Genomic DNA, 56,286 nt, shown 5'->3' with positions numbered 1-56,286 from the left:
GACACGCTGCAGGGCCTACGCGCCCCGTCGGCGCACAACGTGTTGATGGCGATGTGGGACGGGCAGGCCGAGCCCGCCGAGGGCGAGCTCGACGGCCGTGCGATGGTGGTGGAGTACCTGCGGTCGATGGATGGCCGGCAGCGGAACAAGGTGATGGCCGAGTTCGAGAAGAACGACGCCTCGTTGGCCGCGGTTTTGCTGGAGCGACTGCGAACGGACGGCGTAGCGCCGGAGGTCGCCGATGCAGCAGCAGGTCCAGCTCAGCCCGAAGGTCCCTGACGCCGAGCGTCCGCAGCGCTCCGCGAAGGAGCGCGAGGTACGCGTACAGGGCGATGCGGCGACCTTTGGCATGCTGCTGGGCGCGCTGCAGGCGGGCGAGGCCGGCATCGTGCGCGGCGAAGCGCGTAACGACTCGGCGGCCGAGTGGAACGCCCAGGACGCACGCGAGAACCGGCAGCAACCGCGCCAGACCGCGCAAAATCTCGGACAAGGGGCGCAGGAACCGCGCGGTCGGCTGGAGCAACTGGTCAGCGAGGCGACGCGGCCGACCAATGGCCCGCAGACGCCCGCGGCCGAGGTCCGAGCCTCCACGCACGACCCTGCGATGGCTGCTCGCTCTCAGTTCGAGAACCAGCCGGTGCCGCAAGATCCGCCGCAACCGTCAGGTGATCAGATATCACGCGGCGAGCAGCGTTCGACTCCGGAGCACGCAGTCGTGCAGCAGCGTGCCCAGGCAGTTGCTGCCTCGGTCTCGACCGCTTCGACCGCGGTCGCGGCCGGCGCCCGCGCGGGTGTACAGAGCTCGCAAGTGGGCACCGTGGACGCCGCTCGCGGGCCGCAGGGTGGCGCGGCCCGCGGGCGTGCACCGAGCGTGCCGCAGCGCGCCGACCAGACGCTGCGCTTCGAGAAGGCGTTCCAGGCCCAGGTCGGTCGCGGCCTGGCGCAGGCGCTGCGCTCGGGCAACGGCGAGGTCACGCTCCGGCTCCGTCCGGAGAACCTGGGCCAGCTCAGCGTGCGCGTGCAGGTGCAGCAGAACCAGGTGACCGCGACGTTCGAGGCACGGCACGCCGAGGCGCAGCGAATGCTGGAGGGCTCGCGCGACGTGCTGCGGCAGCAGCTCGAGTCGCGCGGGCTGACGGTCGAGCGGATCGACGTGAGGCTGATCGAGGAGCCGACGCAGGCTGGTACGCGGCTTGCGATGGATCGCGACGGCGGAGCCGATGGGGGCCAGGATGGCCAAGCGTTTGCCGGCGAACGTGACGGGCGAGGATCGTCCGATGGCGACGGGGCGGACGGCGGGTCGCGGCGCGGAGCGACGCGAGATGATGACGGGCTGGCGGTCGCCGGGGCGGAGCCCTGGCGGGCGTTGGGAACGGTGAGGCTGAACGCCATCGCGTAGGCATGGCCCGGCTTCGTGTGCTCCCGGAGTGCGTCGCATGAGCGCTATTTCCGCCGGCTCGGGGCTTGCCTCGGGCGCGACTCAGACCAATCGCATGGGCGAGCTCGATTCCCAGGAGTTCCTGGGCATCATCCTCGCGGAACTGCAGGCCCAGGACCCCCTGGCGCCCAACGACACGAATGCGTTGGTGCAGCAGCTCTCGAGCGTGCGATCGATCGAGAGCGACCTGCAACTGACCGAGAAGCTCGAGTCGCTCGTGACGGACAATCGTCTGGCGAGCGCGACGTCGATGGTCGGGCGTCGTGTCGAGGGCATCGATGAAGCGGACCAGACGATCGTGGGTACAGTGGCCGCCGTGCGCACGCGTGATGGCGCGCCGACGCTGCTGCTGCAGGATGGCTCGACGCTGCCGCTCGATCGGCTGACGGGCGTGGGCGAGTACGCGGAGCTGCTGCCATGACCGGTACGCCGCTCGACCTGCTGAGTCTGGTTGGCCTCGGCACGAGGCTGCTTGGCCTGGGTGGAGGCGAGAAGGCCCCTGATGGTGCTGGATTCCAGGACGCGCTCGATGCCGCTCGCAGCGGGAAGCTGGGGAGTGGTCGCGTCGTTGTGTCGGGCGCCGAGCTCGGCGTCGACCTGAGCGCGGATCAGCTCGAGCGGTTGTCGTACGCGGCCGACGTCGCCGAAGCGCAGGGCGCCCAGACCGCGGCGGTGCTGATGGACGGCATGGTGATCAGGCTCGACGTCGAGAGCCGCACGGCGCTCGCGAGCACGCCGGCCGACAGCGCGATGATGACCGACGTCGACGTTGTGTTGTCGGCCGGGTCAGGCGAGGCAAGTGCGGCCAGCGGCGACGCGCTGCTGCGGCAGCTGGCCCCGGGTGGCGCCCCGATTTCGTAGGAACAATCGTCGCGATTCAAACGCGGCGCGAAGGAACGTGACCCATGGCTTCGACCACGGCCCTGTTTTCCAGCCTGAGCGGGCTGAACGTCGAGACGCGACGGCTCGACGTCATCGGCAACAACATCGCGAACGTCAATACGACGGCCTTCAAGGGTGCACGGATGCACCAGGCCAACCAGAACCCGCGGACGTTCAGCATCGGCAGCGAGCCGTCGGCCGATCTGGGCGGGACCAATCCGCACCAAGTGGGCACCGGCACGAAGATCGCCGGCATCCAGCGCGATATGGGCAGCGGCACGATCTCGCCCACCGGCGTGCCCACGGACGTAGCGATCGACGGCGCGGGCTTCTTCGTGCTGCGTGGCGGAGACGAGCGCTTCTACGGCCGGGCCGGCGCGTTCACGCTGAACGAGAACAACGAGTTGGTCACGCTCAACGGCGAGCGTGTGCAGGGCTGGGGCATCAACGACAGCTTCGAGGTGCAGCGCGGCCAGCTCCAAGACGTCGAGATCGAGCTCGGATCGCTGACGATCGCCGAGGCGACGTCGACGGTGCGCTTCGACGGCGTGCTCGACGCGGGTGGCGAAGTAGCGCAGCAGGGCTCGCGGACGGTGCTGTCCGGCGGCGACGGGCTGGGGCTCGCCTCGATCGACGGCGCCCCGCTCACGGTCGATACGCCGCTGGTGGGGCTCGAAGACCCGGCGCAGCGCGGCGCGGGGGCGGCGATGTTCCTCGAGGGGCAGACGCTGCAACTCGGCGAGCAATCCACCGTGGGTGATGGCGTCCAGGTCCGTGGGGCGGAGAAGGGTGGCCGAACGCTGCCCATCGCGGCGCTGGCGATCGGCGCAGCGACGACCATCGGCGACTTCATCGGATTCCTGAACGCTTCCCTGGGCATCCAGCCGGAGCCCGGCGGGGGCGCGGTGGGCGTGTCGCTCGACGAGGCGACCGGGCAGATCCAGATCGTGGGCAATCGCGGCGCGGCGAACGACCTGGACATCGAGACCGGGGACTTCGTCGTGCTTGACGAGAACGGAGAGACAACCGGACGCAACCCGTTTGCAACGCAGACGACGCGCGAGGCGGACGGTGAATCGGAGCGCACGCCGTTCTTCGTGTACGACTCCTTGGGCAGCCTGGTGCTGGCCGACCTGACGATGGTATTGGAGAACAAGACCGACGCCGGCACGACCTGGCGCTACTACGTCGAGAGCGATGAGGCGGCCGGCGGCACGGCGCTGGCGACGGGCACCATCGAGTTCGACACCAACGGCAACCTGCGGCAGGCCGAGCCCGTGGGCGTGGTGCTGAATCGCGCGCCGACTGGGGCGGGCCAGCCGCTCGCATTCGACCTCTTGTTCCAGGGCGAGGGGTCGCGCTTGCAGGCGCTCGACGTGGGCGAGGGCGAGTCGGGCATCGCGGTAGACGATCAGGACGGGCTACCGGCGGGCACGCTCAATGCATTCGGCATCGGAGCCGACGGCATCATCAGCGGCTCGTTCACCAACGGATTGAGTCGCCCGATCGGGCAGATCGCGCTGGCGACGTTCGCCAACGCCCAGGGGCTCGCCGACGCGGGAGACAACCTCTTCCGCAGCGGGCCGAACAGCGGCGATGCGGTGATCACCGAGCCGGGCGGCTTCGGCACCGGAGCCACGCTGGGCGGACAGCTCGAGGAGTCCAACATCGATCTGAGCCGCGAGTTCATCGGGCTGATTTTGGCCCAGACCGGCTACTCGGCGAATGCCCGCGTGATCCGGACGACCGACGAGCTCCTGCAGCAGCTCGTCGTGCTCGGGCGGTAATGCGTCCCCAGGGAGGTCGGCGGCATGATCGCGCTCACGAGGCTCAATGGCAAGGCGTTCGTGCTCAACGCGGAGCTTATCCGGACCATCGAAGAGAACCCTGATACGACCATCACGCTGGTGAGCGGCGACCACATCGTGGTGAAGGAGCCGATGGCCGAGGTCGTGACGCGTTCGGTGGAGTACGGGCGGCTGCTGCGTCGGTTGTTACCGCCGACGTGAATTCTGGCGTGGTCCGAATCTTGGACTCAAGCGGTCGATAAGGCGCGACGATGAAGATGGGGAACGTGTGCGGCTCGTGCCGCCGATCGATGTGCCCCGTTGGAGCGAGCGTCCCATGGATATCGGAACCGTCGTAGGGCTCGTCCTCGCCGTGGTTGCGATCGCCATCGCCGTGGTGATCGGCGGCGGCGGCAACATCATGGCACTGGTCGATCCGACGTCGGTTTTCGTGGTGATCATCGGGGCGACCGGTGCGGTCGTCGTTTCCTTCCCGCTTGCGAGAATCACCGGCCTTGTGGGCGTGGTCAAGAAGTCGTTCTTCAACGAGACGGGCGACCCGGCCGAGACGATCGCCGAGCTCGTCAAGTACGCCGAGGTCGCGCGTCGCGAGGGCATCCTGAGCCTCGAGAACCTGATGAGCGAGATGAAGGACCCCTTCATCGTGCGCGGCGTCAAGATGGCCGTCGACGGGACGGATCCGGAGCTGATCGAGACGATCCTCGAGACCGAGCTCGATGCGCTGACCGAGCGGCATCAGAGCGGCAAGGCCGTGCTCGACGCGCTGGCCAAGTACGCGCCGGCGTTCGGCATGATCGGAACGCTGCTGGGCCTGATCTTCATGCTCAAGAGCATGGACGACCCGAGCAAGATCGGTCCGGGCATGGCGGTGGCGCTCATCACGACGCTGTACGGCGCGTTGATCGCGAACCTCTTCGCGTCTCCCATCGCCGACAAGCTGGCTGCGAAGGACGCCGAGGAAATGCTGGTCAAGACGATCATCGTGACCGGCGTGATGTCGATCCAGAGCGGCGACAACCCCCGCGTGGTGGAGAGCAAGCTGCTGACGTTCCTGCCGCCGGCCCAGCGAGATGCATTCGTCGCGGCCCGCGAGGCGGCGTGAGCCATGGCCAAGAAGCGCAAGAAGCCACCACCCCAGGGCGTGCCCGAGTGGGTCGTGACCTACGGCGACCTGATGTCGCTGCTGTTGTGCTTCTTCATCCTGCTAGCCGCCTTCAGCGAGCTCAAGCAGGAGCGCGACTACCAGGACGTGGTGCGGAGCATCCAGGAAGCCTTCGGCTACCAGGGTGGCATCGGCAAGACCCGGGTCGATGACGTGCCCTTCAACACGGTCGACACGCTTGATACCGATAACTCTGAGTCTTCCGAGAAGCCATTCATCTCCGCCGAAACCACGACCGAGTCGATCGCCGGCCGAGAGGAGAGCACGAACGTCATCAACGAGGGCCTGAGGTTCACGGTCGGAGCGAGCCTGACGTTCGACGAGGGCTCGTTCGAGCTCAGCCCGCGGGTCCAGCGGCAACTCCGCGAGGAGATCGGCCCGGCGCTGCGGGGCCACCGCGTCAAGATCGAGGTCCGCGGGCACGCCTGGGGCGCCGAAGACCAGATCTCGGGGTTGGACTTTTACGATCTTTCCTATCGCAGGGCCAGGGCGGTCATGGACTACCTGGTGGCTGAGGTCGGGCTCGATCCGAGGCTCATGGAGCTCGAGGCAAAGGCCGATGGCGAGCCCATGGTGGCGGCCCGCGGGCCGGGCGCGGCGGCCGCGTCGAATCGCCGGGTGCAGGTGATCCGCACCGAGATCAACCCGGACGAGACGCATCCCGATCCCAATTGGACCGGGCGGCCGTAGCCGATAACACGATTGGCGGAGGACAGGCATGGCCGACGAGGCACCCAAGGACACCGAGAACGCCGAGGCTCCCGAGGGGAAGAAGGGGCCGTCCATCAAGCTCCTGGCGGTGATCGCGGCGATCATGGCCGTCGAGGGCGTGGGCGTGTTCCTGTTCATCACGATGATGAGCGGCGGACCGAAGGACGCGGCGGCCGAGATCGTGAGCGAAGACGAGGACCCCGAGGCCCTGGTGGAGGTGCTGCTGACCGACGAGCAGTACCAGAACATGACGAGCAACCAGGTTTGGATCTGGGAGGCCCAGATCTTCCTGAAGGTCCGCCGGAAGAACCAGGACTACGTACAGAAGCAGCTCGAGCAGCGTACGGCCGAGATCCAGGAAGGCATCACGCAGATCTTCCGCCGGGCGAAGCTGACCGAGCTGCGTGAGCCCGACTTCCGCACCGGGTCTCGCCAGCTCACGGCGCTCATCAACGACGTCTTTGGCAACGACGCCGACGGGCTGCCGAGGGTCGAGCGGCTGGTGATCGCCAAGCTCCGAGGCTTCCCGCGGAACTGAGTCCCTCGACGGGGGAGCGCAGGTATTGCGCGGTGCTCGCACAGTGGTGCGCGCCGATTGGCAAAAGCTGCGGACGACCGGGCCCCGGCTCCGATGTTGGCACATGCCGGCGGAGCCCGGCGTCTTCGTGCCGGCATGCGCCGGCCCGATCGAGACCCGCGCACGCCTCGGCGTGAAGGTGAGCAGGATGCCCGAAGAGCGGCCCGAAGAACAGTCCGAGCAGGAGCCGTCGGCCCAGGGCGACCCGGGCGATCCGCCACAGGGCGAGAGCGCCGCGGGCGATGCCGCGGGCGACGCGACCGATGGAGACGGAGACGACTCGACCTCCGAGGCTTTGGAAGCAGCCAAGGAGGCGCTTTCCAGCATCCAGGCCGAGGCCGATGCGGCTCTGGGTGATGAGAAGGCGCCGGGCGAGAGCGGTGGGTGCGAGACGGTCGCCGATTCGGTGGTGCAGGCGGCGCTCAAGGCCGCCCAGCAGGGCGGTGGCGAGGGCGCCAAGCTGGAACTGCCCGACTTCGACCTTTCGAGCGTCAGCGGTGCCCAGCACGGCCTGGACATGCTGGCCGATGTACAGCTCGACGTGCGCATCGAGCTGGGGCGGACGCGGATGCTGGTGGAGGACGTGCTGCGGTTGAACTCGGGCGCGGTGGTCGAGCTCGACAAGCTGGCCGGCGACCCGCTGGACGTCTACGTGAACGATCGACTCGTGGCCCGGGGCGAGGTTCTGGTGCTGAACGACAACTTCTGCATCCGCGTGAACGAGATCATCGACACGGTCGGCCAGGAGCTGACCGAGGAAGCGGCTTCGTAAGGGACCGGGTGGACGGCGGGGCAATCGCTCCGCCGGGCGGACTGACAGATCGTGCGGCGGAGCCCGCGCGTGCCGAGCCAGGGAAGGCGACATGGCGTTTCGATGGGTGGCATGGTGTGCATTGGTGGCGCTGGTAGCCGGCGCTCCGCGCGCGCATGGCCAGGTCGGGCCGCCCATGGACGATCCGGTTCGGGTCGAGGCCGTCAAGCAACCAGAAAGAGAACTCGTCGAACCCCCTCCTGCCGCAAGGCGGAGCGAGTCGGAGATTCCGCTGCTCGCCGCCCCGAGCGAGCCGGGCCCGACCGGTGGGAGCGCGACACCCTCGGCTGGCGGCTGGGCGAGGTCGCTCGCGTCGGTGTCGATGGTAATCGGCCTGATCCTGGTGCTCGCGGCATTGGCGAAGTTCGTGTCGCGGCGCTCGGGGTCGGTCGCGGCGATGATGGGGCCGGGCGGGCGAGCGCCCAGCGGCGTGCTGGAGGTGCTGGCTCGGTATCCGGTCGGACGCGGGCAGGTGCTGGTCCTGCTGCGGATCGATCGGCGCGTGCTGCTGCTCAGCCAGAACATGGCGGCCAAGGGCGGCAGCTTCACCACGCTCGCGCAGTTCGACGATCCCTCCGAGGTCGCGGCCATCCTGCGTCAGACGCGCGACGAGGCGAGCGAGAGCGTGTCGGTTCGCTTCCGTCAGGCGCTCGAGCGATTCCAGGGCGGCGACGCCGAGGTAGATGGCGTCGAGCGCGGCGAGATCATCGAGGTTGGCCCGCGCGGCGAACCACTGCCCCGGGGGCGGGGAGTGTGGGCGTGAAGTGGCTGGCGTTCATCGCGGCGGTGGTGGTGGCGCTGGGCGCCTCGACGGCGTGGGCGCAGGGCGAGATTGGGCCGCCGATGGACTTCGCGATGCCTCCGCCGGCCGCGTCGGACGTCGCTCGCGAGCTTGCGAGCTCGCTGGAGGGCCGCGACGGGGGGATGAACCCGCTCTCGGTGCTCGGCGCGGCGGCCGAGGCGCTGCCGGGCGACGAGCAGGGCGGGCGGGCCGGCATCAGCACGGCGGTGAGCATCATGCTGGTGCTCACGGTCGTGACCCTGGTGCCGTCGATCATGCTGATGACCACATCGTTCATCCGCATCATCATCGTGCTGGGCTTGCTGAAGCAGGCGATGGGAACGCAGACGGTGCCGCCGGGGCAGGTGATCTTGGCGCTGAGCTTGTTCTTGACGCTGTTCATCATGACGCCGACGATCGGGCGGATCTACGACGAGGCGATCGTGCCCTACGAGCAGGGCGAGATCACCGACTACGAGCAGATGTGGGAGGCGGGCGCGCGGCCGCTGCGCGACTTCATGTTCGACCAGATCGAGGCGACCGGCAACTGGTCGAGCCTGCTGACCATCATGGAGTATCGCGGCTACGACGTGAGCGATCCGAGCAAGCTGACGCGGGCCGACGTCGGCATGGCCGAGCTGGTGCCGGCGTACATGCTCAGCGAGCTGAAGGTCGCGTTCCTGATGGGGTTTCGGATCTATCTGCCATTCCTGGTGATCGACATGGTGATCGCCAGCGTGCTGATCTCGATGAGCATGATGATGCTGCCGCCGGTGCTCATCAGCCTTCCGTTCAAGCTGTTGTTGTTCGTGATGGCCGACGGGTGGCAACTGCTCGCGGGCTCGCTCTTGGAGAGCTTCGTGCTGGAGGGACAGATCGAGCGGCTGAGCGACCAGGTTTCTCGCGTGGCGGGCGAGGGGTTGGTGCTCGCCGCGCCGCTGGTGGGCGCGATCAACTGGCTCCCGGGCGTGTAGGAGGGCCGCGATGGGCAGCGACTGGATGGTGGAGCTGGTGCGCGACGTGCTGCTGCTCACGCTGCGCGTGGGCGGGCCCGTGCTGATCGTGGGCGTGATCATCGGCCTGGTGATCAGCCTGTTTCAGTCGCTGACGTCGATCCAGGATCAGACGCTGTCGTTCGTACCGAAGATCCTGGGCATGCTGCTCGTCTCGCTGTTGCTCTTGCCGTGGATGGTGATCCAACTCGTCGAGTTCACGATCGAGATGTTCCGGCTCTTCTGAGGGGGCGGTGACTGTTGGATCCCGTGGCCGAGAGCATCCTGGAGCACCTGCTGCCGTTCTGGATGGTGGCGGCGCGGCTGAGCGGGCTGTTCCTGTTCGCGCCGGTGTTGGCCAGCCGGCTCGTGATGCGCCGCGTCCGCGTCTTGCTGCTGGTCATGCTGACCGTGGCGCTGTACCCCGCCGTGGCGGCGGGTGGCATGGAGGCGCCGCCGCTGGAGCTGGGTTCGATCGCGGTCGTCTTGTTCAGCGAGGTCCTGATCGGTCTGGCGATCGGGATGCTGGCGACGATGCCGCTGGTTGCCGTGCAGATCGCCGGCAGCGTGATCAGCTACAAGCTCGGGCTCGCGCTGGCACAGGTGTACAACCCGGAGTTCGATGCCCAGTCGGAAGTGGTCGGGCAGGTGCTGTACCTCATGGCGCTGTGCCTGTTCATCCAGATCGGCGGGCTCGAGCAGATGATCGTTGCCATCATGCACACCTTCTCGACGCTTCCGCCCGGCATGGCATGGATCGACGTGGCGCCGGCCCAGCTCCTGGTGATGCTGCTGGACGTGGCGTTCGTGGTCGGGTTGCGGATCGCGATGCCGGTCTTGCTGATGGCGACGCTGGCGAGCCTGGCGATGGGCGTCTTGATGCGCACGATCCCGCAGATCAACATCATGACCATCGGCTTTGCGATCCAGATCGTGCTGGGCATGGGCGTGCTGGCGGTCTCGATCTACGCCATCGGCGACGTGACCGGCGACGCGATCGCCGACGGCTTCGGCCGAATCCACGCGTGGGCGCGGACGCTGGGGGTGGCCGATGGCTGACGACCCGGGCGAGAAGACCGAAGAACCAACCGCGCACAAGCTCAAGAAGACGCGCGAGCAGGGCCAGGTGGGTAAGAGCCAGGACTTCGGCGCCGTGGTCATGATGGCCGGCGCCGCGGTCTTGCTCGCGGCGATGGGCATCCTGGCGACCGGCCTGCTGTCGGCGATGATGCGCGACATCATGGCCGGCAGCGCCCCCGGACACGCGGTCGTCGTCGACGACGTCAACCGCACGCTCCGCTGGCTTGGCGTGCGCATCGGGCTCATCCTGGTGCCGACGATGGCGGTGATGTTCGTGATCTCGCTGCTGTCGCAACTGGTCCAGGTTGGCTGGGCGCTCTCGCCCGAGGCCATCAAGCCGAAGCTCAGCCGCATGAACCCGGTCAGCGGAGCCAAGCGCATCTTCGGGCCCAAGGGGGCCGTCAAGCTCATGATGGACCTGGTCAAGCTGGTCCTGGTCATGGTGGTGGTGGTGTTCGTGATCGCACGGTGGGTGCCGGTCCTGGGAGCGCTCCCGCTGATGGACCTGAAGGCGGGGGTAGTCGCGAGCCTCCGGGCCATGGTCGAACTGTCGATCTGGATGTTGGCGGTGCTGCTGATCATCGGCCTGATCGACCTGAAGTACCAGAAGTGGCAGCACCGCCACGACAACAAGATGACCAAGCAGGAGGTGAAGGAAGAACAGAAGTCCATGGACGGCGATCCGGAGATGAAGCAGCGCCGCTCTCGCGTGGCGCGTGAGATCGCCCTGCAGCGAGTCCAGAGCGACGTACCCGGGGCTGACGTCGTGGTGACCAACCCGACGCACTTCTCGGTGGCGATCAAGTACGACGCCAACGAGATGGCGGCGCCCAAGGTCGTTGCCAAGGGCGCCGATTACGTGGCGTTGCGCATCCGTGAGGTCGCGCGAACGAACGGCGTCCCGGTCGTCGAGCGCCCACCGCTGGCGCGCGCGCTGTACCGGGGCGTCGAGGTCGGGCAGACCATCAGCCCCGAGCACTACGAGGCAGTCGCCGAGGTGCTGGCGTACGTGTATCGGCTGGAGGGCAGCCACAGGGCGCCCGCACCGTCGGAGACCGTGGGGGCAAATAGCTGATGGCGGTGGGCGACGGCATCCTGGCTCGGCTCGAAGCGCTCTCGAAGTGGCGCGGCATCATCGTGCCCATCGGGTTCGTGGCGTTGCTGGCCGTACTCATCGTGCCGTTGCCGAGCTTCCTGCTCGACCTGATGATCTCGACGAACGTGTCGCTGTCGGTGGTCGTCCTGCTGACGGTGCTGTACATGGACCGGCCGCTGAAGTTCAGCGTGTTCCCCTCGTTGCTGCTGGGCGTCACGATGTTCCGGCTCGTCCTGAACATCGCCTCGACGAGGCTGATCCTGACGGCCGACGCGACCTCGCCCGAGGACGCGATGGACGTGGCGGGCCAGGTCATCGAGGCGTTCGGCAACTTCGTGGCGGGCGACTCGCTCTTCGTGGGCATCGTGATCTTCCTGATCCTCGTGGCCGTGCAGTTCCTGGTGATCACCAAGGGCGCCACGCGGATCAGCGAGGTTGCGGCGAGGTTCACGCTCGACGCCATGCCCGGCAAACAGATGGCCATCGACGCCGATCTGAACGCGGGGATCATCAGCGAGCAGGAAGCACGCGACCGGCGTGAGGAAATCCGGCGCGAGGCCGACTTCTTCGGTGCTATGGACGGTGCGAGCAAGTTCGTGCGCGGCGATGCGATCGCGGGCATCGTCATTACGGGCGTCAACATCGCCGGCGGATTTGCCGTGGGCACGATCGAGCGCGGCTGGCCCGCATCGCAGACGGCCGAGACGTTCAGCCGGCTGACGATCGGTGACGGGCTCACGAGCCAGATTCCCTCGTTCATCATCGCCATCGCGGCGGCGCTGATCGTCACGCGCTCGGGCGACAAGGGCGAACTCGGACAGGAGCTGACCGGCCAGGTGTTCAGCCAGCCCAAGGGGCTGGCGATCACGTCGATCTTCCTGGGCGTGCTGGCGTTCACGGGGCTGCCGGCGGTGCCGCTCTTGGCGACGTCGCTCGGGCTCGGCGGCATCGCGCTGGCGATGCGGCGCGCGTCGCGGCCACCACCCCCTCCGCCGCCGGCGCCGCCCCCTCCGCCCCCGGCGGTTGAGAGCCTGTTGAAGGTCGATCTGCTGGAGTTAGAGGTCGGCCAGTCGCTTGTGTCGCTCGTGGGCACGGGCGATGGGAGCGACCTGCTGGAGCGCATCTCGGCCGTGCGGCGGCAGCTCGCGCTCGACAGCGGGTTCGTCATGCCGCCGGTGCGGATCCGCGACAACCTGCAGTTGCCCCCGACGCACTACCGCGTGCGCATCCGCGGGGCCGACGTCGCGCGTGGTGAGGCCAGGCCCGACCAGCTCCTGGCGATGGACCCGGGCATCGCCACCGGCAAGCTGCAGGGCGAGCCGACCAAGGAGCCTGCGTTCGGCCTCGACGCGTGGTGGATCACCACCGACATGCGGATGCGGGCCGAGTCGATGAACTACACCGTCGTCGACGCGGCCAGCGTGCTCACGACGCACCTGACCGAGGTGGTGAAGGCCCACGCCAGCGAGCTGCTGACGCGCGAGGAGGTGGGCAACCTGATCGAAGGCGTGAAGGACCGCGCCCCCAAGCTCGTGGAGGAGGCGCTCGCCGGCTCGGTGAAGCTGGCCGACCTGCAGCACGTGCTGCAGAACCTGCTGCGCGAGCGCGTGCCCATCCGCGATATGGAGACCATCCTCGAGGTGCTGGCCGACTGGGGCGGCAAGACCAAGGACGTCGACGTGCTGACCGAATACGTGCGGAACGGGCTGCGGCGGGCCATCTGCCACCAGTACGCCATCGACGAGGGCGACGGCAGGCTCGTGCTCTCGTGCGCGACCGTCGATCCGGCGATGGAAGACCTGGTCAGCAGCTACATCGACCGCGGCGCCGAGACCACGACGCTGACGATGCCCGCCGGCGTGAGCAACGCCGTGGCCCAGGAGATCACCAGGGCCTTGGAACCGGTGGTGAATTCCGGGCACGCTCCGGTGCTGCTGGCCTCGCCCACGGTGCGTGCGGTGCTGTTCCAGATCATGGAGCCCAGGCTGCCGGGCATCGCGGTGCTGGGATACAACGAGGTTGACCAGAAGATCGAGCTGAACGCAATGGGGCTGGTGCGGCCGCCCGGCGAGGCAGCGGTCGCGCACGCGGGGTAGGGCGTGCCCGATTCGCGTTCTGGTTGGCATGAAAATGTCGTCGCCGGCTCCGCGGGTTGTCGATAGTCCCGACGCGACCCAGCCGGGCCGGAGGCCCGACTTGCATCTGAGAAGGAGCCACGGAGGGCATGGGCATCCGCACCTATCGCGCACGGTCGATGGCCGACGCCATCGACGCCGTCCAGCGGGAGCTGGGCCGCGATGCGATCATCCTGCACACGCGGAACTACAAGGTCGGCGGGCTGTTCGGCATTGGTGGCCGGCCCGTCGTCGAAGTGACCGCGTCGCCGGCGTCGGTCGTGCGCGATCGCCAGCGCGGCAAGGCCCCGCGACAGACCGGGGTTCGGTCGCCGCAGCCCGCCAGTCCGCCCAAGCAGCCCGCCAGGCCTCGGCCCCGGCGAGAGCTTGCCGAAGCTGCCGATCCGACGTCGCCGCAGCGGCGGCAGGAGCTGCTCGAGCGATACACCCAGCTCGCTGGTGCCCCGTCTCCGGCGCCCCAGCCGAACGCTTCGCCCGAGGCGCCACCATTCGAGGTTGCGGCGGCTCCCGTGAAGGCCGATAGTTCGGCTCCGTCCGAGCGCGTCGAGCGCATGCGCGTCCGGGCCTCGGGAGCCAACACCCCGGCAGCGCCGGCTGGCGTCGAGAGCGAGCTGCGCAGCCTCCGCAACATGCTGGGCCGCATGATGCACACGCAGCAGGCCGGGCCCGTGTCGGCCGCAGCGCTCGGCGAGCCCCTGGCCGGGGCCTACGTGCGGATGGTCGAGGCCGAGGTGGATCGAGACCTGGCGGACGAGGTCGTCTCGGTCGTGCGAGCAGGGCTGACGCGTGAGGAACTCTGCGATGCGTCGCTGGTGGGCCCGGCGGTGCAGGGCGCGCTCGCCGACGTGGTGCGGGTGGCATCGCCCGGGCGGGGCCGGACCGAGGGCGGTCCGCTCACGATCGCGCTCGTCGGTCCCACCGGGGTGGGCAAGACCACCACGATCGCGAAGTTGGCCGCCGCGTACAAGCTCCGGCGTGGGCGGCGGGTGGGCTTGATCACCACCGACACGTTCCGCATCGCCGCGGTCGAGCAGCTCCGGACGTACGCCAGCATCATCAGCGTGCCGCTGCGGGTGGTCATGAGCCCGGCCGAGATGGCCGCGGCGTGTCGCGCGATGAGCGACTGCGATGTCGTTCTCATCGATACGGCCGGTCGCTCCCCGCGCGACGACCAGCGCGTGGACGAACTCTCGGAGTACCTGGCCGCCGCGAAGCCCGACGAGACGCATCTGGTGCTGGCGGCGACCGCAGGCGCAGGCGCGCTGCGGCGCGCGGCCGAGGGCTTCGCCAAGGCGGGCCCGGATCGCGTGCTCTTCACCAAGCTCGACGAAGCCGAGGGCGTCGGCACGGTGATCTCCATGGTCCATGCGCTCGGCCTGCCGCTGAGCTTCGTCACCACCGGCCAGGAGGTACCCGACCACATCGAGCCCGGACGAGCCGATCGTCTGGCCCGGCTGGTGCTCGTCGGCGGCGTTCCGGCGAGGCGTCCCGAGCCGCGTGCGCCTGAGACGAACTTGCCCGAGTCGGCACTGACCGAGGTTGGTGCGTGATGCCGGCGGCGGCAAGCGATCAGGCATCGGCGCTGCGGCGTCTAGCCCAGCGCCGGTCGAGCCCCGAGCCGCCGGTCCGCCGGGCGCCCGTCATCGCCATCGCCTCGGGCAAGGGCGGCGTCGGAAAGACGACCATCGCCGTCTCGATGGGCATCGCGCTGGCCAAGCGCGGGCTTCGAGTCGCGCTCGTCGACGCCGACCTGGGCCTGGCCAATGCCGACCTGATCTGTGGGCTGCGACCGACGGCCCGGCTGACCGAAGCGGTCGCGCGCGTGGCCCAGGGCGACCGGGTCACGGTCGACCTCGTCCGCCGGATCTCGATGCGTGGACCAGCGGGCATGGTCGTCGTGCCGGGCATGGTCGGTCCGCTGCGGCTCGCGTCGGGTGCGGACGCCCGCGCGGCGGTCGCGCAAACGGTCGACCTCTTGAGCCGCGCGATGGACGTGGTCGTCGTCGATCACGGCGCGGGGCTCGGGGCCTCGGTGCGCGATGGCCTTGCGCGAGCGGCCTTGCCCTTGGTGGTCGCGACGCCCGATCCGGCGTCGCTCGCCGACGCGTACGCGCTCGTGAAGAGCGTGCGCAACATCCAATGCGAACGAATTCCGTACTTGCTGATCAATCGTGCGAAGGACGCCGGCGATGCGCAGGCCGCGCACGCTCGGGTGGCGGAGGTCGCGGCACGATTCCTCGGGTGCGGCCTGCCGATGGTGGGGCACGTTCCGGAAGATCCGATCGTGCAGCGCTGCTCGCGGGTGCGACGCCCGCTGGCGCTCGCAGCGCCTAAGTCGAGCGCTGCTCGCCACTTGAACAGGGTGGTGCAGCGTCTGTCGGAAGAGATCGAATGCGAACGATCGGATTCTGATCGGAAGGGGCGCCCCGCGCGCGGCCTGCTGGCACGGATCGTGCGGGGCCGATAGCGACGCCGACCGGGTGCGGCGTTGCGCACTTCCTGCGCTGAACACAACTTTCGTGCGCAAATCGGCTTGAGTCGCCCAGGCTCGTGGCCGATGGAGGTGGCACATGCCGCCGTCAGGATCGTCCCAACCGTTGCCATCGCGCGTTTGCGGCCCGCTCTGCGGGTTGTGCGGGTTCTCGGTTGCGATGCTCTCGGGATTGATCACCTCGAGCGATGCGTCGAGCGTCATGCTTCGCGCCATCGTGTCGTGCCTTGGTTGTTATGGGCTTGGGGTCGCGGTTGGATACGTCTTTGAATTGATCGCACAGCGTGTGGTCGATCGCGAGCGAGAGCTGCGCGGGGTCGCGGAGGCTGACCCGGCTGCAGCAAATCAGAAAACATCTTCGTGAGATTGTTGAAACGCTGGCGTTCGACCTTGGTATTCTGTATACTCAACAGTGCGTGACCACGGATGGCACGCGCGACCACAGCCCGAAGACCGGTTTGCCGGAGTGTCGGGCTCGATGGAACAGGGGTCAGGGAGCCGACCATGCCCACCGCTCTCAAATCGTCCAAGTCTCCGAAAGTCCGTCCTTCTCGCGTCCGTGCTTCGGCCGACGCAGCGGAAGTCGCGGTCGATTCGGTGTATGCGGAAATGGACATTCGCGAGGTCTGGAAGCTCTACGCGACCGAGCCGAGCGACGAGATCCGAAACTTCCTTTGGGAGAAGTACCTGCCGATCGTGCGGTACAACGCCGAGCGCATCCACGCGCGGCTGCCCGACGAGGTCGACGTCGAAGACCTGGTGCAGGCCGGCATGTTCGGACTCATGGGGGCCATCTCGGCGTTCCAGCTCGAGAAGAACGTGAAGTTCGAGACGTACTGCGCCCGCCGCGTGCAGGGCGCCATCCTCGACGAACTCCGCGCCATGGATTGGGTGCCGCGCCTGGTGCGCAGCCGGTCGGCCAAGGTCGACGGCGTCCGCCGCTCCATCGAGATGGAGACCGGCCAGCCCGCGTCGGATGATCAGGTCGCCAAGCGGCTCGGCGTCGGCAAGGACGAGTTCGACAAGATCCGCCGCGACAGCCGCGCCGTCTCGACGATGTCGATGACGCGTAAGGCCAGCGACAGCAGCGGCGGCGAAACGCGTGACCTCGAGGTCATGCGCGACGGAGCCGACAACCCCGTTCGGACCATGCAGCGCAAGGACCTGCGCGACATGCTGACCAAGGGGCTTAGCCGGGCCGAGCGGCTGATCGTTATCTTGTATTACTACGAGAGCATGACGATGAAGGAGATCGGCGCGACGCTGGCGCTCTCCGAGAGCCGCGTGAGCCAGATGCACAGCGCGATCCTCGAGCGGCTGAAGGCCCAGATGCAGCACCGCACCCGCGAGTTGGAGCCGATGGAATAGCCCGGCGCGGGCGACGCCCATCGCGAGATCCAGATAGACCTTCCCGGCCGCTTGCCCACGACGCAGGCGGCCGCTTTCATTGGTCGTGGACAACCCCGCCGAAGACGCCTGGTACCTCGAAGCTCGCACGCCGCTCGCAGAAGAGCGCAAGGCCTACGTCGGGCTGGGCAGCAACCTAAACGATCCGGCGGGCAACGTCATCCGCGCCGCGAGCGAACTCGGCACGATCGCCGGCGTCCGCGTCATCGCCACGAGCCGCCTCTACACGACCACGCCCGTGGGCGTGGCCGACCAGCCCGACTTCGTGAATGCCGTGGCGATGCTCGAGGTCGACTGCTCGGCGCGGGCGTTGCTCGACGGCATGCTCGAGATCGAGCGGCGGTACGGGCGAGACCGGGCGCGCGAGCAGCGGTGGGGGCCGCGGACGCTCGACCTCGACCTGCTCTTGTTCCGGCAGCAGGCGATCGACGAACCCGGATTGACGGTGCCGCACCCGCGGATGGCCGAGCGGTTGTTCGTCCTCGAGCCACTGGCGGATCTTGCGCCGGCGTTGAAGCCGCCCGGCTGGACGATGAGCATCGGACGACTGACCGAACGCCTGCGCGCGGCGCGGGTTGGGGCCGAGGCGTGAGGCTCGGCGTCGTTCTTGCGGTCGGCCTAGCGGTCGTCGTGGCATGCGTCGCCGCGTCGGAAGCGTCCGCGGCCCAAGAAGAAGGTCCGCTCGATGCGTTGCTCGACGCATATCGATCGGGATCGGTCGTCGATCGGATGGAAATCGAAGTGCCGCGTGCTTCGGGGCCGGCCTTGCGAGACGTCATGACGATCGCGATCCGAAAGAGCGACGATCCCGCCGTATCGCTCTCGATGGGCGAGGCCAACCCGCTGCGGGTGGTGGCCGAGCCCGGTCGGCTGATCGCCTGGCGCGCCGGCGATCGTTCCCGCGTGTTCGTGGCACCGCTGCCCGAGCCGTTCGGACGCGAGTCGCTCGAGACCGTGCTCCCGCCGCTGCTCGCGCCGCAGCTCGATCTGGCGTTTGCCGACCCGCCGAGTCGGATGCTGGCGTTCATGCCGCCGCTTTCGTGGTCGCTCGTTGCGTCCGGAGAACTGGATCGATACGCCGGTGTCTCCTTGGGCGCTTCGCTCGAGCTGAGCGCGGGACGAGACGGCCGGCTGGCAGCGATCGAAGCCCGGCGGGGAGGCCGCCTCGTCGCGAGGGCCAGCATCGAGGCTTTGCAGAGCGATGCAGACTGGTTCGAAGCGCCGTCGCTCGACGTCGAGGTGGTCGCCACGCTTGCAGAGCTCGGCGAGCCTCCCGCACCGGTGCGCGCGGGCGAGGTTTTCGGAGACGCCATCGGCACCGACGCCCGAGGCCGGGTGGCGACGCTCCGGGGCGTCGCGGGCGAAGGCGATCGCGTGGTCGTGCTGGCGCTCTCGGCCAGGCTGGCGGACGAACGCGCACGGCTGGTTGGACAGCTGGCCGAAGCGCGCCTCGCACCGCTGGCCGCGATGCTCGATGCGACGCTGGTCTTGCTCGTGGTCGGAGACGCGTCGTCGGCACGCGTCTTCGAGCGTGTGACGCGCACGTCGCGGGCCGACGCAGGACGCGTGCGGGCAATCGCCGTGGATCGACGTCCGGCTTGGCTCGGCGATCTCGGACAGGGCGTTGCGTTTGCCGTCGATGGCGGACCATGGATGCTGCTGGCCGAGCATCGGATTGCCACCGACGACGATGAGTCGGTGCAGCATGGTCCCTTCGAGTCGAGCGTGGCTCCGAGGTCGTTGGCGGAGCGCCTGGCCGAAGCGGTTGGTGCGGCGATGCGGGAGTAGCGGCTCCTCGTCCTCTGGTTCGTAGCTCGTCGATCGGCCGAGTCAACTGCGCGAGACAGTTCCTGAGTCCTTGGACCGATTGAAGCCGGCCGTTGCCTCTGTCGTCGCCGACCGATCGAGACTACCGAGAGCGCCAACGAAACAGGGGGCCGTTCAGGCCCCCTTGCTCTTTAGAATCGTGTCGTTGATTAGCCGTCGGCTCCCGGCGCCATGCGAGAACTGCCCGAGGGTGGCGGTGGCGGTGCACCTGGATCGCGCGGCTCATCGGCTGCGGCCGCGGCTTGCGGGTTCCGCGGGTTCGACGAGATCGGGCGGCTGCTGGGCCAGAGGCTCCATGCCAGCACGCCGAAGCCAACGACGACGATCACCGCGTAGATCGCGAGCTTGCCGATGGCCTTGTTGTCGCCGCCGAGCTTGTCGGTGAGTGGCTGGAGCTTGTACTTGAGTTCCTGCAGGAAGTCGGACATGGATCTCGGTACCTCGGTGTGAGCGTGACGCAACGAATGAACAAAGAGCCACGCAGGGCGCGGCTCTCTGTATTGCTCGGATCAGGCCACGCTTAGCGTGGGTTGAAGATGAACGTGTACTTGTTCGTCGTCAGGTTGGCCTCCGGATCGCTCGGATCCTTCGGCTCGATGAGCACGTACTCGGCGTGGCCGTCGTAGAACGCCATGACGCTCTTGTTGAGTTCGTTGAACTCGCCCAGCCAATCACGGCCCTGGTCGTCGTTGGCGACCACGTCGGCGGTCTGATCGTGGATCCAGACCATCTTCGAGGCATCGAAGAACTCGGCCTGGCGGAAGCGCTTCATGCCCTCTTCCCACCTCTCGCTGCCCTTGGGATACCGGATCGGCCCCCTGCCGCCCGTCGTCCACGCCGAGAACTGGCGCATGTCGCCGGCGTCCCACCAGCGCATGTTCACGTGGTAGCTGGTGCCGACGTCGTCGTAGCTGCCGAGCTGGGTGTTGGGCTCGGGCCACGTGCGCTGGTGCGTCTTCTTGTCGCCGGGCGAGCGGAACGCCGGCATCTCGAGCACCTCACGCTGCCGGTCGTCGGGACGACCTTCTTCGTATCGCACCGGGGCGGGGTTGTAACCGTTGGGCTCGGGCAGATTCAGGTCGGGATAGACGTACGGGTTCAGGGGCTTGGTATAGGCCGGCTCGTCGAAGACGCCGCCGCTGCGGGTACGCCAGTACTCCGAAGCGTCCTTGCCGCCGTAGCTCCAGGTGCACCAACCGCCGATGCCGCCATTGCGCCAGGACATCTTCATCGGGATGTCATCGTTGAAGTCGGCCTTGTAGTTGAAGAAGGCGACTTGCAACTGTCGCACGTTGCTCAGCGAGACGGCCTGGTAGCCCAGCAGTCGCGCCTGGCCGAGGGCGGGCAGCAGGATGCCGATGAGCAGGGCGATGATGGCGATGACGACCAAGAGCTCGATGAGCGTGAATGCGCCCTTGCTCCGGTCACGTCCGAGTCGTTGCACTCGCATGGAACATGTCCCCGTCGGTATGGCATGCACGGAACCGCCAAGATCAGGCCTTTGTAGCCGCCGGCCGGTCGCCTTCTTCCAGAACGGAAAGGCGACCGAGGGAACGCCGGCGGAGATGTTGACCTGAGCAGAACCGATGACACACCGCTTGTCGCCCGGGCCTCGTGTCCCTGGGCGACGCCTCGCTGACGGAGGGCGGCACGCGCCGCGACCTCCCCTTGCGGTCCAGTATACCAGAACCACACGGAATCACAACACGATTCGCGGGTCGATCGGGGTTGGGTGCACTTGGGATTGTCCCTGATTACCCTCGACGAGTTGGTCCAGACCCCGATCTATACCAATCAAAGATCAAACAAGTCGCTGGGTCGGCTACGAGCGGAACACGACGCGGCCCTGGCCCCGGCGGATGACGCCGATGCGGCTGACGCGCTCGCCCGAGCGAGCCAGCTTGTCGGCCACGGCGTCGGCAAAGGCGGGGCGGACCACGACGCAGAAGCCGATGCCCATGTTGAAGACCTTGTCCATCTCCGGACCGCGGACGCTGCCGTGCTTCTTGAGGAACGTGAACACGGGCGGCACCGTCCACGCCTTGCGATCGAGGACGGCGTCGACGCCGGGGTTCAAGGAGCGTTCGAGGTTGCCGGCCAGGCCGCCGCCGGTGATGTGGGCCATGCCGCTGACGACCCGCTTGACCTTGTAGCCGCGCAGGAGCTTGGTGATGCTCGGCGCATAGATGCGCGTGGGCGTGAGCAGGACGCGGCCGAGCGGCTGCTCGGGGTCGAGCTCGGGGTAGGTCTGGCTGAGGTCGAGTCCGGCGTGCTCGACGATGCGGCGGACGAGGCTGAAGCCATTGGAATGCAGGCCGCTGGAGGCCAGGCCGAGCACGACGTCACCGGGCTCGACCTTCATGCCGCTGGTGGCCTTGCGCAACTCAACGACGCCCACGGCGAAGCCGGCCATGTCGAATTCGCCCTCGGGATAGATGCCCGGAAGCTCGGCGGTCTCGCCGCCCAGGAGGCTGCAGCCAGCAATCTTGCAGCCCTCGGCCACGCCCTTGACCAGGTCGACGAGCATGAGGTGCTCGACCTTGGGGATGGCCAGGTAGTCGAGGAAGAAGAGCGGCTCGGCGGCCTCGACGATCAGGTCGTTGACGCACATGGCCACCAGGTCCTGGCCCACGGTGTCGAAGGTATTGGTGTCCCGGGCGAGCTTGAGCTTGGTGCCCACGCCGTCGGTGGCCGCGACGAGCACGGGCTCCTTGTAGTTGCGCTTGAAGAGCTTCTCGTTGAAGTCGAGGCGGAAGAGGCCGGCGAATCCGCCGTCGTTCTTGAGCACGCGCGGGCCGTGGGTGCGCCGCATGAGGCCCAAGATGGCCTGGACGAAGCGATCGCCGGCGTCGATGTCGACGCCCGAGTCGGCGTAGGACAGGTTCCGCTTGGCGGGATTGGTCTTGGTCGAGGTGGCGTTCGGGGTCGTTTTGGTGGCCGGCTTGGTCGGAGCGCGCTTCCTGGTGGTGGTGCGTTGCTTCTGGCCGGCGGGTGTGGGCATGGGCAAGCGTAGGGCTGGGCGGTTGGCCCCAGTGTTGGTTTCGGGCCGAGACATTCGGTTCTTGGCCGCTAGACTGATCCTTGATCCACCGGCCGGCGGGATGCTGGCATGGCCGCGGCCGGGGGTGGGCGCCGCATCGACCGCGGGCGGCCCGTGAGGCTCAGTGCCGGGAGACCGAAGTTCGATGGCCAACAACCGCACGTCGCTGTTTACGTCCGAGTCCGTCTCGATGGGCCACCCCGACAAGGTCGCCGACCAGATCTCGGACGCGATCCTGGACGTGATGCTCAAGGACGACCCGTACTCGCGCGTGGCGGTCGAGACGATGGTGGCCACGGGCCTGGTCGTCGTGTCGGGCGAGGTGACGACGAGCACGTACGTCGACATCCAGGACGTCGTCCGTGACACGATCCGCGACATCGGCTACGACGACGCGGAGATGCGGTTCGACTGCGACTCGTGCGCCGTGCTCGTCGCGCTCAACAAGCAGAGCCCCGACATCGCCCAGGGCGTCGACCGCGAGGGCGCGGGCGACCAGGGCCTGATGTTCGGCTTTGCCTGCAACGAGACCGATGAGCTGATGCCGCTGCCGATCCAGCTCTCGCACCGGCTCGTCGAGCGGCAGGCACAGGTGCGGCGAGACGGGATCATCCCCGGCCTGCGTCCGGATGCCAAGAGCCAGGTCACCATCGAGTATGAGGGCCTCAAGCCCGTCCGGGTCGACACCGTGCTCATGAGCACCCAGCACGACAAGAGCTGGAACGGCAAGCAGCAGGAGCTGCGCAAGCAGGTCATCGAGCACGTCTTCAAGCCCGTCCTGGGCGAGTGGTGGAACTCGGGCATCACCATCCACGTCAACCCCACGGGCCAGTTCGAGATCGGTGGGCCGCACGGCGACGCCGGGCTGACGGGCCGGAAGATCATCGTCGATACCTACGGCGGCCGCGGCCGGCACGGCGGCGGCGCATTCAGCGGCAAGGACCCCACCAAGGTCGATCGCTCGGCGGCCTACATGGCTCGGTACATCGCCAAGAACGTGGTGGCGGCCGAGCTGGCCGACGTGTGCGAGGTGCAGCTCAGCTACGCCATCGGCGTGGTCGAGCCCACCAGCGTGCACGTGGACTGCCTCGGCACCGAGAAGGCCGACCTGGACCAGATCGAGAAGGCCATCCGGAAGGTGTTCCCGCTCACGCCGCGTGGCATCATCGAGACCCTGCAGCTGCGCAAGCCCATCTACCGCCTGACCGCACGGCACGGACACTTCGGCCGCAAGCCATTCGAACGAGACGGCAACGGCTACTTCACCTGGGAGAAGACCGACAAGGTCGACCAACTGAAGTCGGCCGTCGGTGGTGCTGTTGCGGCCGGCGCGTAGATCAGGTCCGACCGTAGAGCCCGTGTCGACGCACGAACTCGAGCACGCTCGGGTGCATTGGCGTGTCGACGGACGAGCCTTGGGCCTTTCGCACGGTCGTCGACGCGGCCCGAATCAGATCCACGTCGATCAATGACGCCGTCCAGCGGTCGAGTTCGCCTTCGCTCCAGAACGAGGCGTTCGCCATCGCCGTGCGCAGATGGGCCGCGGTCGAGATGGGGTGCCTGGGCAGGACGAGCGGGTGGGCGAGTTCGAGCATGCGGCGGGCGTCGCGCCAGCGGTGAAAGCTGACGGCCTGGTCGGCGCCGATCATGAACCAGAGCGTGCGATCGGCCAGGAGCGACGCGGCTCGCGCAAGGGTGCGGACCCAGTAGCTCGGTTCGCCTTCGTTGGCACGGTCGAGCTCGTCGGTCCAGATGGTGCAGTCGGGCAGATCATGCGTGGCGAGGCGCAGCATCTCGACGCGTTGGGCGTCGGTTGCGGTGGGGGCGTCGTCCTTGTGCGGCGACCGCGCGGCAGGCACGAAGACAAGGAATGCGCGTGCGCCGATGCGGTCTTGCAGCTTCTGCCGGCCGAGATCAGCCAGGGAGACGTGCGCAACGTGCGGCGGGTCGAACGTGCCGCCGAAGAGGACGACGTGCGGGCAGTCGACCGGGACCGGCAGCGGCGTGGGCTCGGCGTGGGTCACGCAGCACGATAGCGCCGAAGCAGGGTGGCTCGATCTAGTCCGAGCCGTCGTCGGGGACCATCATGAGCGGGCCGAGCGATTCGCCGGCTTCGTCGGCCCAGAGCTCGTGGGGAGCCAGGAGCGGATACTCCTCGGCGAGGGTCTCGAGAGGCAGGCGCTCGGCGACGACGACGCCCTGGGCGTCGACAACCGTGTACCGGGGGCCTTTTTCGGTCACCTCGATGCGGACGCCGTAGTCGCGTCCTTCGAGCGTGCCGAGGTCGATGGCGGGCGGCTGGGGCTCTGGCGTGCTCGTGGCCTGGCCCTGGCGCGGCTTGATCGACACGAATAGCACCACGGCGCCGGCGGCGGCCATCAGGATCGGCAGTGCGTGCTTGCGTCCCATACCCATGGCATCGGCGCCGAGACCCCCGAGCTTCAAGGAAATCAGAGGTCGGCGAGCCGTTGCGCCGTGCGCTGTTCGATCAGTGCAGTCATGAGGGGCGTGAGGTCGCCGTCGAACAGGATCTGGCGGAGCTGGTGCTTGGCGTCGAGGCGTTGGTCGGCCACGATGCCGTCCTGGTAGCGGTAGACGCGGACCTTCTCGGACCGTTCGCCGGTGCCGATCTGACCCTTGCGGGCGGCGGAACGCTCGGCCTCGGCTTCGCGGAGTTGGCGCTCGTACAAGCGGGCCATGAGCAGACGGCGGGCCTTCTCTCGGTTCTGGTGCTGGCTCTTGCTCTCCTGCATGCGCACCTCGAGGCCCGTGGGCTCGTGCACGAGGTGGACGGCGGTAGCGACCTTGTTGACGTTCTGCCCGCCCGGGCCCTGGGAGGTCGTGACGTGCTCGGTCACGTCGTTGGCCCAGTCGATCTTGACCTCGACGGCCTTGGGCTCAGGCAGCACGGCAACGGTGGCGGTGCTCGTGTGCACGCGGCCCTGGGACTCGGTCGCGGGCACGCGCTTGACCGAGTGCACGCCGGCCTCGAAGCTGAGCTCGGCCCAGACGCCCTCGCCCTTCACGCTGGCCGTCGCCGAACGCAGCCCGCCGTGGCTCTCTCCGCCGGAGAAGTCGAGTGTCTCGAAGGACCAGCCGCGCTGGCCGGCGTACTTCTCGTACATCTCGAGGAGGTCCTTAGCCCAGATCTGGGCCTCGTCTCCGCCCGTACCGGCGCGGAGCTCGAGGATGACCGAGCCGACGAGGTTGTCGTCGCTCGACACCAGAGCGGCCTTGACGGACTCGATCTCGTCGTGTGCGTTTGCTTCGATGCGGGGCAATTCCGCCTTGGCCATCTCGGCCAGCTCGGCGTCGTCGCCCGAGTCGATGGCTTGGCGGAGCTCGGCGGCTTCGTCCACCAGGGCCTTGAAGCGTTCGTAACCCTCGACCACCGGCGCCAGGGCTGAGCGTCGGATGGAGAGGTCCCGCACTTGCTCGTGGTCTGCGAGCACGTCGGGGTCTTCGAGCTGGCGGCCGACCGAGCGGAACTGCTCGGCCAGGTCGTCGAGCTTGGCGCGGAGCGGAGGAGTGAGGCTGTCCGTGAGATTCGTCACATCGGCATCATTGGTCACTACAGTCGCTGCGATGAGCCACGACGACAAGACCACTGCGGCCCACCTCGTTGCCCGACGCCAGCGCACCGGCGAAGCCATGCTCAAACGGGCCGGCCTGGTCCTGGGCGAGCACGCCACGCCGCCCATCGTCGTGCTGGGTGCGGGCGAGATGGTTCCGGTGCCGGGCCAGCACGATCGCGTGTACCCGTTCATGGCCCACAGCGATTACTACTACCTCACCGAGCAGCAGTGTCCCGGCGGCGTTCTAGCGCTCGACCTCGCCGATGGGTCGCCGTGGCGGGCGTTCGCCCCCGAGGTCACCCAGGCCCACCGAACGTGGGAGGGTGACGTGACCTGGGAGGGTGCACCGCTGGCCGAACTCGGGCCCTGGCTCGCGGAGCGGCGCGGACGATCGGTTGCGATGCTGGGGTGCCCGATCGCCGGATACGGCGGTGGTGGCGATCAGCGATTGAGCGCGGAGCTGGCCGACGCGTTGCTCCATTCGCGCCGCGTGCTGGACGAGGTCGAGATTTCGCACATGCGCGCCGCGTGCGCCGCGACGGCGGCGGGCCACGCCTATGCCCATCGCGTGCTGACAAGCGGCGAAGCCGCGGGCATGACCGAACGGCAACTCCAGGTCGAGATCGAGGCGGCGTTCTTCCGCAACGGAGGCGACGGCACGCCTTATGACACGATCGTGGGCAGCGGGCCGAACGCGGCGGTGCTGCACTTCGCACCTGGCGATCGCGTGATCAGCAAGGGCGAGTGCGTGCTGATCGATGCCGGCGCGGCCCACCGGCGATACGCGGGCGACGTCACGCGTACGTGGCCCGTCGGACAGCCCACGCAAACGCAGCGCGACGTGATCAACATCGTGATCGATGCCGAGGAGGCGGGGCTCGCGATGTGCGTACCGGGCACCGAGTGGCACGACGTGCACCGGCGATGCAGCGAGGTCGTGCTCGATGGGCTCGTCGGACTCGGGGCGATCAAGGGCGACCCGGTGAGCCTCGTCGAGCGCGGCGTCGCGGGGCTGTTCTTCCCCCATGGGGTGGGCCACATGATCGGCCTGGGCGTGCGTGGGGCGGGTGGGCGTTTGCCGGGGCGAGCGCCCCGGAAGGGACCCGGCGGCGTGGGCGTCCGCGTCGACATCCCGCTCGAAGCGGGCCACGGGTTTACGGTCGAGCCGGGGCTGTACTTCATTCCGGGTCTGATCGACGTGGCCGAGACGCGCGAGGCGTTTGGCGACGTCGTGCAGTGGGGCGTGATCGACGCGCTCCGCAAGGAGATCCAGGGCGTGCGGATCGAGGACGACGTACTCGTCCGCGAGGGCGGGTTCGAGGTGCTGACCGAGCAGATCGTCAAGCGGCTGGATTGACGCTCCTTCGCATACCATCTGGCGGCCGTCGTTCACCACCGTCGAGGATGCCCATGCCCGCCCACGCCGACCCGATCGAGATGCAGAACCGCCTGTTTGCCGAGCTGTCGGCGATGTTCGGGCGGGAGGTGCCGCTGTACGACAAGGCGCTGGCGGTGAATGCCGCGTGCAACCGGGTGGTGTGCGACGTGCTTGCGATGCGGCACCCCGGTTTCGCCGTGAGCGATGAGGAGATCGAGCGAACGAGCGGCGAGCGGCACGGCGCGATCCGCATCGGTCGGCCCGACGAATACCGGCTCATCGCCCGGTTCTTTGCGTGCTTCGGAATGGAGCCGCACAACTTCTACGACATGACCGCCATCGGCGCCAAGAGCCAGCCGGTGATCGCGACGGCGTTCCGCTCGCCACACAAGCCCGAGCATCGCGTGTTCACGTCGCTCCTGATGACCGACTACTTCGACGAGGCGACCAAGAAACGCATCGAGGACGCGTTGGCCGATCGCCGGGTGTTCTCTGAGCGGGCGATCGAGTTGCTGGGGAAGCACGAGGCCGAGGGCGGGCTTGTCTGGGACGATGCCAACGAGCTCATCGCCGAGGCGACGGGGCGGATCTTCAAGTGGACGGGTCGGGCCCACGACCACCAGCTCTACACGGACTTGTGCGACGGCGGATTCAAGATTGCGGCCGACATCGCGTGCTTCGAGCGGCACCACCTGAACCACTTGACCCCGAACACGCTCTGCATGGACGTGTACACGGCCGCGATGAAGTTCTGCATGGGCCAGAGCGATCGGACGACCTTCGAGAAACGCGCGACGCGGTCGCTCGAGCGGATGCTTCTCATGAGCGGGAACGACTGGCTCACCCTGCACTTCAAGCACCTGGGAACGGAGCGGATCGCCGCCGCAGGCGAGGCCGACGTGGACTCGGGCATGCTGCGGACGCACGTGGGGGCGCTGGCCGACCGGTTGGCCCAGGACGACCTCGACCTGACGAGGCTGCCGCACGCGGGATTCAAGGATTTCACGGAAGGGCCGTCGGCGGACACGCCCGTGCTGCTGCGACAGGACGCCTACAAGGCGCTGACCGAGCCGGTCCTGTTCGAGGAAGCCGACGGCACGCAGATCGAGGGTTCGCACACGGCCCGATTCGGCGAGATCGAACAGCGCTTCTACGCCACGACGCCGGCCGGACGGGCGATGTACGACCAGTGCCTCGCGGCGTTCGAGGAGGCCCGCGCCGGCGAACCCGATCTCGCGCACCGCGACGAAGAAGCGTTCCTCGCGATGCAACGCAACGCGTTCGCCAGCTTCCCGGACTCGCTCGAAGGGTTACTCGAGCGCGAGCTCGTGTATGCCCGGTATGCGCCGACCGATGCCGGCCGCGCTGCCGCCGGCACGATCGAGACGACGGACGTGCGAGAGCTGGTCAGGCTCGGCTATGCCACGCGTGAGGGGTTGCGGTACGAGGATTTCCTGCCCGTGAGCGCTGCGGGGATCTTTGCGAGCAATCTGAGCCAGTACGGCACGGCTTCAACCGCGGCCAAGCGACCCGAGTACGCCCGCGAGCAACTCGAGGAGATCATGGGCAAGCGGCTCATCGATACCGACGCAGCGTACGCCAGCGTCGATGCACGCTCGCGGCTCGCAACGTACGAGGCGCTTGGCGTGCTCGAACGCCTCGGGCCCCACGAGCGCGAGCGATTGGATCGTGCCGCGGCGATCGCCCGGGCCATGTAGCGCTGCGTCGCGCCTTGAATATGAGATTTTGATCTCGTCGCGCGCGTCCGCCTTCTGGAATCTCGCATTGGGTTATACGTTTAACGTCCCCCGAAAGGGGATCGCAAGAACGTCGGTGTTTGGCGAACTTTACTGATTCCCCCAAGCGAGCGTCGAATGCCGTCGATGACTCTCTGTCATGAGCAACTCTGCCGACGACGCGCTCGAGCCAGTCCAGGACGCCCAAGCGGACGCTGATCCGTGGAGCGCGTCGCCCTGGGCGTTCCGGGTGGTTCGTCTCGCTGCAGTAGCTTCGATGGCCATCACGATGCTGGTCATGCTCGGCTGGAAGTTCGAGATCGATGCGCTCGCCAAGCAGTTCCCCGGTGTTGCGGCCATGACGTTCAATACCGCGCTTGGCCTGTGCTTGTCGGCGTTGTCACTCCTGCTGCTTGGGCTTCCCGGCCGGACACCACGGACGGCCGCGTGGCTGCGCGATGCGGCCCTGCTTGCGGCCGGACTGGCTGGCACGCTTGCAACGCTCACGATCATGGAGATGCTGACCGGCAGTGGGCTGGGCATCGACGAACTGTTCGTCATGGACTGGGTTGCGCGTGAGCATGCGACGCTCGAGACGCCCGGTCGCATGTCGCAGTCGACTGCTGTCGCGATCTTGTTGCTCGGCGTCGCGCTCGGGCTGTCGGCCGTGAGTAGCGGGCGCCGCTCACTGCGGTGGGCGTCGACCGCGACGGCCCTTCTCGCAATCTCCCTGGGCATCGTCGCCGGGGGGGCGATGCTGTTGGCCGATGACGGGCTGACGACCGTGCCGTTCTTCTCGACGATGGCTCCGCACACGTCGTGGATCGTGGTGTTCCTCGCGTGCGGCGTCGTCACGATCGAACTGGCCGGACATCGAACCTCGGTGGCGCTGCAGGCCCGATCGTCGAGCCGCGTCAAGGGCGTTTGGCTGACCATGACGGTCGTGCTGGTGTTCGCGCCCGGGGTTTCGGTGTCGGCGATGGTCGCCAAGCAGTCGTCGAGCCGCGAGCTGCGCGCAGCCGAAGCTCGGTTCGAACGGCTTTCCGACCGCATCGTTCGCGAAACCAGGCGTCGCGTGCGCCTCCCCGTCCACGGATTGAACGGCGTGAGCGGCATGTACGCGGGCAGCGAGTTGGTGACGAGGGCGGAGTTCCGGGCGTTTGTCGAGCAACGAGACCTGGAAGCCGAGTTCCCCGGCACGATCGGTATGGGCGTCATCGATCGGGTTGCCAGCGTGGACCTTGCCGCATTCGAGGCGAGCCAGCGTGCCGACGACGGGCTCGGATACGTCGTGCACCCGGAGTCGGCGCACGCCGTGCGGTATCCCATCAAGTACATCGATCCTCTGGAAAGTAACCTACCGGCGTGGGGCTTCGACGTCGGATCAGAGGCCAATCGGCGAGCTGCGGTGGAGGAGGCAATCCGCACGGGCCAGCCGATCCTGACGCGGCGCATCACGCTCGTCCAGGACGATACGCAGCAACCGGGCTTTCTACTGCTTAAGGCGATCTATCGCAACGACGCGCCCATCGACACGCCCGCAGAACGCGAGGCATCGCTCGAGGGCATCGCGTACGTCCCCATGCTGATCGAGGGCATCTTCGAGGGCGTCGTGCAGGAGGCAGAGGGCGGCGTCGAGTTTGCGATCTATGAAGGCCGAGGGATCTCGCCATCGAGAAAACTGTTCGAAGATCGCGGCATCGAGTCCGCGTCTGTGCGTCCAACGTCCACGACGCTGAACCGTCATGCCCGATTCAGTCGGACGGTCGAAGTCGATGCGGTGGGGCAGCCCTGGACGATCGAGATGGTGAGCAGCCCGGCCTTCGATGCGGCGGCGGTTTCATCCCAGAGCTCGACGGTCGCCGTCTACGGCCTGATCCTCAGCAGCGTTGCGTCACTCTTCGTGTGGCTGCTGGGCTGTGCGCGTGCCGACGCCCTCGAGCTCGCCGAGAGTAAGACGCGCGACCTCCAACGCATCACCGAACACTTGCAGCAATCCAGCGAGGTCATCGCCCGGCAGAACGTGGAACTCGGCGCGATGGCCGAGCGAGCGCACCGCGTCGTCGACGACGTATCCCACGAGTTTCGCACGCCGCTAACGGTCATCAAAGAATTCGCATCGATCATCAACGACGGTCTGGCCGGACCGGTGACCGAAAAGCAGGTCGAGTTCCTGAAGATCATGTCGGGTGCGGTGGGGGACCTCAACCACATGGTCGAAGACCTGCTCGATTCCAGCAAGCTGCGGGCCGGAAGGCTCCGCGTCGAGCGTCGCGGGCATCGGGTCGAAGACATCTTCGAGCGCGGAAGGGCCACGCTTGCCAGGAAGGCATCGTCTCGCGGCATCACCATCGAGGAACGGGTCGAAGACGGGCTGCCCGAAGTCTTCGCCGACGAAGAGAAGGTGCGTCGGGTGATCGCCAACCTGATGACCAACGCGATCAAGTTCTCCCCCCAGAACAGCGTCATTCGCCTCTCCGCGACCCGGCGCGATGGGCTCGGAGAGGTCGTCATCGGTGTGACCGACCAGGGCTCGGGCCTCTCGGTAGAGGAGATCGATTCGCTGTTCGGACGATTCCACCAGACTTCGGCCGGTCGGCGTGCGACGGCCAAGGGATTCGGGCTCGGCCTGAGCATCGCGGAAGAGCTCTCTTGGCTCAACCTCGGCCGGATCTCGGTCCAGAGCGAGCGAGGGAAGGGCGCGACGTTCTCGTTCACGGTGCCGTACAACCAGCCCGAGGCGATCCTCGATCATTACTTCAACACGATGGCTTCCATCGAGCGTCCCGAGGATCAACTCGTGCTGCTGCAGGTGCGGGCTCGCGAGCACGGGAATCCACAGGAGGTTTCTTCGTTCTTGTCTTCGGTGAGCTTCCCGACGGACCTCCTGCTTCCGGTACACGACGACGCCAAGGGGGGGGATACGAACAGCGTCACCGAGTCTTGGTGGATCCTCGGCCGGACGATGGACGTCGAGGCATGGAAGCGACGAATCCACGACGCGAGGCGGCAGCAGATCGAAGACGATGGCCTGAACGCGCCCCTCCTCGATTTCGAAACGGTCGATTCGTGGTCATATCCGACAGAATTGAACGAAGCCATGCGCGAGATTCCGCTCGTGCTGCTAGGAGCAAGGAGCTATGGCTAAGCGCGTACTCATCGTCGACGACGAGTGGTCCATCCGACAGGTCCTCGAGGCGAGGCTCGTCGCGTGTGGATTCGAGGTCCTGACCGCCTGTGATGGACCGGCGGGGATCTCAGCCGCGAAAGAAGAGCTCCCCGACGCGATCTTGCTCGACCTGAGAATGCCTGAAATGGACGGATTCGAGGTTCTTCGTCGGTTGAAGGAATCGGGCTCTGCCGGCGAGATACCGGTCATCTTCTTGACGGCCAACATCCACGACACGGCCAAGGACCGGGCGCGGGCCGCTGGCTGCGCGGGCTTCTTGACCAAGCCGTACGACGCGAGATCGGTCGTGACCGCAATCGACTTTGCGACGGGATCACACGCAGCGTAAGGAAATGGACGAACGCGATGAAGGGAGGCGGAGAAGTGTCAGACCAAGGCAGGCAATCGATTCTCCTCGTTGACAATGATCCGAGCGTGCTGCAGGCGCTCGTCGCTCGGTTGGCGAGCGTCGGTTATCGCTGCGAGTCCGCCTGTTCGGGCGGGCAAGCGCTGAGCTTGTTTCAGGCGCACGGAGCCGACCTGGTGATCAGCGACCTCAACATGCCCGGCGGCGACGGCGGGAGCCTGGCGGACAACCTGAGGCGTATCTCCGACGTACCGATCATCATCATCAGCGGATTCGCCGACGCATCGCAGACCAAGCTCGGCGACTTCAAGAACGTGCAATTCTTGAAGAAGCCGTTCGAGACATCGCAGTTGCTGGACCTCATCGACGAGGTTTTCGGCATCGAACATGCCTTCGCGGCCCAGGAATAGCCCCGCCCGGATTCGAACCGGGGACCGAGCGATTATGAGTCGCGTGCTCTAACCGCTGAGCTACGGGGCCTTGTGTGTTGGTGCGCAGACGATAGGGCAGGCCTTGGCTGGCGGGCGGCTGTACCATCGGGCGGAGGTGGCGGCATGCGCGGAGCGGTTCGTAGAACGGGGCTGGTCGGACGGGGCTTGGCCATGGCGTGGCTCGTGGTGCTCGGCGCCGTCGTCGTGGGGTGTGCGACGCGTCACACGCCAGGCTCCGCGGCGATGGACGGGCCCTACGTCATCGTCCTCGGGACGGCCCAGGACGCCGGCTCGCCGCAGGTCAACTCGCCGGCGGACCACCCGGCCCGGCTCGATCCCTCGAAGCGGCGGTTCGCGGCGTCGCTGGGCATCGTCGATCCCGCGACCGGGCGGCGGTGGCTCATCGAGGCGACGCCGGATCTACGCGAGCAGGCGTGGATGCTCAGCCGCGCGGAGCCGCAGGCCGAGACGCCGATCCGGCTCGATGGCGTGTTCATCACGCACGCGCACATCGGACACTACACGGGTTTGATGTTCCTTGGCCACGAGTCGATGGGCGCATCGGGCGTGCCGACGTACGTGGCCTCGAAGATGGCGAACTTCCTGTCAAACAACGGCCCCTGGGATCAACTCGTTCGGTACGAGAACATCGAACTGCGTCCCCTGGACGTCGACGCGCCCGTCGACTTGGGCAGCGGCGTGCGCGTGACGGCGTTCCTCGTGCCGCACCGTCAGGAGTACAGCGAGGTCGTCGGGTTTCGCATCGACGGCCCGAACCGTTCGGTCTTGTTCCTGCCGGACATCGACTCGTGGGACGAGTGGGCGGACCTGGGCGTCGACGTGCTCGAGCTCGTACGCGACGTCGATCTCGCCTACCTCGATGGGACCTTCTACGACGACAACGAGATCCCCGGCCGCGACATGAGCACGTTCCCGCATCCGCGCATCACCGAGTCGATGGATCGCCTCGATCCCCTGCCCTTCGAGCACCGCGGGCGCGTGCGATTCCTCCACCTGAACCACACGAACCCGGCGCAGTGGCAAGGAACGAAGGCCCGCAGAGAGGTCCAGCGGCGGGGCTTCCGGGTGACCGAGCGGGGCGAGGTGTTCGGGCTGTAGGCTCAGGCGAGCTGGGTAAGCAGCTCGTCGAGGTTCATCGCGTCCTTGATCTCGCGCTTCTGGACCCAGCGGACGACCGGAGCGCCGTCTTCGCCCTTGGAGACCAGCACGGTGCCGCGGCTGGAGACGTTGAGGTCGGGCCAGTAGAAGCCATAGCCCTTGGAGACCGCCCGGTGCATGTCGGCGACGAGGGTCTGCTTGAGGCCCAGGGAATCGGCCCAGGCCTTGTGAGTGAAGAAGCTGTCGCACGAGATGCCCACGACCTGGACGCCCTTGTCCTTCCAGCGGTCGAACTCGTCGTTGACGCACTGCATCTCGGTCGAGCACACGGGGCTGAAGTCCATCGGATAGAAGCACAGGGCGACGTCGCCGTCTTCGAGGGCGCTCGAGAGCGTCCACTCCTGGCTCTCCTGGTCGAGGAGCGTGAAGTCGGGCGCGGCGTCGCCGACGGCGATGGGCTCGGAACGGGCGGGCAGCTCGGTGGTCGGAGGCATGCGTGTGGGGCTCCAGGATGGTCGGGGGGAAAACGATCAGACTGCGTGTTTCGCCTCGCGGGCGCGGCGTATGCTAGGGCATGGCGATCGCAGGACCTGCTTCGACAGACGGCGACCTCCTCCATCGCTTCGCGTCGGTACGCGACCGCGTCGAGCGCGCCGCGGCGAAGTCCGGCAGGCGCGCCGAGCAGGTGCTGCTGGTCGCGGTCACCAAGTACGCAGAGCCCGACCAGATCCTCCAACTCGTCCAGGCCGGCCACCGAGACTTCGGCGAGAATCGCGTACAGCAGTTGCTCCAGCGAGCGCCGATGCTCGAAGAGCAGGCCTCACGCATGCGCGCGATGGGCGCGGCGCTCGGCGGCGATCCCGCCTCGAAGCACGAGCCCATCCGCTGGCACATGATCGGGCAGGTGCAGCGCAACAAGGCCCGGCAAGTTGCCGATGTCTGCCGGCTCATCCACAGCGTTGACAGCCTCCGCGTTGCCGAAGAACTGCAAGAGGTCGGGCTCAAGCGGGACAAGCCGGTCGAAATCCTGCTGCAGGTGAACTGCTCGGGCGAGGCCGGCAAGGCCGGGTGCCCCTCACCGGCCGTGCTGCACGTGGTCGAGCAGATCCACTCGATGATCCATCTCCGGCTCCGGGGGCTGATGACGATGGCGCCCGACGGCGAACGGGCCGAAGACAGCCGCCCCACGTTTGGGAGATGCCGCGAGCTCTTCGAGGACGTGCAGAGCGAAGGCCTGGTCGGTCGCGACTTCAACATCCTGTCGATGGGCATGTCGGGCGACTACGAGGTCGCGATCGAAGAGGGCTCGAACCTCGTCCGCGTCGGCAGCGCCATCTTCAGCGAGCCCGAGGGCGCCGGCGAAGACTCGTCAGAATCCTGACCTCGACCGCGTCTTGTTCAGGCAAAGCCCGCGATGCGCTGGCTGCGGGCCAGATCAACCTGGCGCTGGAGGGTGTCGCCCGGGCAGGCCGTGGTCGCGAGTTCGCGATGCGTGCCGATGCGTGCGGCGGGCACGCGGTAGCGGGCGCTCTCGCTCCGTACCAGCGATCGGAGCGACGCGAGCGCTGCGGGAGTGGGGCGCTCGTACATGAAGTTGCCCATCATCATGATGCCCAGGTTGTGCTCGTTCCAGTCGCGCACGTGGGCGCCCTGGAGCTGCACGGGGCGAGCGGCCCAGACCGTGCCCATTGGGTCGATGGCATAGTGGTAGCCGATGTCGGCCCAGCCATTGCCAAGGTGCGCCCGCTGGATGTCGCTCAGCCGCTGGCGAGCTTCCCCAGCAGAGCGGAAGCCCGCGGCGTCCATCGCGTCGTGGTGGATGGTGATTCGCTCGATCCGACCCATGCGGTTGGCCAGCGCGAGGGTGGGTTGCGTGCCGGTCCAGGCCGATCGCGGCATCACCCGCGGCATGCCCCCCGGCGCCGGCACGTCGATCGTCGTGCCGGGCTCGGCGTCGCGCGGGTACCCGCTGCCGAGGCGCCGCCTGCTAGGCCAGACCGGTGATGGAGGCCCCGATACGCGCGTCCGCGACGGGGCGCAGCCGACCAGAACCAGGGCGCCGAGCGCCAGGCCGCCGGAGAGGACGTGCCGCCGGGAGGGAGCATGGTCGGGCATAGACCGAGTGTATCGGAATAGGGCCTCCCTCGCGTGGAGATTCGGGCGTCGACTGGTCGGGAAGACGGCGGTAAACTGGTACCCTCATGGCGAATGGGGGGCGGGGGTCTTCGGTTTTCGGGGCCGGCTCGCGCCAACGCTGGCCCAGGGAGAAGACCATGCACGAATCAAACAAAATCCGTATCCTGACGTGTGCTGCGACCGCGGCGATGGCGACCTTCGCTCAAGCGTCGGACTTCGGCCTGCCGACCATCGAATTCCCTTACCAAGAGACATCGCCCGAGGCGGAAGGCGATCAGGGCGTTGAGGGCGTCGAAGACTCCAGCGGGCCCGCGAGCTTCTGGACCGGCTGGACCCGGTCCGTCGAGGTCGGCCTGAACGGCTCGAGCGGCAACTCTGATTCATTCGACCTTCGCGCGATCTTCGAGACCGAGCGCGAAACCGACGAACTGCGAACCCTCTTCAGGGGACGGTACCTCTACGGCGAGGACGACGGCCGTGCCTCGGAGAACGAGGCGCGGGCCCGCGGCGAGAACGACTGGAAGTACCCCGGAGAGCGCTACTTCACCTTCGTGTTCGGCGTGTACGAGTACGACCAGTTCGAGGACTGGGACACGCGGCTACAGCTCTTCGGCGGCCTTGGATACGACTTCCTGAAGGAACGGGCCCTGCTCGGCGGGGGCCAGGATCGTGCGTCGCTCACGGGCCGCGTTGGTGGCGGCGTGACGCGAGAATTCGGCGGCTCGGACGACACCTGGGTTCCCGAGGGCCTCATTGGTCTGGACTTCGTCTGGGAGATCAACGAGCGAAACACTTTTGCCGCTGGTACCGAGGTGTTCCCGGCGCTCGACGACTTCGGCGAGGTTCGGGCCGTCAGCTTTGCGTCGTACGACGTGCTGCTGGCCGAGGAAGCCGACGTCCGCCTGCGGATCGGCGTTGAGCACGAGTTCGATTCGAACTCGGGCGACGCGAAGGAGAACGACGTGAACTACTTCTTGACGATCCTGGCGACGTTCTGATCGCTCACCAATTCTCCGTGGGAGGACGAATCTATGTTGTTGCAAGATGAAGGTGCCCAGACGGCCGCGACCGAGGGCGAAGCGACCGGAGCGGAGGGCGCTCAGGGTGACGTGACGCCGCCGCCGTCGGAATTCGAGCAGGCCGCGACCGGGCTCTGGAGCAAGGTCAGCGCCGGCCAGTTCGACCAGATCACCATGGCCGAGCTATGGACGATCCTGCAGCCCATCGTGGTGGCGATCGTCCTGATCATCATCGTTCTGCTCGTGGCCAAGTGGGCCAAGAGCCTGACGATCAAGGCGATCACCAAGGCCCGCGTCGAGATTACGCTGGCCAAGTTCTTCGGCAATATCGTGAAGTGGGCCATCATGGTGATGGGCGCCGTCACGATCCTCCAGACCTTCGGCGTCGAGGCCACGAGCTTTGCTGCCGTGCTCGCGGCCCTCGGCTTTGCGATCGGTCTGGCGCTCTCGGGCACGCTGGGCAACGTCGCCGCCGGCGTCATGCTTTTGGTGTTCCGGCCCTACCGCGTCGGCGACGTCATCAACGTCAACGGCGTGACGGCGAAGGTTGACGAGATCGAACTCTTCACCACCACGTTCGATACGCCCGACAAGCGGCGGATCATCATGCCCAACAGCTCGATCTTCGGCAACACGATCGAAAACGTGTCGCACCACGCAACGCGCCGCGTCGATGTTTCGGTCGGCACCGCATACGACGCCGATATCGACAAGGCCCGCGAGACGCTCTTGGAAGCCGCCCGGAACGTCGAGGGTCGCTTGCCTGAGGAAGAGCCGGTGGTCTACCTGGGCGGACTCGGCGATTCGACGATCGACTGGTCGGTACGCGTCTGGGTGAACTCGGCCGATTACTGGGCCGTGAAGGAACGCCTGACGCGTGACGTGAAGTACGCGCTCGACAAGGCCGACATCGGCATCCCGTTCCCGCAGCGCGACGTCCACGTGCCCAACACGATCAAGGTCAGCCTCGACAAGGGCTGAGCCGGCGCGACAACCCGGAACTACGCCAATGGCTCGGCGGGTCGTAACCCGTCGAGCCATTTTGCCCAGATGCTGAGCACCAGCAGCATGTACAAACGCTGCGAGTGGTCGCGCCCGTGCCACGGGTTGATCGACCGCTCGCCGGCAGCGTCGTGCTCGCGCAGCATCTGGCGGACGAACTTCATGTTGATGCTGACGCCCGAATCGGCAAGGGCTGGGAACGGTTCGGCCGACTCCAGGTGGTCGTAGAGCAATTGCCGCAGCCCGCCGTAGTCGTCGCGGAACCACTGGCCGATGGGGATGGCGAAGCCCTGCTTGGGGCGATCGACGATGGAGGCGGGGAGGTACTGGCGGGCGACTTGCTTGAGGAGGCCCTTGCGTTCGTTGTTGGGCATGAGGACGTGATTGGGTGCTTCGATTGCTGCTTGGGCCAGCTCTGCATCGAGAAAGGGACACCGAACTTCGAGTGGGACGGCCATCGATGCGGTGTCGGTCTTGCGTAGTAGATCGCCACGAAGGTAGTAGTCGATGTCCCAGATGCGTACGTCGCGCGATCGACTCTTGAGCGTGCGAATGGCATCACCGAGCCGGTCGTCCTGCGGACCGAGCAGGCGTGACAACTCGGTTCTTGGAAAGACTGCCACGAGTTCGGCTGAAAGGCTTCCATCGCCGGTGCGTAGGGCAGCCAGCAATCTCCTCGCCTTCGAAGTTCGGGAGCGAGGATTTTGATCAGGAAACAAGGCGGGATGGACGAACCTGGAGATCGGCCGAAGCTTGTTCGCCAGCGGTCTGATCGTGTGACGGTCGTACCCCGCGAAGAGCTCGTCCCCTCCATCTCCAGCTAAAGCCACACGCACTGCGTCACCCGCCGCGCGGCAAACCCAGTACGTGGGCAAGAGCGAGCTGTCGCCGAACGGCAGACCGAGGCCCTCGATGAGGTGTACCAGATCGCGTGCTGGATCGTCGTGGCAGTCGAGAACGGCCAGCGAAGCACCAATCTGCTGGGCGGCCTCCTGGGCGTACGACGACTCGTCGTAGGCGGCATCGGGCATGCGAACGGTGAAGCACTGCATCGATCCGAGCTCGTCGAGGGCGATCTTCGTAATCAGCGATGAATCGATCCCCCCGCTCAGGAAGCAACCCAGCGGAACGTCAGCTTCGAGACGCAATGAAACAGCCTTGCGGATCAATTCTTCGAGTCGATGCGGGGTCAGAGGTTTACTCGAGGTGCCGGCATGGTCGATCCAGTGCGCCACGCCGAAGCCGCCCGGCATCGGCGTGCCATCGTCTCGGGTCGGGTCATCGGACGCGCATCTCTCTTCGACGACTGTTTCGTTGACCGTGTGGAACCGCGTGTGCCACCCGTGGCGGATCCAGCCTCGCAGGGCTGATGGTTGGATGTGCTCCGCATCTTCCAGATTTGCTCGGAAAGCGGCAGGCGCACTCGACCAAGCGAACGTAATTCCGAGCACCACGGGCAAGCGATACAGCGGCTTTTCGCCGAACACGTCTCGCAATGACTGGACGCGGCCGATGCGTCGATCCCACACGAGTGCGGCGTGCATGCTGCGGAGCCGGCGTTGGAGTTCCGACGCGTGGCCGTCCGCCTGCCCCCAAGCGCGCCACCCATGCACCAACACTTCCGTATCGCTGTGATTCGTCTCGAACTTCGCCCCCTGCTGCGTTAGCTCCGCCCGCAGCTCGTGCTGGTTGTAAATGCAGCCGTTGAAGACCACCGCCACCAGGGGCTTGTCTGAACAGAGCTCGTGCGCGAGCTTGGGTTCTTCGCCGGGCTGGTAGGTCAGGTCGGGGCGCAGGCGCTGGCCGTCGTGGACCATGGGCTGGTGGCCGCCCTCGTGGTCGAGGATGCTCAGGCGGCGGTGGACGAACGCGACGTCGACGATGGCGCCGTCGGGGCGGGTCGCCCGGTCGCGGAATCGGCCCTGGCCGTCGGGGCCGCGGTGCTTGATGCCCTCGTCGAGCACGTCGAGCCATGCCTCGGGGATGGCCTCGAGGGGGTGGGGGGCCCGGCCAGGCTCATGAATCCGCAATACGCCGGCGATGCCGCACATGGTGGGGGTTGTAGGCGAAGGTCGCCCTACACGGCCTCACGCTCGCGCTCGGCGGTCTTCTGCATCGTCCGCGGCGCGGCAGGGTCCGGCGGCGCAGATCCTGCGGCGAAGTGGTGGTCGCCCTTGAAGGTCCCTGTCCAGATGCCGCTGATGGTGTGCAGCGTGCGGGTGACGAGGATGGCCGTCACGAAGCCGTACACGAACGCCCACGAGGCCGAGACTCCGCCGAACCGCTGCAGGCCGTACATCATGCCCATCGAGACCGCCGCGAATACGGGCACGAGGATCATCCGCTCGGCCTGCACTCGACCGGCGTCCATCAGGAAGTTCTTGCGGTGGGCGGGCCGCTCGGGCTTGGGGCCCTTGCCATGGACGGCCGAAGGCTTCCAATGGTTGGCGACCCAGTGCAGCCCGAAGTAGGCGGCCACGTCGAACACGGTGTCCAGCCCGTAGGCGATGATGGTGATCAGGAGCTTCTGGTCCTTGCCCAGCCAGTCCGAGATGAGCATGACCGGGAACTTGGCCAGCGCAATGGCGATCAGCCCCGCCAGCACGAGATTCAGGTTGATGTTCAAGAGCCGGCTGCGCTGGTAGAAGCGCATGAGCTGACGAGGCATCGCCGCATGGTAGGGGCCGGTAGCCGTCGCCCGACACCGTCGAGATTCCGCCATGTCTGGGTGCTCGATCGAGCCGAGAATCGGCTTCAGTCGGCCCCGATTCGGTCCGATCATCGCTCCGGAGGAAGGGCGCCTCCCGCCTGTTATCGGGCTCGTCCCGACGGATTGATCGGAGCCGACCACGTGCATCCAAGGGGTTCCAGAATCAGGGCCGGTCGCCGCAAGGGCATCCGTGACGCCCTGAACAAGGCGCGCCGATGGCTGGCGGGTCGCCCCTCTTCGTCGGTCGACCCGAGGATGGCCGGCTGGATGGAGGACCTGGCCCGCCTGACGACCAATGCCATCGTCGTGACCGACGCCGACCGCCGAGTGCAGTGGGTCAACGAGGGATTCACCCGACTGAGCGGCTACACGCTGGACGAGATTTTCGGCCAGAACCCGGACGACGTCTTGATCGACGAACAGATCGACGCGCAGGCGAGCGCCGAGATATGCGAGCGTCTGTCCGCCGGTGAGTCCTTCCAGGGCGAGCTCCGGCTCCGCTCGAAGGACGGCAGTTCGTACTGGGTGCTCGTCGACGTGCAGCCTTGTCGCGATGAACGGGGCCACCTGACCGGGTTCATGTCCGTCCAGACGGACATCACCGAACGCAAGCAGGAGCAGATCGAGCACGAACGTGCGCTCGTCGAGCAGGCGGCGCGCACGGAAATGGCCCTCAGCGTGGGCAAGCTCGGCACCTGGCATTGGGACGTCCAATCGGGCAGCCTGACGCTGGATGACCAGTGGACCAGGTCAACGATCGACGTGCCGCCAGCCGACGCTCCGAACGCGAGGCCTTGGTCGTCGCGGATCCACCGTGAGGACGTTGGCCCGACGCTCCGGGCGCTGTCGGCCCACCTGCGAAACGGAGCGCCATTCGAGGACGTGCGCTTCCGGGCGCGCCAGCGTGGCGGCGGATGGCGCTGGATTAGCGCGTCGGGCCGCGTCGTGTCGGCCGATGCCCAGGGGCGTCCGACTCGAATGATCGGAACGCACAGCGACGTCACCGAGCAGGCTGAGGCGCAGCTGCGGCTGCGCGAAGCGATGGAAACGACCGAGCTTGCACTCGAGGCAGGTCGCATGGGCCTGTGGATGTGGGACCTGGACACGGGCGGATTCACGTTCGACCAGCGCTGGGCGGCCATGCTCGGCGAGCGCGCCGTCGACCTTCTCGACGATGCCACGACGCTCCTGACACGCGTGCACCCGGCGGACATCGTCGAGCTCGAGGGCGAGATCGAACGGCACGCCCAGGACGCTACCACGTTCGTCGACGTGCAGTACCGCGTGCGACATCGCAACGGCTCGTGGCGGTGGATGCGCCTGTTTGCGACGTCGATCAAGGCGATGGGCCGTCAGCGCGTGGACCGGATCGTCGGCATCCAGATGGACGTCCACGAGCAAGTCGAGGCCCAGGTCCGGGCGGCGCGTCGCGAGGCTCTGCTTGCCAACACGATCCGGATCACCGCGATCGGGGGCTGGGAACTCGAGGTTGAGACCGAAGAGCTGTACTGGTCGGACGAGGTCCGTCTGATCCACGAGGTGCCTCCGGACTACACACCGTCCGTCGAGCGGGCCATCGAGTTCTACGAGGGCGTTTCAAGACGAGAGATCACCGAGTGCGTCGAGCAGGGCATTCGCGAAGGAAGGCCCTGGGACGTTGAGTGCCGGATCGTGACCGCCAAGGGCAACAGGCGATGGGTCCGCGCTGTTGGTGAGCCGGTCTATGAGAACGGCAAGATCGTCCGGCTAGTAGGCGCCTTCCAAGACGTCACCGACCAGCGCGCCCAGCGCGAGGCGTTGGCGGCGTCGAATCAGGCGCTCGAAGTGGCCCAGTCGATTGCGCGTATGGGAAGCTGGGACCACGACCTGCGCAGCGACGAGGTCACCTGGTCGCGGCAACTCTTCGAGCTGTTCGACTGCGATCCGACCCAAACCACGCCGTCATCCGAGCTTGCGATCGGCTGCTACCTGCCCGCGGATGCGGAGCGACTTCACGCCGCCATCGAACTCGCGAAGACGAAGGGCACGCCGTACGCGCTCACGCTTGAGCGCCGCGAGGAGCGCAACGGCGTCCGCTACGTTGCCGTCGAAGGCCGCGCCCGCACGGACGACCAGGATCAGGTGATCGGGCTCTACGGTACCGCTCGGGACGTCACGGCCGAGGTGCAGCGCGAGGCCGAGTTACAGGAGGCCAGGCTCCGGGCCGAGGATGCCAGCCGGAGCAAGACCGAGTTTCTGGCGAACATGAGCCACGAGATCCGAACGCCCATGACAGCCATTCTGGGCTACGCGGAATTGCTGGATGATCCGACCCTTCCCGCTGGAGAACGGTCGTCGCACCTGCACACGATCCGACGCAACGGTGAGTACCTGCTCACCATCATTAACGACATCCTCGACGTTTCCAAGATCGAGTCAGGACGCATGGGCGTCGAGTCGATCGAGACGAATCCGGCCGACGTCCTCCGCGGGGTGGGCCAGCTCATGCGGGTGAACGCCGATGCGAAGTCGCTGGCGTTCTCGATGCAATGTTCGACGGGCGTGCCGGAAGTCGTCCGGACCGATCCGACCAGGCTGCGACAGATACTGGTGAATCTCATCGGCAACGCCATCAAGTTCACCCGCGAAGGCGGCGTGACCGTGTCGATGGCGTACGAGGCCGAGCTCGACGGCGGCACCATCCGTATCGAGGTCCAGGACACCGGCATCGGCATGACGCCAGAGCAGATGGACCGCGTGTTCAACGCGTTTACGCAGGCCGATGCTTCGACGACGCGTCGCTTCGGCGGCACCGGCCTCGGCCTTCTCATCAGTAAGCGCATTGCCCAGATGTTGCAGGGCGACATCGCCGTGCAGAGCCGGCCGGGCAAGGGAAGCACGTTCACCTTGTCCATCGGAGTTGGAACGGTCGAGGGCGCGTCGATGCTTCCGCCCGGTCCGCTCGAACTCCAGGAGTCATCGTTGATGCAAACATCTCGCGAAGGCGGCCAGGATGGTCCGCTGGCAGGCATGTCCGTCCTCGTGATCGAGGACGGCGTCGACAATCTCAGGCTCATCGAAATGCACCTGGAGCGCGCCGGGGCGCACGTGATGACGGCCAGAGACGGCGTGAACGGGATCGAGGCGCTGACCACGAACGGCCACGTCGACGGGCCGCTCATTTCGCCGCTGCCGGTCCAGGTCATCCTGACCGACATGCAGATGCCCAGGATGGACGGCTACACGACCACCCGGAAGCTGCGGGAGAAGGGCTGCGACGTGCCGATCATCGCCCTGACCGCCCACACGATGGACGGCGACCGAGCGCACTGCATCGAGGCAGGCTGCGATGCGTACATGGAAAAGCCGACGAACCGCGATGTGCTGGTTTCGGCGATTCGCGACGCCCTGAAGGCCCGGTCCGCGGCGTAGAGGTGCCTACTCCACCAGCGTGCAGTGGGCCCCGTCGCGCAGGTAGCGGGGCACCGATGGGTCAATGGCCAGCGACCAGTTCTCGATGCCGCCGGCGATCGACAGAGCGCCCTCGAATCCGCAGCCACGCAGCGCCAGCGCGGCCTTGATCGATCGCACGCCGTGATGGCAGAGCGTGAGGATCGGCCTGCCGTTGGCGGCGTCCTCGATGTCGTCTAGGTGGTCGTTGAGCTCGTGCAGCGGCGCGTGAACGTGGTCGGCGACGCCCGGCAATGACGCGACATCCAGCTCTTCGGCCAGGCGAACGTCGACGAGCAGCGCCTCGCCGCTGGCCATCATCTCGGCCGCACGCCTGGGCGAGACTTCGTAGCTCGGCTTGAACGGGTAGCCCGCGGGAAGGCCTTGCTCGTCGAACGAGCCGGTCACGATTGGCGGCCCTCGGCCGGACGCGAGATGACGACGCCTCCGGGCTCGCCGATCGGGCGTCCGGTGGCGGGCAGGTCGGTCCGCCACGCGTTGGGCTCGCGAGCGTAGCTGGTGTCGGGCGAGGCATCGAGGCGGTTGGGCGGCGTCTGCGTGATCATCCGCACCGGGATCATCACGAGGTCGTACGCCTGCAGGAACGGCTCGATCGCCAGGCTCTTGAGCTGGTGCTTGTTGCTGCTGCCGTATCGGTCGACGTTCAAGAGCGTGGGCAGCGTGCCGTCGTAGCGCCAGTCGCCGGTCGTGGGCAGGCGGCTCGGGGCGTAGTGGGGCGGGTGGAGCGTGAGGTCGTTCGGAGCCAGCAGGGCGATGGGCTCCCAGCCGCTGCGGTCGAGGACGTTGGCCTGCGGCGTTGCAGCGCTCATTGGCCCATCGGGGCGGTCCTGCGTCAATGCAGGCAACGGCGCGGCACCCATGATCTTGCCATAGGTGGCCTCCGTCGGGCGTTGAGCGACGCACCCGCACAGTGCGGCGAGTGAGACGCCGGCGAGACAACCGGCAGCGATTCGTGCATTCCTGGACATGGGCGATGCTATTCAGCCGGCCAGGGCGAGGGCGTCTTCAGAATCCGTCGTCGTCGACGCCCAGGATCCGCTCCACGGCCTCCGCCGCGGTCTCGGCGTCGAAGCCCCGGCGGGCCAGGGCGCCGTACAGCCGCCGCCGAGTGGCCTCGGGCGTGAGCGAGAGCGACCGCAGCCGGCGGAGCTGGGCCCGAGCGGCGTCGTCGGCCCGCTCGCCTTCCCGCGTGCTGGGGGCATGGGCGTCGAGGGCGGCTTCGAGCGCGTCGGCTCCGAGCTGCGCGCGCTCCAGGCGGTCGCGGATGGCCTCGCGCGCGTGCGGCTTGAGCTCGCCCAGGTGCTCGGCCATGTCGTGCGCGAGCCGGGCGTCGTCGATGGCCCCGCTGCGGACGAGCGCGTCGACGGCTCGATCCGCGGCGGCCTTAGGGAAGCGCTTGCCCAATCGCTCGCGCAGCTCAGTGCTCGACCTGGGCCTCACCCGCAGCAGCCTTGTAGCGGCGATTCGTGCGCCCGCCTCGGCGACGACGCGGCTGGCACGCTCTTCGAGTTCGAGCGTCCATGGATCGCCGTTGACCAGCCCGCCGTCGACCACGGCCGCGTCGTCGATGGTCGCGCCGCGGTGGTTGGGCGTCACCAGCTTCCAGCGGTTGGGGCCCCTGGGCGAAAGCGAGATGGTCTTCGGCTCGGGCACGATTCGCCCCCGTGCGGCCTCAGGCGAGCTGGGACAGGTACGCCTCGATCTCGCCGGCGGCCTTCTGGTTGCCGTCGGCGGTGGCGCGGGTGAGGCCGATGCGGAGGGCCTCGGCGGCGCGCTCGTCCTCGCCCATCGCCTCGAGCGAGCGGGCCATGTGGAAGTAGGCGTAGTGCTCGCCCGCGTCGGCCTCGATGCACCGCTCGTAGAAGCCGACGGCCTCGTCGTGCCGGCCGGCCTTGGCGTGCTCCTGGCCCAGCGAGTACAGCACGAAGGTGTCGCTCGGGTCGGCGTCGAGCATCTTGCCGAGCTGGGCGATGCGGTCCATGGGGGAGGCCTCCATGCGGGGGTGCCGATCCGGGGCTTGGCCCTATTGTTGCGACCCCGTCGGCACGGGCGCCAGCGTGGCCCGCCGGCTGTTCGGGTTCCTGAAGGAGTGTACGCGATGGCGATCGAGGCGGCTGGGATCGAGAAGGTTGGTGTGGTCGGAGCGGGTCAGATGGGCGGCGGCATCGCGCAGGTCTCGGCGGTCGCCGGTCTGGGTGTGACCGTCTTCGACGCCTCGGCCGACCAGGTCGAGCGGTGCAAGGCCACGCACCAGAAGCTCCTCGCCCGCGCCGTCGAGAAGGGCCGGATGGAGCAGGAGGACGCCGACGCCGCCCTGGGCCGCATCTCGTACGCCACCGACGTCGGCGAGCTGGGCGACCGCCAGATCGTGATCGAGGCCGTCGTCGAGAACGAGCAGGTCAAGCGCGACATCTTCGCGAAGCTCGACGAGGTGACGCCGAAGGACGCCATCCTGGCGACCAACACCAGCAGCATCTCGATCACCGCCATCGCCGCCGCCACGAAGCGGCCCGAGAAGGTCATCGGCATGCACTTCTTCTACCCCGTGCCGGTCATGGGGCTGGTCGAGGTCATCAACGGCCTGGCGACCGAGGAGGGCGTGACGAAGGCCGTGCTCGAGCTCTCCGAGCGCATGGGCAAGACGGCCGTGCCCGCCAACGACCGCGCGGGCTTCGTCTCCAACCGCATCCTGATGCCGATGATCAACGAGGCCTTCTACGCATGGATGGAGGGCGTGGCCGAGCCCGAGCACATCGACGAGATCATGAAGCTGGGCATGAACCACCCGATGGGCCCGCTGCGCCTCGCTGATTTCATCGGCCTGGACACCTGCGCCCACATCATGAACGTGCTGGCCGACGGCCTGCACAGCGAGCGCTACCGCCCGTGCCCCAAGCTCGAGCAGCTCGTGACGGCGGGACGGCTGGGCAACAAGACCAAGCACGGCGTGTACGAGTACTAGCGATGGGGTCTGGATCCGGGACGAGAGACGACTGGTGGTTGCCACGAAAAGTCGTCGAGGATCTCGGCTTCCACGAGCACTTTGATCCGGATAATCTGACCGACTTTGGACTCATCAATCGCGATGAGCACCGGATCAACGAGTTCACGGACTACCTGCTCTGCAATTACGCCAGCCTCGACGAGCAAGAGCGACACTGGTTCTTGCTTGAGATGTCCGAACTCGTGTTCTGGTCGCTCGCGGTATATATCGACGAAGTCGAGAACCCCCTGCCTGATCAGTTTCCTCGTGTCTCCGAAATCTGGCCTCTCATAGAGGGCACGCTCGCTGGCGACATGATCCAGGGTTTCGCGGGTGACTCAGCCGCGTGGTGTCACAGGCGAGCGCTGCAGTTGATGATGGGTCAATGACAGTGGTTCTTGAGCGAGCGTGGCCGGCATCACGATGAAATCGACCGTTCGTGAAGGCTGCGCGGTCAACTTCGCAGCTAGCGCAGTCTCGGTGACAGCTCTTGCCGTCTATGTCCGGCGTTGCTGGTCGCTGCAGGCCTGCCGCCGAGCCACAATCTGCCGAGCTGGGAGACGGCTCGATTGGCTTCGCGACCCGTGGCAGGACTACGCCGGCATCTGGGGCTCCTGCGCCGCCTCGGGCAGGTTCTTCTTCGCCTTGCGGTGCCCGGCCTTCATGTTGATGATCTCGACGATCAGCGCGAAGGCCATCGCGAAGTAGATGTAGCCGCGGGGCAGGTGCTGGCCCGCGCCCTCGGCGACGAGCAGGACGCCGATCAGCACCAGGAAGGCCAGCGCGAGCGTCTTCATCGTCGGGTGCTTCTGCACGAAGCGGGCGATCGGCCCGGCGAAGGCGATCATGACGCCGATGGCGATGATGACCGCCGTGGCCATGATGGCGTAGTTGCTGGTCATGCCCACGGCGGTGATGACCGAGTCCAGCGAGAACACCAGGTCCAGCAGCAGCACCTGCACCAGCACGCTGCCGAACGTCGCCGCCGCCTGCTTCTTGATGCCCGGCCGGGCGCTGGGGTCGTCCTTGTTCGCCCCGCCCTCCTCGACCATGTGGTGCAGCTCCATCGTCGCCTTGGCGATCAGGAACAGCCCGCCACCCAGCAGGATCAGGCTCTTGCCCGACAGCTCGATCTCGATCCAGGGGATTGTGTAGAAGGGCTCGTTGAGCTGGATGATCAGGAACGCGAGGGCCAAGAGGATCAGCCGCATGACCATCGCCAGGATCAGGCCCACGGTGCGGGCCCTGGCCTGCTGCTCCTTGGGCAGGCGGTTGGCCAGGATGGCGATGAAGACCACGTTGTCGATGCCCAGCACGACCTCGAGCGTCGTCAGCGTGAGCAGCGCGATGAGCCCGGCGGCGCTGAAGAAGGCGACGTTCTCGGGCGTGGAGGAGGCGGGCGCGACCGGGTCGTCGGCCAGCATCGACAGCACGGGGGCGAGGGCATCCAGGGCCGGCAGCGCGGTCGAGAAGAGGGAAGTCAGGGCGTCGGGCATGGGCGGAGTTTATCGGCCCGCTGGCACGGGCCGTGGCTCGTGAAGACGGGCGACGCCATCTGATCGATGTTTGCTCGGGAGAACCGGCCTGGCGATGCCGCCAGCGGGGGTCCTGGTCCGAGAAGGAGGGCGCAGGATCCGAGTTTTCCATGTGCGGGCGCGACTTTCACATGTGCGGGCGCGACTTTCCCATGTGTGGACGAGACTTTCACATGTGTGGGCGCGACTTTCCCATGTGTGGACGCGATCTTCACATGTATGGACGGCGTCTCGTGGGGTTCGGACGAAACCTTCTCATGAGAAGACGGCGTCTTCCCACGAGAAGCTCGCGCCGCCAGACGAGAAACTCGCGTCCCGAGGCGGGGCGCCGCCGCCGAGATAGCATCGGCCATGCACCCACGCCCCCTCGCCGCGACGCTCGTCGGCCTGGCCCTGCTGGCCGCCGGCTGCACGACCGGGCCCGACCGGCACGCCGGTCCGGGCGCGACCGGCCCCTCCCCGACGCGGGCGGCCCTGGACGCGATGGATCCCGACGCCCGCGCCGTCGCCGAGCGCGTCGTCCGCTTCGTCGGCGGTGCGGAGGCCCTCGACGGCGTCCGGACGATGGAGGTCCGCTTCGAGGGCGAGAGCGACGGGAATCCGATCGCGTTCCATCTCGCGTGGTCGAGGAGCGACGCTGGCTGGCACTTCATGCAACTCGGCCCCGACGCCGGGGTGATGGGCACCGACGGCGAGGCCTTCTGGTACCAGGACGAGGGCGAGCAGGCCGAGCTGTACGAGATCGATCCCGACGAGCAATTCGGCATGCGCGAGCAGGCAGACCAGGTGCTCGAGTTCGTCTCGTTCCCGCTCGACGTCGTCAACCCCAGCGGCAGCCACGCTGCCCCAGCGCAGCCCATGCACGCGCACGGAGAGGACGAGTTCAAGGGCCAGCGTGCGAGCGTGCTCTCGCCGATCGCGGCACCCGGGCCCGAAGACGCGATGTTCTGGCACTACTACGACCCGCAGACCGGCCGGCCCCTGGGCGTGACGCAGGGCCTGCCGAGCGAGCCGCTCTACATGGCCTTCAGCGACTGGCGCGAGGTCGAGGGCGGGTCGGGATTGAAGATGTTCCACCGCGTCACCGTCGACGGGTTCTGGCTCGGCAGCGAGGTCTTCGATCTCCGGGCGAGCTTCGTTCGCGTGAACACGCTCGACGAATCCGACTTCGAGCCGCCCGCCGACGCGGTCTTGCAGACCGACGGCTGACGCGCGTTCGACCGCCCCTAGCCGCAGCCCGCATCGAACGCGTTCTGGAACGCGAGGAAGTCGAACACGGTGAGCACGCCGTCGCCGTCGAGGTCGGCCGCCGGGTCGCCCGCGTCGAAGGCGTCCTGGAAGCACAGGAAGTCGAAGAAGTCGAGCGCTCCGGAGCCGTCGCAGTCGGCCGGGCACGCGAGCGTGATGGTCCAGCCCAGGGCGTCGAGCGGCCGCAGGTCGTTCGGGCCGAGGTACCCGGGGAAGTAGGTCTCGCCCTCGGTGATGTCGGGGTCCATCACGCCGACGGGCGGGTCGGCCTGGCGCAGGTGCGAGCCCTGCCACGGGCCGCCGTCGGCCATCGGGACTTCGGCCGCGATGAAGTCGAGGATGGCCTCGCTCTGGCCGGGCACGCCCGACGCGTCGAAGTAGACCGTGCGCGGCGTGGTCGCGAACTCGGCGAGCGTGTCGGGATTGAGGTCCATGCCGCCGTCGCTCTCGCGGAAGCGGTAGATGTCCATCGGCAGCAACGTGGCGCCGAAGAGGACGTCCACGTTCGACTGGAATCCCAGCGCGTGGCCGACCTCGTGCGCGACGACGCTGCGGAGGCAGTAGGCGTCGGGCTCGACGCCGTCGGCCGGGTCGGTGTCCCACGTCGCCGTCGAGCTCAGCGACACCGGCACCGGCGTGGGCGCCTGGCCATCGAGCAACGCTCGCAGCGCGATGCCGGTGAGCAGGCTTGCGCGGTCCTCGGTGCGCGAGCCGGCGTCGAGCCCGTAGATGACGCGCACGGACGCGGTGTCGGGCAGGCTCGCCTCGATCGCGTCGTCGGGATCCATGCCATCGATGAGCGCTGCCCGTACGTCCGGGTAGGTGAGGGAGCGATAGCTATCCCCCGCGGCCCCCAGGATCGGCAGGCCGTGGATCGTGCCGAGCGGCTCGAAGAGGATCTCGATGGTCAGCTCGACGTCGTCGGCGACGATGCCGGCGTAGAGATCGGCGATGGCGGCGAGCGCCTCGGCCGTGCCCGTGGGCGCGGCCCCGGCGACGACGAAGCGCAGCTGCAGCCCCGAGTCGATCGTTGGCGCGACCACGACTTGATCACCAAGCGACATGCCCGCCGCATGGCGTGCACCAATGGCGTCGACGATTGATTGTGGCGGGCGAACGCCGGCACACACGGGCTTGAAGACCGTGATCGTGTGCTGTTCTTGGGGGTCGTCCTCGGCTGCGAGGCTCGGTGCCCCCGAGACGAGCGAACCGGACAGGATCAAGACGGGCAAGGCAAATCGGACCTGCATGGATCGCTCCTCGACGCGCACGAACGTGGTGGCGACGATCAGAACGACGCCGCTTCCGAGCAATATACCCGGAAGCGGCGTTTCCCATACCCCCGTTTGTCCCGTTGGCCTATTCCCGGCTCATCACGTACCGAGCCATGTCGACGCAGCGGTTGGCGTAGCCGGCCTCGTTGTCGTACCAGCTCACGACCTTGAAGAAGCGGTCGTTGAGCTCGATGCCGGCGTCGGCGTCGTAGATGCTGCTGTGCGGGTCGCCGATGAAGTCGCTCGAGACGACAGGTTCCTCGGTGTAGTCGAGCACGCCCTGCATGGGGCCGGTCGCGGCGGCCTTCATGGCGTCGTTGATGGCCTTGAGGCTCGTCGCCTTGGCGGTCTTGAAGGTCAGGTCGACGCAGCTCACGTCGGCCGTGGGCACGCGGAAGCTCATGCCGGTGAGCTTGCCCTTGAGCTGGGGCAGGCACAGCGTGACGGCCTTGGCCGCGCCCGTGCTGGCGGGGATGATGTTCATGTAGCCGTTGCGGCCGCCGCGCAGGTCCTTCTTCGAGGGGCCGTCCTGGGTGGGCTGGGTCGCGGTGACTGCGTGGATGGTGGCCATGAGGCCCTCGTCCAGGCCGAAGGCGTCGTCGATGACCTTGGCGATGGGCGCGAGGCAGTTGGTCGTGCAGCTCGCATTCGAAATGACCTTGTGCTTGCCCGGGTCGTACTGCTCGTGGTTCACCTTGTAGCACAGCGTGGGCACGGTGTCGGTGGTCTTGGTGGGGGCGCTGACGATGACACGCTTCGCGCCGCCGCCATCGATGTGCTTCTGGGCATCGGGCCCGGCGGTGAAGAAGCCGGTGCTCTCGATGACGACGTCGACGCCAAGGTCGCCCCACTTAAGGTTCGAGGGGTCGCGCTCCTCGAAGACCCTGGTCTGCTCGCCGTTCACGCTGAAGCCCGAGTCATTGACCTGGACGTCGGCCAGCTTGCCGTCGATGCGGAAGCGGCCGTGCATGGTGTCGTGCTTGAGCAGGTAGGCCAGGTTGTCGGCTGGCACCAGGTCGTTGACGCCCACGACCGTGACGTCCTTGCTCTGTGCCGCGATGCGGTAGACCAGGCGGCCGATGCGTCCGAAGCCGTTGATGCCCAAGCGGATAGCCATCGCGCGAATCCCTCCCGAAAGTGGCGTTGGAGCCCTCGTGCCACCTCCGACAGGTGCAACCCAAGAGCGAGCCGCATGGTAGGTGGGAGGTAGGACTGGGGTCTGGGCCTGGAAGGGCTCTGCCTGCTACGGTCCGGTCCGCCACGAGGGGATCCGCGGGGCGATCTGGGGGGAGCCAACGTCGTGACAGCCGAGAAGATCTGCGTCGTCTGCGGGGCCGATTGTGCCGCTCGCCCACGCTTGAAGGATTCGCAGGGCCGCTACGCGTGCCAGTCCTGCGTCGAGGCCAAGCGGCGCCCGCGGCAAGCCGCCAAGGCCAAGGCCAAGCCCACCGAGCCCGTCAAGGCCCCCAAGCCCGCGGCCGCCCCGAGCGCCGGAGCGGGCGACGCCTTCGACATGGATCAATTCCTTGGCACCGTCCACACCGCCGACGCGAATCCGTGCCCCAAGTGCGGCATGGGCCGCGCAGCCGACGCCGTCGTGTGCATGCAGTGCGGGTTCGACTCGGCCGCCGGCCGGGCGATGAGCACCAAGGTCGGCAAGGACAAGCCGAAGAAGGTGCGCAGTGCGCCGCGCCTCTCGGGCGGGTCGGTCTCGCTGATCATTATCGGGGCGATGCTCGTCCTGCTCCCTCTGGTGGCGCTCGTGTCGCCTGAGGCGGCGGCCATTGCCCTCATCGCCACGATCATCTGGAATCTCGTGGCCTACGCCTACATGGTCGGGGCGGCGTTCCGCGACGACGACAAGTTCTGGGGCTGGCTGGGGATCTTGTTCTGGGTGCCGCTCGCCGGGCAATTCTGCGTGCTCGCGTTCGTCTTGTATTACTGCACGATCGGCAGCCATCGCGGGATCCGGAAGCTGAACTACTGGGCGTCGTTCTTCGCCCAGTTGCTCATCGTCGGCGTCCTCTTCCTGAACAATCCGGACATGTTCACCGAGTCCACGCCCTGATCGACCTACGGACGCCGGCCCCGCTCAGAGCCCCGTGCGGCATCGATGGGGTTTGGCAGAGTCGGTGAGGGGCTGATATGCTGCCGGCATGGCCACCAGCGACAGCAATCCTCCCACGAGCCAGGACATCCAGAGCAGCCTGCACGAGGACCGCGTCTTCCCGCCGCCGAGGGCGTCGGAGGTCGGCAGCGCCCCCTGGCACGTCGATTCGCTCGAGGACTACGAGGCCGAGCATCGCCGATCGGTCGAGGATCCTGAGGCCTATTGGCGCAAGATCGCCGAGCGGCTGGAGTGGATGGAGCCCTTCGCGAGCGTGCTCAGGGGTGGCTTCCCGGAGCCGACCTGGTTCGAAGGCGGCAAGCTCAACGCGTGCGACAACTGCGTCGATCGCTTCGTGCGCGAGGGTCACGGCGACGACGTCGCCATCCTGTGGGAAGGGGAGCCCATGGACGGCGGGGCCCCCGAGGTCCGCCGACTCACGTACAGGGACGTCCAGGAGCAGACCGCACGGCTCGGCAGCGCCCTGAAGAAGCTCGGCGCGACCAAGGGCGAGGTCGTGACGATCTACATGGGCATGGTGCCCGAGCTCGCCATCGCCATGCTCGCGTGTGCCCGCATCGGCGCGCCCCACTCGGTCATCTTCGGCGGCTTCAGCAGCCAGGCCATCGCCGATCGCGTGCGCGACGCGAGCTCGCGGATCATCCTGACCTGCGACGGTTCGTGGCGCCGGGGCAAGATCGTGCCGCTGAAGGACAACGTCGACGACGCCATCGAGAAGATGGGCCAGGGTTCGCCGGTGACGGGCGTCGTCGTGCTGCGTCGTTGCGACAACGAGGTGGCGATGGTCGACGGCCGCGACCACGACTGGCGCGACCTGACCGAGGCCGCCGAGCCGGACTGCCCCTGCGAGCCCATGGGCAGCGAAGACATGCTGTTCCTGCTCTACACCAGCGGCTCGACGGGCAAGCCCAAGGGCATCGTGCACACCACCGCGGGCTACCTGCTGTACACCGCCCACACCGCCAAGCACGTCTTCAACCTGACGCCCGGCCAGAACCAGATCTACTGGTGCACGGCCGACTGCGGCTGGATCACCGGGCACAGCTACATCGTCTACGGCATCCTGCCCAATCGCGTGCCGACGCTGATGTACGAGGGCGCGCCCAACGAGCCGCACGAGGATCGCTTCTGGGACGTCGTCGAGCGGCACGGGGTCACGCATTTTTACACCGCGCCCACGGCCATCCGCGCCTTCATGAAGTGGGGCGACGAGCACCCTGCCCGGCACGACCTGACCTCGCTCCAGGTCCTCGGCACGGTGGGCGAGCCCATCAACCCCGCGGCGTGGACGTGGTACCGGGACGTCATCGGCAGCGGCCGCTGCCCGATCGTCGATACCTACTGGCAGACCGAGACCGGAGGCCACGCCATCACGCCCTTGCCTGGCGCCATCGCGACGCGGCCCGGCTCGTGCACGCGGCCGTTCTTCGGCATCGATGCCGCGGTGGTGAAGACCGACGGGACCGAGTGCGACGCCGATGCGGGCGGGCTCATGGTCATCCGCAAGCCCTGGCCCGGCATGCTCCGCGGCGTCTTCGGCGACCGCGACCGATTCATCGAAACGTACTTCTCGACCGTCAAGATCGACGGCAAGCCGGTGTACACGGCCGGCGACGGCGCACGCAAGGACGCCGACGGCAATTTCTGGATCATGGGCCGCATCGACGACGTCATCAACGTGAGCGGCCATCGCCTCGGCACGATGGAGGTCGAGAGCGCGCTGGTCGCGCACGACGCCGTCGTCGAGGCGGCCGTGGTGGGGGTGCCCCACGAGATCAAGGGCACCGGCATCGCCGCGTTCGTCACCCTTGCTGGTGGGAGAGAGCCCAGCGACGACCTCAAGAAGGACCTGGGCGCCTACGTCGCCGACGCCATCGGCCCGATCGCCCGTCCCGATCAGGTGCGCTTCGCCGAGGCGCTGCCCAAGACTCGCAGCGGCAAGATCATGCGACGCTTGCTCCGCGCGATCGCGGCGGGCGAGACGGAGGTCAGCCAGGACACCTCAACGCTCGAGGACTACACGGTGCTGGCGAAGCTGCGGGGCGATGAGTGAGCAGTTCTATCGGCGGCTTGACTATGCATCGGCCGATCGGAGCAACGCGATCGTGAACCACGCCTGCTCGTCGCTCCACGTCGCTTCCACGCCCAGCCCGGCGCTCGCGGCAAGGCGTTCGATGCGCGGCAGGTCGTACTTGTGGCTGCTTTCGTTCCACAGCGTCTCGCCTTCGGCGAATTCGAACCGCTGGCCGGCAACCGTGATGGCATGGGCCTCGCGCGCCACGAGGTACATCTCGATCCGTGCGTGCTCGGCGTCCCACCTTGCTTCGTACTCGAACTTGGCAGGGTCGGCGTCGGCACCGAGCTCGCGATTGAGGCGTTCGAGGATGTTCAGCTCGAACGCCCGCGTGACGCCCGCGGCATCGTCGTAGGCGGGCACGAGCACCGACTCGTCCTTGATGCGGTCGAAGCCAATGAGCAGGCTGCCGTCCTCGCCCGCCAGCGTCGCGAGAGCTTGTAAGAGCTCTTGCTGCACCTCGGGCAGGAAGTTGCCGATCGTCGAGCCGGGGAAGAAGACCAGCCTCGGGTGGAGGTCTGCCACGCGCTGCGGCACGCTGATGGGCCGCGTGAAGTCGGCCCACAGCGGCACGATCTCCAGGCTCGGATGCCGGCCCGCCAGCGTGCGCGCCACGCGGCGGAGCTGCTCGCGCGAGATGTCGACCGGCACCATCGCACGCGGCGACGCCATCGCCTCGATCAAGATCTCGACCTTCTCGCCCGCGCCGCTGCC

General features: G+C 67.4%; 55 protein-coding genes and 1 tRNA gene (2 of these 56 only partly in view). 37 read left to right on the top strand and 19 right to left on the bottom strand.

What is annotated here, in order from left to right:
- From RIA68_08305 to RIA68_08205, 21 genes are all read left to right on the top strand, one after another.
- Positions 1–279, top strand: the 3' portion of a protein-coding gene (locus RIA68_08305) for a hypothetical protein (protein ID MEQ8317441.1). The gene continues 477 nt to the left of window position 1, outside the view; the window shows 279 of its 756 coding nt (coding positions 478–756); its start codon lies beyond the left edge, outside the window; it ends in the stop codon at positions 277–279.
- Positions 242–1,399, top strand: a complete 1,158-nt coding sequence (locus RIA68_08300) for a flagellar hook-length control protein FliK (protein MEQ8317440.1) — start codon at positions 242–244, stop codon at positions 1,397–1,399. The genes RIA68_08305 and RIA68_08300 overlap by 38 nt, the downstream gene beginning before the upstream one ends.
- Positions 1,400–1,436: 37 nt before the next feature.
- On the top strand, positions 1,437–1,859 hold the full coding sequence (locus RIA68_08295; GenBank protein ID MEQ8317439.1) for a flagellar hook capping FlgD N-terminal domain-containing protein: 423 nt from the start codon (positions 1,437–1,439) through the stop codon (positions 1,857–1,859).
- Positions 1,856–2,299 (top strand): hypothetical protein, encoded by a 444-nt coding sequence (locus RIA68_08290; GenBank protein MEQ8317438.1) that lies wholly within the window; start codon positions 1,856–1,858, stop codon positions 2,297–2,299. Before RIA68_08295 ends, RIA68_08290 begins: the two co-directional genes overlap by 4 nt.
- Before the next feature lie 44 nt (positions 2,300–2,343).
- Entirely contained in the window at positions 2,344–4,107 is a 1,764-nt protein-coding gene (locus RIA68_08285; GenBank protein MEQ8317437.1) for a flagellar hook-basal body complex protein, read from the top strand.
- Between the two features lie 24 nt (positions 4,108–4,131).
- A complete protein-coding gene (locus tag RIA68_08280) occupies positions 4,132–4,329 on the top strand; it encodes a flagellar FlbD family protein (GenBank protein MEQ8317436.1) in 198 nt (65 codons plus the stop codon).
- 115 nt (positions 4,330–4,444) lie between these two features.
- Positions 4,445–5,230 (top strand): motility protein A, encoded by a 786-nt coding sequence (locus RIA68_08275; protein ID MEQ8317435.1) that lies wholly within the window; start codon positions 4,445–4,447, stop codon positions 5,228–5,230.
- 3 nt (positions 5,231–5,233) lie between these two features.
- A complete protein-coding gene (locus tag RIA68_08270; protein MEQ8317434.1) occupies positions 5,234–5,980 on the top strand; it encodes a flagellar motor protein MotB in 747 nt (248 codons plus the stop codon).
- A 28-nt stretch (positions 5,981–6,008) separates the two neighbouring features.
- Complete coding sequence (locus RIA68_08265; GenBank protein ID MEQ8317433.1) at positions 6,009–6,539, top strand: hypothetical protein; 531 nt, start codon at positions 6,009–6,011, stop codon at positions 6,537–6,539.
- 103 nt (positions 6,540–6,642) lie between these two features.
- Positions 6,643–7,350, top strand: coding sequence for a flagellar motor switch protein FliN (gene fliN, locus RIA68_08260; GenBank protein MEQ8317432.1), 708 nt, complete (start codon positions 6,643–6,645; stop codon positions 7,348–7,350).
- Between the two features lie 91 nt (positions 7,351–7,441).
- On the top strand, positions 7,442–8,152 hold the full coding sequence (locus tag RIA68_08255) for a flagellar biosynthetic protein FliO (protein MEQ8317431.1): 711 nt from the start codon (positions 7,442–7,444) through the stop codon (positions 8,150–8,152).
- Entirely contained in the window at positions 8,149–9,144 is a 996-nt protein-coding gene (fliP, locus tag RIA68_08250; GenBank protein ID MEQ8317430.1) for a flagellar type III secretion system pore protein FliP, read from the top strand. Before RIA68_08255 ends, fliP begins: the two co-directional genes overlap by 4 nt.
- 10 nt (positions 9,145–9,154) lie before the next feature.
- Complete coding sequence (locus tag RIA68_08245) at positions 9,155–9,409, top strand: flagellar biosynthetic protein FliQ (protein ID MEQ8317429.1); 255 nt, start codon at positions 9,155–9,157, stop codon at positions 9,407–9,409.
- A 23-nt stretch (positions 9,410–9,432) separates the two neighbouring features.
- A complete protein-coding gene (gene fliR, locus RIA68_08240; GenBank protein MEQ8317428.1) occupies positions 9,433–10,221 on the top strand; it encodes a flagellar biosynthetic protein FliR in 789 nt (262 codons plus the stop codon).
- Positions 10,214–11,317, top strand: a complete 1,104-nt coding sequence (gene flhB / locus RIA68_08235) for a flagellar biosynthesis protein FlhB (protein MEQ8317427.1) — start codon at positions 10,214–10,216, stop codon at positions 11,315–11,317. The genes fliR and flhB overlap by 8 nt, the downstream gene beginning before the upstream one ends.
- Positions 11,317–13,434, top strand: coding sequence for a flagellar biosynthesis protein FlhA (gene flhA / locus RIA68_08230; protein MEQ8317426.1), 2,118 nt, complete (start codon positions 11,317–11,319; stop codon positions 13,432–13,434). The genes flhB and flhA overlap by 1 nt, the downstream gene beginning before the upstream one ends.
- 128 nt (positions 13,435–13,562) lie before the next feature.
- A complete protein-coding gene (gene flhF / locus RIA68_08225; protein MEQ8317425.1) occupies positions 13,563–15,023 on the top strand; it encodes a flagellar biosynthesis protein FlhF in 1,461 nt (486 codons plus the stop codon).
- Positions 15,023–15,940 carry a P-loop NTPase gene (locus RIA68_08220; GenBank protein ID MEQ8317424.1) on the top strand — a complete coding sequence of 306 codons (918 nt, stop codon included), beginning with the start codon at positions 15,023–15,025 and terminating at the stop codon, positions 15,938–15,940. Before flhF ends, RIA68_08220 begins: the two co-directional genes overlap by 1 nt.
- A 528-nt stretch (positions 15,941–16,468) precedes the next feature.
- Positions 16,469–17,332, top strand: a complete 864-nt coding sequence (locus RIA68_08215) for a FliA/WhiG family RNA polymerase sigma factor (GenBank protein MEQ8317423.1) — start codon at positions 16,469–16,471, stop codon at positions 17,330–17,332.
- An 85-nt stretch (positions 17,333–17,417) separates the two neighbouring features.
- Positions 17,418–17,963 carry a 2-amino-4-hydroxy-6-hydroxymethyldihydropteridine diphosphokinase gene (folK, locus tag RIA68_08210; GenBank protein MEQ8317422.1) on the top strand — a complete coding sequence of 182 codons (546 nt, stop codon included), beginning with the start codon at positions 17,418–17,420 and terminating at the stop codon, positions 17,961–17,963.
- Positions 17,964–18,148: 185 nt separating this feature from the next.
- The gene (locus tag RIA68_08205) at positions 18,149–19,159 is read left to right on the top strand and encodes a hypothetical protein (GenBank protein ID MEQ8317421.1); all 1,011 of its coding nucleotides are present in this window, start codon (positions 18,149–18,151) and stop codon (positions 19,157–19,159) included.
- 188 nt (positions 19,160–19,347) lie between these two features.
- Here RIA68_08205 and RIA68_08200 read toward each other — a convergent pair whose 3' ends face one another.
- The 3 genes from RIA68_08200 to purM form a co-directional block, all read right to left on the bottom strand.
- A complete protein-coding gene (locus RIA68_08200) occupies positions 19,348–19,626 on the bottom strand; it encodes a hypothetical protein (GenBank protein ID MEQ8317420.1) in 279 nt (92 codons plus the stop codon).
- 92 nt (positions 19,627–19,718) lie between these two features.
- Positions 19,719–20,648, bottom strand: a complete 930-nt coding sequence (locus RIA68_08195) for a prepilin-type N-terminal cleavage/methylation domain-containing protein (protein MEQ8317419.1) — start codon at positions 20,646–20,648, stop codon at positions 19,719–19,721.
- A gap of 372 nt (positions 20,649–21,020) precedes the next feature.
- A complete protein-coding gene (purM, locus tag RIA68_08190; protein MEQ8317418.1) occupies positions 21,021–22,199 on the bottom strand; it encodes a phosphoribosylformylglycinamidine cyclo-ligase in 1,179 nt (392 codons plus the stop codon).
- A gap of 184 nt (positions 22,200–22,383) precedes the next feature.
- On the opposite strand from purM, the gene metK reads away from it, so the two are divergent.
- Positions 22,384–23,574: a methionine adenosyltransferase gene (gene metK, locus RIA68_08185; protein ID MEQ8317417.1), complete on the top strand. Its 1,191-nt coding sequence runs from the start codon at positions 22,384–22,386 to the stop codon at positions 23,572–23,574.
- A 1-nt stretch (position 23,575) separates the two neighbouring features.
- On the opposite strand, the gene RIA68_08180 is transcribed toward metK, so the two are convergent.
- Genes RIA68_08180 through RIA68_08170 form a run of 3 tightly spaced genes read right to left on the bottom strand, consistent with a single transcriptional unit; the run spans position 23,576 to position 25,792 of the window.
- Positions 23,576–24,262: a nicotinate-nicotinamide nucleotide adenylyltransferase gene (locus RIA68_08180; protein ID MEQ8317416.1), complete on the bottom strand. Its 687-nt coding sequence runs from the start codon at positions 24,260–24,262 to the stop codon at positions 23,576–23,578.
- A gap of 34 nt (positions 24,263–24,296) precedes the next feature.
- On the bottom strand, positions 24,297–24,647 hold the full coding sequence (locus RIA68_08175; GenBank protein ID MEQ8317415.1) for a hypothetical protein: 351 nt from the start codon (positions 24,645–24,647) through the stop codon (positions 24,297–24,299).
- A gap of 41 nt (positions 24,648–24,688) precedes the next feature.
- A complete protein-coding gene (locus tag RIA68_08170; protein MEQ8317414.1) occupies positions 24,689–25,792 on the bottom strand; it encodes a PCRF domain-containing protein in 1,104 nt (367 codons plus the stop codon).
- 31 nt (positions 25,793–25,823) lie between these two features.
- Between RIA68_08170 and RIA68_08165 the strand changes: the two genes are divergently transcribed.
- From RIA68_08165 to RIA68_08145, 5 genes are all read left to right on the top strand, one after another.
- Positions 25,824–27,170 (top strand): M24 family metallopeptidase, encoded by a 1,347-nt coding sequence (locus RIA68_08165; protein ID MEQ8317413.1) that lies wholly within the window; start codon positions 25,824–25,826, stop codon positions 27,168–27,170.
- Positions 27,171–27,223: 53 nt separating this feature from the next.
- Positions 27,224–28,909 carry a DUF1338 family protein gene (locus tag RIA68_08160; GenBank protein ID MEQ8317412.1) on the top strand — a complete coding sequence of 562 codons (1,686 nt, stop codon included), beginning with the start codon at positions 27,224–27,226 and terminating at the stop codon, positions 28,907–28,909.
- A gap of 178 nt (positions 28,910–29,087) precedes the next feature.
- Positions 29,088–32,075: a CHASE domain-containing protein gene (locus RIA68_08155; protein MEQ8317411.1), complete on the top strand. Its 2,988-nt coding sequence runs from the start codon at positions 29,088–29,090 to the stop codon at positions 32,073–32,075.
- Positions 32,068–32,445, top strand: a complete 378-nt coding sequence (locus RIA68_08150; protein ID MEQ8317410.1) for a response regulator — start codon at positions 32,068–32,070, stop codon at positions 32,443–32,445. Before RIA68_08155 ends, RIA68_08150 begins: the two co-directional genes overlap by 8 nt.
- 17 nt (positions 32,446–32,462) lie before the next feature.
- Complete coding sequence (locus RIA68_08145) at positions 32,463–32,873, top strand: response regulator (protein ID MEQ8317409.1); 411 nt, start codon at positions 32,463–32,465, stop codon at positions 32,871–32,873.
- On the opposite strand, the gene RIA68_08140 is transcribed toward RIA68_08145, so the two are convergent.
- Positions 32,871–32,943 (bottom strand) — tRNA-Ile (locus RIA68_08140). The genes RIA68_08145 and RIA68_08140 overlap by 3 nt on opposite strands.
- Before the next feature lie 122 nt (positions 32,944–33,065).
- On the opposite strand from RIA68_08140, the gene RIA68_08135 reads away from it, so the two are divergent.
- On the top strand, positions 33,066–34,013 hold the full coding sequence (locus RIA68_08135) for an MBL fold metallo-hydrolase (GenBank protein MEQ8317408.1): 948 nt from the start codon (positions 33,066–33,068) through the stop codon (positions 34,011–34,013).
- A gap of 2 nt (positions 34,014–34,015) precedes the next feature.
- Here the strand turns inward: RIA68_08135 and RIA68_08130 are convergent, their stop codons facing one another.
- Positions 34,016–34,507, bottom strand: coding sequence for a redoxin domain-containing protein (locus RIA68_08130; GenBank protein MEQ8317407.1), 492 nt, complete (start codon positions 34,505–34,507; stop codon positions 34,016–34,018).
- Positions 34,508–34,587: 80 nt separating this feature from the next.
- On the opposite strand from RIA68_08130, the gene RIA68_08125 reads away from it, so the two are divergent.
- A complete protein-coding gene (locus RIA68_08125) occupies positions 34,588–35,394 on the top strand; it encodes a YggS family pyridoxal phosphate-dependent enzyme (GenBank protein ID MEQ8317406.1) in 807 nt (268 codons plus the stop codon).
- 17 nt (positions 35,395–35,411) lie between these two features.
- On the opposite strand, the gene RIA68_08120 is transcribed toward RIA68_08125, so the two are convergent.
- Entirely contained in the window at positions 35,412–36,128 is a 717-nt protein-coding gene (locus RIA68_08120; GenBank protein MEQ8317405.1) for a peptidoglycan recognition family protein, read from the bottom strand.
- 158 nt (positions 36,129–36,286) lie between these two features.
- On the opposite strand from RIA68_08120, the gene RIA68_08115 reads away from it, so the two are divergent.
- Together RIA68_08115 and RIA68_08110 are read left to right on the top strand one after the other, a co-directional pair.
- Positions 36,287–37,147 (top strand): DUF481 domain-containing protein, encoded by an 861-nt coding sequence (locus RIA68_08115; GenBank protein MEQ8317404.1) that lies wholly within the window; start codon positions 36,287–36,289, stop codon positions 37,145–37,147.
- A gap of 33 nt (positions 37,148–37,180) precedes the next feature.
- Positions 37,181–38,149: a mechanosensitive ion channel family protein gene (locus RIA68_08110; protein ID MEQ8317403.1), complete on the top strand. Its 969-nt coding sequence runs from the start codon at positions 37,181–37,183 to the stop codon at positions 38,147–38,149.
- Between the two features lie 20 nt (positions 38,150–38,169).
- Here the strand turns inward: RIA68_08110 and asnB are convergent, their stop codons facing one another.
- Complete coding sequence (asnB, locus tag RIA68_08105) at positions 38,170–40,221, bottom strand: asparagine synthase (glutamine-hydrolyzing) (GenBank protein ID MEQ8317402.1); 2,052 nt, start codon at positions 40,219–40,221, stop codon at positions 38,170–38,172.
- A gap of 26 nt (positions 40,222–40,247) precedes the next feature.
- Complete coding sequence (locus tag RIA68_08100; GenBank protein ID MEQ8317401.1) at positions 40,248–40,838, bottom strand: hypothetical protein; 591 nt, start codon at positions 40,836–40,838, stop codon at positions 40,248–40,250.
- 309 nt (positions 40,839–41,147) lie between these two features.
- On the opposite strand from RIA68_08100, the gene RIA68_08095 reads away from it, so the two are divergent.
- A complete protein-coding gene (locus tag RIA68_08095) occupies positions 41,148–44,291 on the top strand; it encodes a PAS domain-containing protein (protein MEQ8317400.1) in 3,144 nt (1,047 codons plus the stop codon).
- Positions 44,292–44,297: 6 nt separating this feature from the next.
- Here RIA68_08095 and RIA68_08090 read toward each other — a convergent pair whose 3' ends face one another.
- Genes RIA68_08090 through RIA68_08075 form a run of 4 tightly spaced genes read right to left on the bottom strand, consistent with a single transcriptional unit; the run spans position 44,298 to position 46,311 of the window.
- Entirely contained in the window at positions 44,298–44,717 is a 420-nt protein-coding gene (locus tag RIA68_08090; protein ID MEQ8317399.1) for a rhodanese-like domain-containing protein, read from the bottom strand.
- A complete protein-coding gene (locus RIA68_08085) occupies positions 44,714–45,298 on the bottom strand; it encodes a hypothetical protein (protein ID MEQ8317398.1) in 585 nt (194 codons plus the stop codon). Before RIA68_08085 ends, RIA68_08090 begins: the two co-directional genes overlap by 4 nt.
- Before the next feature lie 37 nt (positions 45,299–45,335).
- On the bottom strand, positions 45,336–45,983 hold the full coding sequence (locus tag RIA68_08080; protein ID MEQ8317397.1) for a RecX family transcriptional regulator: 648 nt from the start codon (positions 45,981–45,983) through the stop codon (positions 45,336–45,338).
- Between the two features lie 19 nt (positions 45,984–46,002).
- On the bottom strand, positions 46,003–46,311 hold the full coding sequence (locus tag RIA68_08075) for a tetratricopeptide repeat protein (protein MEQ8317396.1): 309 nt from the start codon (positions 46,309–46,311) through the stop codon (positions 46,003–46,005).
- Between the two features lie 117 nt (positions 46,312–46,428).
- Between RIA68_08075 and RIA68_08070 the strand changes: the two genes are divergently transcribed.
- Together RIA68_08070 and RIA68_08065 are read left to right on the top strand one after the other, a co-directional pair.
- Complete coding sequence (locus tag RIA68_08070; GenBank protein MEQ8317395.1) at positions 46,429–47,292, top strand: 3-hydroxybutyryl-CoA dehydrogenase; 864 nt, start codon at positions 46,429–46,431, stop codon at positions 47,290–47,292.
- 38 nt (positions 47,293–47,330) lie between these two features.
- The gene (locus tag RIA68_08065) at positions 47,331–47,702 is read left to right on the top strand and encodes a hypothetical protein (protein ID MEQ8317394.1); all 372 of its coding nucleotides are present in this window, start codon (positions 47,331–47,333) and stop codon (positions 47,700–47,702) included.
- A 204-nt stretch (positions 47,703–47,906) separates the two neighbouring features.
- Here the strand turns inward: RIA68_08065 and RIA68_08060 are convergent, their stop codons facing one another.
- Positions 47,907–48,809 (bottom strand): TerC family protein, encoded by a 903-nt coding sequence (locus RIA68_08060; protein ID MEQ8317393.1) that lies wholly within the window; start codon positions 48,807–48,809, stop codon positions 47,907–47,909.
- A 390-nt stretch (positions 48,810–49,199) separates the two neighbouring features.
- Between RIA68_08060 and RIA68_08055 the strand changes: the two genes are divergently transcribed.
- A complete protein-coding gene (locus tag RIA68_08055; protein ID MEQ8317392.1) occupies positions 49,200–50,057 on the top strand; it encodes a hypothetical protein in 858 nt (285 codons plus the stop codon).
- 17 nt (positions 50,058–50,074) lie between these two features.
- Here the strand turns inward: RIA68_08055 and RIA68_08050 are convergent, their stop codons facing one another.
- Both RIA68_08050 and gap read right to left on the bottom strand, forming a co-directional pair.
- Complete coding sequence (locus tag RIA68_08050) at positions 50,075–51,346, bottom strand: NF038122 family metalloprotease (GenBank protein ID MEQ8317391.1); 1,272 nt, start codon at positions 51,344–51,346, stop codon at positions 50,075–50,077.
- 109 nt (positions 51,347–51,455) lie between these two features.
- Positions 51,456–52,487, bottom strand: coding sequence for a type I glyceraldehyde-3-phosphate dehydrogenase (gene gap, locus RIA68_08045; GenBank protein MEQ8317390.1), 1,032 nt, complete (start codon positions 52,485–52,487; stop codon positions 51,456–51,458).
- Between the two features lie 183 nt (positions 52,488–52,670).
- On the opposite strand from gap, the gene RIA68_08040 reads away from it, so the two are divergent.
- Positions 52,671–53,438, top strand: coding sequence for a hypothetical protein (locus RIA68_08040; GenBank protein ID MEQ8317389.1), 768 nt, complete (start codon positions 52,671–52,673; stop codon positions 53,436–53,438).
- Between the two features lie 88 nt (positions 53,439–53,526).
- Positions 53,527–55,551 (top strand): acetate--CoA ligase, encoded by a 2,025-nt coding sequence (acs, locus tag RIA68_08035; GenBank protein ID MEQ8317388.1) that lies wholly within the window; start codon positions 53,527–53,529, stop codon positions 55,549–55,551.
- A gap of 21 nt (positions 55,552–55,572) precedes the next feature.
- Here acs and egtD read toward each other — a convergent pair whose 3' ends face one another.
- Positions 55,573–56,286, bottom strand: partial view of an L-histidine N(alpha)-methyltransferase gene (gene egtD, locus RIA68_08030; GenBank protein MEQ8317387.1) — the 3' portion only. It continues 321 nt past the right edge of the window; the window shows 714 of its 1,035 coding nt (coding positions 322–1,035); the start codon falls outside the window, past its right edge; the stop codon is at positions 55,573–55,575.

This window comes from Phycisphaerales bacterium (assembly GCA_040217175.1).
In the GTDB taxonomy this organism is placed as follows: Bacteria; Planctomycetota; Phycisphaerae; order Phycisphaerales; family UBA1924; genus JAHCJI01.
The sequence above is the reverse complement of the archived record's forward strand: the minus strand, read 5'-3'. Positions and strand labels throughout refer to the sequence as shown.

Excerpts from the sequence above, each read along its gene's own strand:
- RIA68_08300 (MEQ8317440.1), top strand. The coding sequence starts at position 242 with ATGCAGCAGCAGGTCCAGCTCAGCCCGAAGGTCCCTGACGCCGAGCGT.
- RIA68_08295 (MEQ8317439.1), top strand. The coding sequence starts at position 1,437 with ATGAGCGCTATTTCCGCCGGCTCGGGGCTTGCCTCGGGCGCGACTCAG.
- RIA68_08290 (MEQ8317438.1), top strand. The coding sequence starts at position 1,856 with ATGACCGGTACGCCGCTCGACCTGCTGAGTCTGGTTGGCCTCGGCACG.
- RIA68_08285 (MEQ8317437.1), top strand. The coding sequence starts at position 2,344 with ATGGCTTCGACCACGGCCCTGTTTTCCAGCCTGAGCGGGCTGAACGTC.
- RIA68_08280 (MEQ8317436.1), top strand. The coding sequence starts at position 4,132 with ATGATCGCGCTCACGAGGCTCAATGGCAAGGCGTTCGTGCTCAACGCG.
- RIA68_08275 (MEQ8317435.1), top strand. The coding sequence starts at position 4,445 with ATGGATATCGGAACCGTCGTAGGGCTCGTCCTCGCCGTGGTTGCGATC.
- RIA68_08270 (MEQ8317434.1), top strand. The coding sequence starts at position 5,234 with ATGGCCAAGAAGCGCAAGAAGCCACCACCCCAGGGCGTGCCCGAGTGG.
- RIA68_08265 (MEQ8317433.1), top strand. The coding sequence starts at position 6,009 with ATGGCCGACGAGGCACCCAAGGACACCGAGAACGCCGAGGCTCCCGAG.
- fliN (MEQ8317432.1), top strand. The coding sequence starts at position 6,643 with ATGCCGGCGGAGCCCGGCGTCTTCGTGCCGGCATGCGCCGGCCCGATC.
- RIA68_08255 (MEQ8317431.1), top strand. The coding sequence starts at position 7,442 with ATGGCGTTTCGATGGGTGGCATGGTGTGCATTGGTGGCGCTGGTAGCC.
- RIA68_08245 (MEQ8317429.1), top strand. The coding sequence starts at position 9,155 with ATGGGCAGCGACTGGATGGTGGAGCTGGTGCGCGACGTGCTGCTGCTC.
- flhB (MEQ8317427.1), top strand. The coding sequence starts at position 10,214 with ATGGCTGACGACCCGGGCGAGAAGACCGAAGAACCAACCGCGCACAAG.
- flhA (MEQ8317426.1), top strand. The coding sequence starts at position 11,317 with ATGGCGGTGGGCGACGGCATCCTGGCTCGGCTCGAAGCGCTCTCGAAG.
- flhF (MEQ8317425.1), top strand. The coding sequence starts at position 13,563 with ATGGGCATCCGCACCTATCGCGCACGGTCGATGGCCGACGCCATCGAC.
- RIA68_08220 (MEQ8317424.1), top strand. The coding sequence starts at position 15,023 with ATGCCGGCGGCGGCAAGCGATCAGGCATCGGCGCTGCGGCGTCTAGCC.
- RIA68_08215 (MEQ8317423.1), top strand. The coding sequence starts at position 16,469 with ATGCCCACCGCTCTCAAATCGTCCAAGTCTCCGAAAGTCCGTCCTTCT.
- RIA68_08205 (MEQ8317421.1), top strand. The coding sequence starts at position 18,149 with ATGACGATCGCGATCCGAAAGAGCGACGATCCCGCCGTATCGCTCTCG.
- RIA68_08200 (MEQ8317420.1), bottom strand. The coding sequence starts at position 19,626 with ATGTCCGACTTCCTGCAGGAACTCAAGTACAAGCTCCAGCCACTCACC.
- RIA68_08195 (MEQ8317419.1), bottom strand. The coding sequence starts at position 20,648 with ATGCGAGTGCAACGACTCGGACGTGACCGGAGCAAGGGCGCATTCACG.
- purM (MEQ8317418.1), bottom strand. The coding sequence starts at position 22,199 with ATGCCCACACCCGCCGGCCAGAAGCAACGCACCACCACCAGGAAGCGC.
- metK (MEQ8317417.1), top strand. The coding sequence starts at position 22,384 with ATGGCCAACAACCGCACGTCGCTGTTTACGTCCGAGTCCGTCTCGATG.
- RIA68_08175 (MEQ8317415.1), bottom strand. The coding sequence starts at position 24,647 with ATGGGACGCAAGCACGCACTGCCGATCCTGATGGCCGCCGCCGGCGCC.
- RIA68_08165 (MEQ8317413.1), top strand. The coding sequence starts at position 25,824 with ATGAGCCACGACGACAAGACCACTGCGGCCCACCTCGTTGCCCGACGC.
- RIA68_08160 (MEQ8317412.1), top strand. The coding sequence starts at position 27,224 with ATGCCCGCCCACGCCGACCCGATCGAGATGCAGAACCGCCTGTTTGCC.
- RIA68_08155 (MEQ8317411.1), top strand. The coding sequence starts at position 29,088 with ATGAGCAACTCTGCCGACGACGCGCTCGAGCCAGTCCAGGACGCCCAA.
- RIA68_08150 (MEQ8317410.1), top strand. The coding sequence starts at position 32,068 with ATGGCTAAGCGCGTACTCATCGTCGACGACGAGTGGTCCATCCGACAG.
- RIA68_08145 (MEQ8317409.1), top strand. The coding sequence starts at position 32,463 with ATGAAGGGAGGCGGAGAAGTGTCAGACCAAGGCAGGCAATCGATTCTC.
- RIA68_08135 (MEQ8317408.1), top strand. The coding sequence starts at position 33,066 with ATGGCGTGGCTCGTGGTGCTCGGCGCCGTCGTCGTGGGGTGTGCGACG.
- RIA68_08130 (MEQ8317407.1), bottom strand. The coding sequence starts at position 34,507 with ATGCCTCCGACCACCGAGCTGCCCGCCCGTTCCGAGCCCATCGCCGTC.
- RIA68_08125 (MEQ8317406.1), top strand. The coding sequence starts at position 34,588 with ATGGCGATCGCAGGACCTGCTTCGACAGACGGCGACCTCCTCCATCGC.
- RIA68_08120 (MEQ8317405.1), bottom strand. The coding sequence starts at position 36,128 with ATGCCCGACCATGCTCCCTCCCGGCGGCACGTCCTCTCCGGCGGCCTG.
- RIA68_08115 (MEQ8317404.1), top strand. The coding sequence starts at position 36,287 with ATGCACGAATCAAACAAAATCCGTATCCTGACGTGTGCTGCGACCGCG.
- RIA68_08110 (MEQ8317403.1), top strand. The coding sequence starts at position 37,181 with ATGTTGTTGCAAGATGAAGGTGCCCAGACGGCCGCGACCGAGGGCGAA.
- asnB (MEQ8317402.1), bottom strand. The coding sequence starts at position 40,221 with ATGTGCGGCATCGCCGGCGTATTGCGGATTCATGAGCCTGGCCGGGCC.
- RIA68_08100 (MEQ8317401.1), bottom strand. The coding sequence starts at position 40,838 with ATGCCTCGTCAGCTCATGCGCTTCTACCAGCGCAGCCGGCTCTTGAAC.
- RIA68_08095 (MEQ8317400.1), top strand. The coding sequence starts at position 41,148 with ATGGAGGACCTGGCCCGCCTGACGACCAATGCCATCGTCGTGACCGAC.
- RIA68_08085 (MEQ8317398.1), bottom strand. The coding sequence starts at position 45,298 with ATGTCCAGGAATGCACGAATCGCTGCCGGTTGTCTCGCCGGCGTCTCA.
- RIA68_08075 (MEQ8317396.1), bottom strand. The coding sequence starts at position 46,311 with ATGGACCGCATCGCCCAGCTCGGCAAGATGCTCGACGCCGACCCGAGC.
- RIA68_08070 (MEQ8317395.1), top strand. The coding sequence starts at position 46,429 with ATGGCGATCGAGGCGGCTGGGATCGAGAAGGTTGGTGTGGTCGGAGCG.
- RIA68_08060 (MEQ8317393.1), bottom strand. The coding sequence starts at position 48,809 with ATGCCCGACGCCCTGACTTCCCTCTTCTCGACCGCGCTGCCGGCCCTG.
- RIA68_08055 (MEQ8317392.1), top strand. The coding sequence starts at position 49,200 with ATGCACCCACGCCCCCTCGCCGCGACGCTCGTCGGCCTGGCCCTGCTG.
- RIA68_08050 (MEQ8317391.1), bottom strand. The coding sequence starts at position 51,346 with ATGCAGGTCCGATTTGCCTTGCCCGTCTTGATCCTGTCCGGTTCGCTC.
- gap (MEQ8317390.1), bottom strand. The coding sequence starts at position 52,487 with ATGGCTATCCGCTTGGGCATCAACGGCTTCGGACGCATCGGCCGCCTG.
- acs (MEQ8317388.1), top strand. The coding sequence starts at position 53,527 with ATGGCCACCAGCGACAGCAATCCTCCCACGAGCCAGGACATCCAGAGC.